Raw genomic sequence first — 57,671 nt, 5'->3', positions numbered from 1 at the left:
TTTTTTTACAAATAGTCAAGAAAAATATAATATATTTGAAATGTTTATGTAAATACTTGTGGTTAACATTCAGTTATAATTTATAAAAAATATACAAAAAAATGTCGTAAATTGTAGGGGGATGGTGCTTATGAAAAAAGTAAATGAAGTAATTAAGAATGTTGCCTATAAGTTAAAAAATAACTATGAAGTACTACCAGTAATAATTTTATCAATAATATTGAATTTTACGAATTTAAGTATAGAAGGATTTGCAAATGAGTATTATTCAAGTGGTGTAAAGAGTATGACCATGAATTTAAAGAATTTCTTTTTTGTTTCTTTTGATCCGGCTGGTTTTGTAAGTATTGATAAGCCGCCATTAGGATTTTGGTTGCAAGTTTTAAGTTCTAAAATTTTTGGCTTTAGTGGGTTTAGTGTAATTTTCCCGCAAGCACTTGCAGGAGTAATTTCAGTCATTTTACTTTACTATATAATAAAAAGATTTTTTGGAAAAGTAGCAGGAATTATTTCTGCATTATGTTTAGCTACAACTCCAATTTTTGTAGCAGCTAGTAGGAATAATACAATAGATAATTTACTAGTACTGACTTCTTTGTTGGCTTGTATATTTATATCTATAGCAGCTGAAAAGGGAGATTTAAAGTATTTATTAATAAGTTTTATATTCGTAGGTGTAGGTTTCAATATAAAAATGATACAAGCTTATATGATTATGCCAGCATTATATATAACCTATATTTGTTCAAATAAAATTTCTAAAAAGAAAAGGTTTATAAATATAATTATAGCTACTAGCGTACTTGTATTAGGGTCTTTATCATGGACATTAACTGTAGATTCAATTTCTAAAAATGATAGACCTTATGTAGGGAGTAGTAGTAATAATTCAGTAGTACAATTAATTACAGGGCATAATGGAACTGAAAGATTGAAATTCAATATATTGAAACAAAGAAATAATCAAAGTAATATTAATGAGCCCAATAGTTTTAACAAGCTTAGTAATAATAAAAATGAAGAATATAATATAACAAATGAAATAACAGAGAGATTAGAACAAAATAAACAAGCAGGAATCAAAAGTGATGTTGGAGTAGCTCGATTGTTTAGAAATAATTCATTATCTGATCAAATCAGCTGGCTTTTGATTCTGGCACTTTTAGGGGCTGCTATTACAGCTACAGAATTATTTTTAGTAAAGTCTAAAGATAATAATTATAAATTGAATCTATTATTATGGACATTATGCTTAGTTCCAGAATGTATTTATTTTAGCTATGCAATTGACCTTTATCATTCTTATTATTTAACTATGATGTCAGTACCTATAGCTGCTTTGTGTGGAATTGGTTTAACATCTATGTGGAAAATTTATAATAAGGGGCAAAAAGGAGCCTTCTTTTTACCAATAGCGCTTATGATAAATGGAGGTATTGAATTACTGATTCTATCCTATTATTTTAATAGAGAGATAACTAAATTTATTTTTGTAGCATCAGCATTACTTATATTTATTCCATCAATAATTTTAGTACTGAGTAGAAGAGCAGGAGAACCAATGTCTAAAGCATTTAACATAAAGAAAGTAATATTTTGTTTGACTGTTATAGGAACATTGTTGCCTCCAGCAGTATGTGCAGCTACTCCTATGGTTTATAAGATGGATGGTAGCTCACCAATGGCAGGTTTAAGATTGATATCTGCAATTAATGATTCTGGAAAGAGAAAACAGGAAAGTGTGAAAAAGGATTATAATGATAATTTAATTAAGTTTTTAAGTTCTAGAGGAGATAATGAAAAATATTTTTTAGCAGTAGCTACTGCTCCAGAGGCTGCCAAGATTATGCTTGATTCTGGACGAGAGGTAATGGCAATAGGAGGTTATAGCGGAAATGATAAGATTATATCTTTAGATGATTTTAAGGGTATAGTTAGAAATGGAAAATTAAAATATGCTATGGTAGGAAAATCTTATAATTCTAATAAAGACATTGAGGATTGGATAAAGAGAAATGGTAGAATGATTCCTAGGGAACAGTGGATATCAGATAATCCGGTATCTAACACTAAATTCGAGAAAAATGACAAATTAAAAAGAATTACTAAAAAAACAATAGAGTCAGACAGTGTTGAACTATATGAACTTAATTATGCAGATTAAAATTGAAAATGTAAATTTTAAGCATATGTTAAGTAATAATTAAATAATGTAAATTAATCTACTATGTTATTGAAGAAACAATATATGTCTTGTAATATTATTGTAATAGCAGAATTAAACTAACGGTATAAAGATATAAGTAATGTTATGGAGATGAATATTGGAAATGGATTTGATGTTAGAAGATATGGATAAGATTCTATATGAAGAAGTTTGCAACATAATTAATAATAATAGTCTTAGTACAGTATTTCAGCCCATTATATCACTTAAGGATTGTACGATACTCGGATATGAAGCGTTGAGTAGAGTGTCAGAAAAATCATATATCACTAGTTCTGAAATGCTCTTTGAAGTAGCGGATAGATTTAATAAAACTTTGGAAATTGAGGAGTTGTGTCTTAAAAATGCTTTAGGCAATGCAAGAAAAAATAAATTGCAAGGAAAACTATTCCTAAATATTAATAGCAAAAATTTAGAGGATGTCAATATAAGCAATAAGTTAAAGGAGCAATTTTTAGAAAGTTACTTGATAAATATTCAAAATATTATTATTGAAATTACAGAAAGATATTTAATTAAAAACATAGAGAATTTCAGCAACAATATAGATAAAATGAAAAATAATAATTTTATCTTTGCAATGGATGATGTGGGAGCAGGGTATTCAGGACTTAACTTAATAGCAGAGGTAAAGCCTAAATATATTAAGTTGGATATGAAACTTATAAGAAATATAGACAAGGATTCTACAAAGCAAGCATTAGTAAGAGGCATGTACGAATTTTCTAAACAATCACATTCATTAATAATTGCAGAGGGGATAGAAACCAAAGATGAATTAAGTACTCTTGTAGAGATTGGTGTTCATTATGGTCAGGGATATTTAATTCAAGAGCCTAGTGCTATATTGAGTCCTGCTAGAGAGGATATAATTAATTTTGTTGATATGTTAAATAGTAAGGAATCTAATTTGTATAGAAGTAATTTGGAGAAGATACATATAAAATCTTTATGCAAATCTAATAAAACTATATCTTCAAATATGTTGGTATCAAAAGTAGACGAGCTATTAAAACATGAACCCAATTTAGTGGAAATATGCGTAGTTGAAAATGAATTTATAAAGGGTATTATCACAAGAAGATCATTTTATAGTAAATTAGGATGGCAGTATGGATATAGCATTTATTCTAGCAAGCCAATATCAGCTATAATGAATACAGAATTTTTATATGTAGATTGTAATACTCCTATTCATAAAGTTATTAATTTAGCAATGTCTAGATCTCAAGAAACTTTATATGATTATATTACAGTAACTAATAAGTCAAAATATTATGGTGTGGTTACAGTAAAAGAGTTAATTGAAAAAGTTATGGAGTTAGAAGTGCAGAATGCAAAATATTTAAATCCATTAACTGAACTTCCGGGTAATATAATGATAGAAGAAAATTTAAATAATTGCATACAGAATTATTGTAATTATTCTGTGCTATATTTTGATATTGATAATTTTAAAGCATATAATGATGTTTATGGTTTTGAAAATGGTGATAAGGTTATAATAATTTTAGCAAAAATTCTTAGAAAAAATATTAAAGATGGCCATTTTATTGGGCATATTGGAGGAGATGATTTTATTGCAGTTTTTTTAAACTGGGACGTTGAAGAAGTGTGCAGTAAAATAATCAATACTTTTGATAAAGAAGTTACAGGATGTTATAAAAGAGAAGATTTAGAAAAAGGATATATCATGACTGCAAATAGACATGGGGTAGAAGAAAAGTTCCCAATTATATCATTATCAATTGCAGCAGTAACAAATAAAAAGAAAGATTATATTAATATTTATGAATTAGCAGAGGAATCCAGTAAGCTCAAAAAGAGATGTAAGCAAATGGTTGGAAGTAATTATATTATTTTATAAAAACCAGATGATTGTAAACTTCTTAAGATTTACAATCATCTGTTTTTTTCATTACTTTACTAGTAGTAACTATTCTGATAAAAGCATTATTCCTAGTGCCCTTGGACCACAATGAATGCCAACAGCAGGAGTTATAATACCTGAATATAAAAGTGTAGCATTAGCTTGGGTTGAAAAGGCTTTTTTAAGTTCTTCGGATTCTTCAAACATTGTACCTGTCATTACAGCAACCTTTGCTTTTCCTTTAGAGAGTATGTCTAAACCATAATTTTGTAATTTACTTATAGCTTGCTTTTTTCCTCTAACTTTTGTAAAGGTTGTATACTTTCCATCATCACCCATTGTTATTATAGGTTTTAAGTTTAGAATTTCACCAATTCTTCCAGAAACTCGGCCAATTCTTCCACCCTTAATTAGATACTCAAGAGTATCTACAATAAAATAAAAACTAATTTTTTCTCTTAATTTAGGAATTTGTTCACAAATATAGCTAAATTCAGCACCTTCTTGTATCATTTCTGCGACCTTAAGTACTATCAAACCAACGCCCATAGAAATTACTTTTGTATCGTATACAAAGGAAGTAATTTTATCTTCATACTCTTCTGCAGCAATTCTCATGCTATTTATAGTGCCTGATAATCCAGAAGAAATAGGTAAGAAAATAGCGTGTGTATATCCTTCAGAAACTAAGCGGTTTAATAAATCTAAATTATCTTGTACAGATGGCATTGAAGTAGTTGGCAATTCCTCATCTAATTTAGAGTATACTTGCTCTGGAGTTATAGTTAAGCCATCGATATATTCACCAGATTTATATATAACCTTTAGTCTTAATAATTCAATATTGTATTTGTCCAAGTATTCTTGAGATAAACCAGAAGTACTGTCTGTAATTAAAGCTATCTTTTGCATTAATGAACCTCCTAAAACATCATATCATATTATGCTAATACAATACTATATAGTCAGTTAAATGTCAATACATAGTTTTTGAAACTATGTGCTATGGCAAACTATATTTTTAGTATGTTTATTTGTTATTGATGATATGCATTAAATATCTGATTTTACTAGGATAAATATAATATAAATCAAAAAAAAGTTTTTATACTTGCTTTATTGAAACAATTTTTTTATATCTTCAAGTCTCTCAATGCCAATGCTATAGCCTATTTCATAAGCTTGCTTTAATTTATGTACATCTTTTTCAAAGCTATTAATTGCTTGATCAGAAGTTGGTCTTATAATAATTGCTTTTCCTTCTGCTTCTAATTGTTCGCAAAATTTTACAGTCTCATTGTAAAGCTCATGTCTAGCAAGCAATGGCTCTCTTAATTTAGGAAATTTCCTATTTAATAACTTTGAAACTATAACATTAGCCTTACTTAGTGTTTTTTTATATTCTTTTGGGCGAGTTAATATTATCAAATGTTTTTCATTTCCGTCTTCAATAGCTTTTCTAATTGGAATAGGATCGCATATTCCACCATCATAGTAATAATTATTGTTTATTTTAATAGGTGGAAATACCATTGGAATTGCACAGGTAGCTCTAAGCATTGTGCATTTATCATCTAAATTTTGACCATTTAAATACTCGGTTTTGCCGGTAATTGCATTGGTTACTCCGACTAAAACTGTACCAGAATATTTGTTATAGGTTTCCATATCAAATGGAACTAATTTGTTAGGGATTTCATCAAAAACAAAATCTAAGCCAAACATACTTTTACATTTTAAGTAGTTTCTAAATCCCAAGTAACGCTTATCATTTCTATAAGTTTGAGTAACTTGTAAATTTCTTTTCTTTTGTTTTGATAAATAAGATATTCCATTAGTTATACCAGCAGAAACGCCTATACAATAAGGGAACATAATATCATTATCTAAAAGGGCATCCATTACACCAGCACTAAAGATTGGTCTAAAGGTACCCCCTTCTAAAACTAAACTAGGCATAGTAAGTACCTCCTATATTGATATAATAATTTTACTAAGTACATTTTAATAACTATTCTACCATGAAATAATTAATAAATCATAGATAAATATAGTATTAAAGTAATAATATTTATTATATAGGAGCATAAATTAATAAAATAATTAGGGCAATTATATTAATTTTCTAATTTTAACAATTAACACTATGAAAAGTATTCTCACTATGCAATAATATACTAAATATTAATACAATTAACATGATAAGTATTAATAAAAACATACTTTATAAGTGTATGTTTATAATTCTATAAATTAAGGGGGCTAAAGTATGAAGCTTGAAATAAGTAATTATTTAAAAAAAGCAAAACCAATATTAAAGGAATTATTGGATGAACTTTTAAAAGAATTTTCATATGCATCAATATTAGCGACAGATTCTAAGGGTAAGACTTATGGTTGTTCAAAAGCAGCAACTAATATTGGTCAAGGGATGAGTTTAGAAAGAGGAGTTGTTGTAAAAGTATATAATGGAGTAAACTATTCCGAATATGCTTTTAGTGAAATTAGTAAAGAATTAATTCCTCAATTAGTAAAAGAAATAAAAGAAACAGCTTCAACTCTAATGAATAAGGATAGTGTTGGAGATGTAAGTAAATATGAGGAACTAATTGAAGAAGAATTTAATTTTTCAAAGACAGCCGAAATAGAAGAGCATCCTGAAGAATTAGGAGATGCTAAGATAATTGAAAAGATTACAAAGATAAAAGATTCAGCTATTAATTCTAGAGAAGAGATTTTAGATTTTAAAGTTTATTATGAATATCTGGCTGTAAATAAGATATTTTTATCACCTAAAAGAGATTTGGAACAGGCATATATGTGGTCAAATGGAGTATGTGTTTGTGTAGCAACTAATGGTGAAGTAATGAGAGATAGAATGGTTCCTGCTTCAGGAATCAAGGGAACAGAACTATTAAAGGAACTTGAAGTTAAAGCTCAATCTGCAATTGAGGATACTATATTAATGTTAGATGCAGAAAGAATGGTTCCGGGAGAATATGATATTATTTGCACTCCAGAGGTTACAGGTCTTATTGCTCATGAAGCCTTTGGTCATGGTGTAGAAATGGATATGTTCGTTAAGGATAGAGCTAAATCTAAGGACTATATTGATAAGTATGTAGCTTCTCCAATAGTAACTATGCGTGATGGAGCAGCATCAGCAGTAGAATCAGCTTCATATTTCTTTGATGATGAAGGAAACATAGCAACAGATACAGTTATTATTGAAAATGGAATATTAAAATCAGGTATAAATGATAGTTTAACTGCCTTAACTTTGGGTAAAAAGCCTACTGGAAATGGAAGAAGAGAAACTTTTAGTCATAAAGCTTATACAAGAATGACAAATACATTTATAGAAGCTGGAGATTCAAATGTTGCGGATATGATAGCTTCTATTGAGTATGGATTTTTACTTGATGGCTTTAACAGTGGCATGGAAGATCCAAAGAACTGGGGAATTCAATGTATGCTAAGCGTAGCTAAAGAGATAAAGGATGGAAAGTTCACTGGTAAATTATTTGCACCAGTAATAATGACTGGATATGTACCAGACCTATTACAATCAATTACTATGATATCAAAGGATTGTGAACTAAGTGGTGTAGGTTACTGCGGCAAAGGATATAAAGAGTGGGTTAAGGTTTCAGATGGTGGTGCATATATCAAATGCAGAGCTAGACTAGGATAAGGGGGGATTTTAATGTTAGAAATTATATTAGATTCATTAAAAAAGAATAACGTAGAAGAATATATAGTTACAGAAACACATACAGAAGGCGTTGAGCTATATTGTATAAAAAAAGCTATAGATATGAACAGAAAAAAGAACCTTTTGAGTTATAAAGTAAATGTATTTAAGGAATTCAAATCAGAAGAAGATACATTTAAAGGTGATGCTACAGTAGAAATATATCCATCAATGGATGCGGCAGAAGTTGACATGGTAATAAAAGATGCTTATTATGCTGCATCTTTTGTGAAAAATAAAACTTATAGTTTACCAAATGGATATAAGGGTGAAGCTGTAGTAAAAAGCAGTAACTTATCAGAAATGTCATTAGAAGAGGCAGCATTAAGAGTTAAAAATGCTTTATATAAGTATGATACTTTTGAAAAAGGTTTTGTGAATTCTTCAGAGATATTTGTCAATAAAACAACTAAGAGAATAGTTTCTTCTAAAGGAGCAGATGCTTCTTATGTAAAGTACAGTATAGATGGTGAATATGTAACTCAATGGGTAGAGGAAAATGATGTTGAGGTTCATAACACATTTAATTATGGTGAATTGGATGAAGAAGACTTAGCTTTAAAGGTTAAGGAGGCAATCCTTAATACAGGATATAGAGATAAGAGTAAAAATGCTCCAACTACAGGAAAATATGATGTGATATTATCAGGAGATGATGTTACAGAAATATTTAATTATTATTTAAATAATGCAACTACAGGCATGGTTTATCAGAAATATTCTAAATTTAAAGTTGGTGAGCCAGTTCAAGGAACAGACATTAAGGGTGATGAAATTGAGATTACATTAAAATCCAGTGTACCTTTCAGCAATGAAGGTATAGAACTTAAGGATAGAGAGTTAGTAAAGGATAAAAAGTTACAAACTCTTTATGGTTCATTTAAGTTTGCAGATTATCTAGGTTTAGAGCCAATAGGAAGTTATAATGGAGCTTTTGTTAAAGGCGGTAAAACTTCTTTTGAAGAAATGTTTAAGGAAGGTACTCTTCATATTTTAAAATTCTCTGATTTTCAAATTGATGTACTAACAGGTGATTTTGGAGGGGAAATTAGATTGGCTTTATTGAAGCAGGGAGATAAGTTGATTCCGTTAACAGGAGGATCTTTATCTGCTAGCATCAAGGATGTACAAGGAAATGTAGTTTTATCTAAGGAATTACAAAAGGATGATCATTTTGAGTTGCCAAAGGCTATAAAGTTTAGTAATGTAGCCATTTCAGGTGAATAATGTAGTTTTCAAAATAAGTGGATTCTGATTATTAAAATAAAATATATAGCGAAAAATGTAGGAAATATCCTACATTTTTCTTTTAATGAGAGTTATAATATTTTGTGAGAGTAAAACAATAAACTTTAGAGGAGAGAACTAATGGAAATTAACAATAAGAGAGATGGACACATACATACACCATTTTGTCCTCATGGTTCTGAGGAGAGTTTTGATGTGCTTGTGGAAAAAGCTATTGCAGAAGGACTTGAAGAAATTACATTTACAGAACACATGACAATACCACTTCCAAAGGATCCATCACCAAGAAATGATAGCTCTATGAAAGAAGAAAACATAGAACCATATTTAAAAGCATTAATGGAAGTAAAAGAAAAGTATAAGCATAAGATAAAGGTTAATATAGGCTTTGAGGTAGATTATATAGAAGGGATAGAACAAGAAACTAAGACATTGTTAGATAAGTATGGTAAGTATCTTGATGACGCTATATTATCTGTTCATGTATTAAGATATGATGGACAATATTATCCAATAGGGTCTGGTTCAGCTGAAATTGTTAAATTGGTTGATAAACTAGGAGGAATGGATAAGGTTTATAATCTTTATTATGAAACAATATTAAAATCAATAAAAGCAGATTTAGGAAAGTACAAGCCAAAGAGAATCGGACATCCTACCTTAGTCAGAAAATACAAAACAGATTTGCCAAATGAAAAGTATGACTTAAAGTTGTTAGAAGAAGTTGTAATAGAGTTAAAAGAAAAAGGTTATTCAATAGATTTTAACACATCAGGGTTAAGGAAAGAAAAGTGTGGAGAGACATATCCATCAGGTGTATTTAAAGAATTAATTTTACAATATAATGTACCTATGGTGTTAGGTTCTGATGCTCATTGTGCAGATCAGATAGCATTATTCTTCAAAGAAGTATAAAAATGGTTATAGAGTCAGCATAATTTATAAATAAAGTATTCTTTATTAACGAAAAGTTATATTTTGTACTCAAATAGCTATAAATATATGAAGAATTGATACGTTTATCAAGATTGGTATGGAACAGTTCTACACAGATAATGAAATAATGATTCTACAGATGGACAAATAGCCTATGCATGAAAATAGATAAAAAAATTACAATCAAAGGTATATAAGATTATAATATACGCAAATAGGGGGAAAGGGTATGAAAATAGATTTACATTTGCACACCAGTGAAAGATCAAAATGCAGCATTGCTACAGAAGAGCAACAGATAAAGGCGGCAATTAGTTATGGCTTAGATGCAATAGTTATTTCTGATCATAATAAATTGGTACCAGTGCAGCATATTGAAGAATTGAATGAGAAATACAAACCTTTTAAAATCTTTGGTGGCATTGAGATCACAATACACGGCAATAATAATATGAATGAAGATATACTTGTAATAGGTCTCCATGATGAAATACTTCAAGAAAAGACTTGGACTTATGAGGAAGTTTATAATTTTGTAAAATCAAGAGGTGGATATATTGCATTGAATCATCCGTTTAGGTATTCTGAGGAAGTAAATATAGATATTGAAAGATGTATCCCTGATGCAATTGAAGTTCATTCCACAAATATAAGCAGACTTGATGAACAATTAATCACAGATTTAGCTAAACGCTTAGGTAGCAAGTTAATTTGTAATTCAGATGCTCATAATATCATACATACAGGAATTTATTATAATGATATTGGAGGCAATCCAAAGAATGACAAAGAGTTAGTTGAAAAGTTATTAGCTGGAGAGTATAAGTTATGCAAGGATGATAAGCGGGTTGATGAACATAATAAGCAAGTCAAGGAAAGGGAAGATTTTATAAAAGAATTAATAAAGCAAGGCAAAACAGCAGAGGACTATTGCAAGATAACAGGAAGTTGGGCAGGTCCTTTTGAAAAGGTTGCAAGAGGAAAATCTTATGAAATCTAAGGCATCCGAAAATAAATAAGAAGTCTAAAAATGTTACGGATATTTGGATTTAGACAAGGGAGTAGGTTCAACATATAGCCAGTTATCTAAGGGGTTTATTGACACAGTATAAGGTACACTAGACTAGTAAATGGATGTATTTACTTTTAGAAATGTTTAAATTAAAGAAATATTCAGAAAAAGCCTATAAATAGTATTAATAGTGATTTAATTTGTGCTAATAATGAAATACAAGAAAATTCAAAGTGGCAATAATAAATGCACTTGAATATAATATCTTTAAATCAAGAATTTAAGGTATTAGAAAATAGATTATGAAATAAGGATATTTATTTTTATATGCATAAATTAAAGTCTGCGATAAGAGATAGTAGGTAATAGAGTTTAGTTCCAGAGAGTTTGGGGAGGTGTGATCCAAGCACTGTAGCTGTTATTGAATGGGTCTTTGAGACGATATTTCGAATTAGAGTAGAGATATACGGAAAGTCTACCGTTAAAAAGACAGGATATAAGTATTTATACTAGTATCTGATAGAGAATGTGTAACATAGGTGGCATTAAGAAATACAGGTATTTCGTCCTATTTAGGATGAAGTACCTTTTTTTATTTTTGCAGAATCTATTTGATTAGAGTTACGTATGTTTGCATAAAAATTGGGTGGCACCATGAGTCACTTCATCCCAAGTATTGAGATGAAGTGGCTCTTTTTTTGCATAGAAATTTGTGAGTTTTATAGAATTCAGATAAATTTAAATAAAGTTGAGCAGTTAGTTTTCTAAAATAAATTATTAGTTTAAAAAAGGAGTTGATATTATGATTAATATTTCAGAGGAACAGTTTAAGCAAAAAAGAGAAAGTGGAAAGGATTTTTCAGTAATAAGTGAATTTAGGGGAGATGAAGTCACTCCTATAAAGATTTTTCAAGGACTTAGAGGAAGAAGAAAATTTATTTTCGAAAGTGGAAGTAAGGAAAACTTTTTTGGAAGATATTCATTTATTGGGGAAAATCCTTATAAGGAAGTTGTGGGAAATACAGAAAATGAACTTAGGGAGATAAGACAAGAAATAAGTAGAGAATTTGATGTAAGCTGTAATATGTTTTCCTTTAAAGGGGGAGCTATAGGGTATCTAGGGTATGATTCAATAGCTTTGTATGAGAAAAGATTGCAGTTTAAGAATCCAGATGAATTAAGTTTGCCCATTATTAGATTTAACTTTTACTCTAGATATATCTGTTATGATCATTTTACTCATAAGGTCTACGTTATAGATAATGTCTTCAATGATGAAAGCAGAGAATATTTTCAAATACTTAAAGAGCAAAAACAATATATAAACAGCCTTCTATGCACACCACACGAACTCTGTGAGGAAGTTAAACATATGAAAGTTGAATTTGAGTTTAATACCACGAAAGAAGAATTTATTGATAACGTGGTTAAAGCCAAGGAATATATTCAGGCAGGAGATATCTTTCAAGTGGTACTTTCTCAGAAAATGAAATGTAAAACTGAAAAATCATTTTTAGAGATATACAGGAGGATGAGAGAAGAAAATCCATCACCATATATGTTTTTAATAGATTATGAGGAATATCAAGTTATAGGGTCATCACCAGAAAGGCTGGTTGCTGTAAAAAACAATGTGGTTAGTACAAACCCTATAGCAGGAACAAGAAAAAGAGGTAAGGATGAAGTTCAAGATAAGGCTTTAGAAAAAGAACTGTTAGAAGATGAAAAAGAGTTAGCAGAACATGTGATGCTAGTTGACCTAGGAAGAAATGATATAGGTAAAGTAAGTAAAATAGGTAGTGTTGAAGTAAAAGATTTTATGCAGGTTGAGAAGTTTTCACATGTAATGCATATAACCAGCACTGTTGAAGGGCAGTTAAGCAGTGATGAAGACGCGTTCAGTGCTTTAACAGCTTGTTTACCTGTAGGCACTGTATCAGGAGCACCAAAGATAAGAGCAATGGAGATAATAGAGGAGCTGGAGAAATATAAAAGAGGAATTTATTCAGGAGCAGTTGGGTATTTCTCATATGGTGGGGACATGGATATGAGTATAGCTATAAGAACATTGATATTAAAGAATAAAGTGGCGTATTTGCAAGCAGGGGCTGGAATAGTTTATGATTCTGTACCTGAAAAAGAATTTGAGGAGATTCAGAATAAGTTAATGGTGCTAAAGGAGGTATTAAGATGATAGTTTTGATTGATAATTATGATTCCTTTACTTTTAATTTGTATCAGTATATAAGTGAGTTTCATGAGGTTGAGGTTTATAGAAATGATGATATAACGCCAGAGGAAATACTAAAACTTCAACCTAATGGAATAGTAATTTCTCCAGGGGCTGGAACACCAAAGGATGCAGGAATATCTATAGACGTAGTGAAAAGATTGGGACATAGGATTCCAATACTAGGAGTGTGCTTAGGGCATCAGGTAATAGCTGAAGCTTATGGTGGCAAAGTCGTACGTGCTAGAGAAGTTTTTCATGGTAAAAGTTCGAAAATTAAAGTTAAAGGTGATGATATTTTTGCTGGAGTTAGCAGGAAAATAGATGTAATGAGATATCATTCATTAATAGTTGAAAGAGTATCTTTACCAGAGGAACTTGAGATAATTGGAGAAACGATTGAAAATGGAGATATTATGGCTCTTAAGCATAAAACCAACCTTGTTTTTGGAGTGCAGTTTCACCCAGAATCAATTTATACATTACATGGGAAAAAGATAATTAGAAATTTTGTGGAGGGGATTTGTAATGAGTATAAATAAAGCAATAAGCAAACTTATACAGAAACAGACTCTTACAGAGGAAGAATCTAGGGCAGCAATAAACGAGATTATGAGGGGAGAAGCTACAGAATCACAAATAGGTGCATTTTTGATGGGGTTAAGGATCAAAGGTGAAAGTTCAGAGGAGATTTTAGGTGCAGTAAAGGCTCTAAGGGATAATATGGTGGCGTTAGATACAGATGAGGAAAGTTTAATTGATACCTGTGGAACAGGAGGTGATGGAGGTAAAACCTTTAATATTTCTACAGCAGTTGCTATAGTGGCAGCCAGTGGTGGAGTAAAGGTTGCAAAGCATGGAAATAAAGCAGTTTCAAGCAAATCAGGCAGTGCAGATGTTTTGAATGAGCTTGGTATAAAAACTGACTTTAGTGTGGAGGAAAGTAAGCGGAATATTAAAGAAAAGGGAATGGCATTCCTTTTTGCTCCTAATTATCATAAGGCTATGAAAAATGTTGCGAGTGTTCGAAAAGAGTTAGGTGTAAGAACAATTTTTAATATCATAGGACCTCTAGCAAATCCAGCTCCGATAAAAGGACAATTATTAGGAATATATGATAGTGATTTAGCAGAGAGTATAGGATCTGTATTGTTTCAGCTTGGATTAGAAAGAGCACTAGTTGTACATGGAGATGATGGTCTTGATGAGATAACAACAACTACAACAACTACTGTATGTGAGGTGAGTAAGGAAGGAACTGTTATATATAAGATTTCTCCAGAGCAATATGGTATCCATAAGGCTTTCTTGGAAGATATAAAAGGTGGAGAGTCTAAGGAAAATGCTGAAATAATATTAAATATTTTAAAAGGGGCAAAGGGAGCTAAAAGAGATATCGTAGTTTTAAACAGTGCAGCCGCACTTTATGTAGGAAAAAAAGTGGATAGTATTGAGGAAGGAGTAAAAATGGCTGAGGAATTAATTGATTTAGGGTTAGCCTATGAAAAATATCAGCAGCTTAAAGAAGATTTAAGTGGGGTGAAGCAAGGTTGATATTAGGTGAAATATTAGAGAAGAAAATAAAGAGACTAGAAGAAAAAAAGAGAATTAATTCTACAGAAGTTGTTTATGATATGGCATTAAATGCTGTTAAAAACTCAAGGCAGAATCTATTTAAAGAAGCTATAGTAAAGAAAAATAGCAATTTAGCTATAATTGGAGAATTTAAAAAGGCTTCACCTTCAAAAGGAGTCATTTTAGAAAAGTTTGATATTCAAGCAATTCATGATTACTATATTGCATTAGGGATAGAGGCATTTTCAGTATTGACAGAAGAAGACTTTTTTCTTGGTAATGATAAATATATTAAACAAATAAAAGGTTTATCTAATCACGCTATATTGAGAAAAGATTTTATTATAGATTTTTATCAGATTTATGAAAGTGTTGTTTTAGGCGCAGATGCTATTCTTCTGATTGTAGGCATTTTAGGGGAAAAGTTGCAAGATTTTTATAGAGAAGCAACAAGATTTAAATTACAACCTTTAGTTGAGGTGCATAATAAAGAAGAATTAGATTTGGCATTAAAATGTGACTGTGAGATTATTGGCATAAATAATAGAGATTTAAGAACTTTTAAGACTTCCTTAGAAGTTACAAAAAATCTTAAGCAATATATACCGGAAAACAAAATTGTAGTATCAGAAAGTGGTATAAGTTCTATAGAAGATTTGAAAACATTAAGAGATTTAGGATTAGATGCAGTGCTAATTGGGGAGATGTTTATGAGGAATATAAATAATGATAGCTTTATTCAATGCTATAAGGAGTTTCGTCATGGTGGCAATTAAGATTTGTGGAATAACAAGACTAGATGAAATTGAGTATGTGAATTTGTTAAAACCTGAGTATATAGGTTTAGTGTTTACAGAAAGCAAGAGGCAAGTGGACTCCCAAAAGGCAAAGTTTTTATGCGATTGTTTAGATAAATCAATCATGAAAGTTGGTGTCTTTAGAAATAATTCTCTTGAAGAAATATTAGAAATAGTCAATGAAGTGACATTGGATGTAGTTCAACTTCATGGAAGTGAGGATGAAGTTTTTATAGATTTATTGAGAGAAAATCTAGTGTCGGAAAAGCAGATTTGGAAAGCAATAGTTATAAGAGACAGCACAGAGTTTGAAAATCATAATAATATTGATAATTATATATTGGATGGAGCTAATTCAGGTAGTGGAGAAAGATTTTCCTGGGAAATAATGAGTAAGAAAAATATTCATGAAAATATTTTTCTAGCAGGGGGAATAAATGAAGATAATGTTCTTCTTGGAATAGAAACTTTTAATCCAAGGGGAATCGATGTTTCCTCTGGAGTTGAAGTTATAAATGAAAAAGGACAAAGAATGAAGTCATTTGAGAAGATGGAAAGATTAATAAGAAAGGTGAGGGATAGTTATGAAAGGTAAATTTAATGAATTTGGTGGACAATATGTTCCAGAGACACTTATGAGTGCTTTAATTGAATTAGAAAGAGAGTATGAGCAGGCTTTAAAAGATGAGGAGTTTATAAAGGAATATAACTATTATTTAAAAGATTATGTAGGAAGGCAAAGCCCACTATATTTTGCAGAGAATATGACAGAAGATTTAGGTGGAGCAAAGATATATTTAAAGAGGGAAGATTTAAATCATACGGGGGCACATAAGATAAATAATGCAATTGGGCAAGTATTATTAGCTAGAAGAATGGGCAAAAAGAAGATTATAGCTGAAACAGGAGCAGGGCAACATGGTGTGGCGACAGCTACAGTAGCAGCAAAATTCAATATGGAATGTAAGATATTTATGGGGGAAGAGGACATAAAAAGACAGGCACTAAACGTGAAGAAGATGGAACTTCTAGGAGCTGAAGTTATCTGTGTTACAAGTGGAACGAGGACCTTAAGTGATGCTGTAAATGAAGCTATTAGATATTGGGTAGAGAATGTTGAAGACACTTTCTATATTATAGGTTCTGTAGTTGGACCACACCCTTATCCAACCATGGTAAGAGATTTTCAAAGAGTAATTGGAGATGAAGCAAAACAACAATTACTTGAAAAAGAAAGTAGACTTCCTGATTATATATTAGCTCCAGTAGGAGGGGGAAGTAATGCAATGGGGATTTTTTCAGCATTTATTGGTGATACATCAGTTAAACTTATTGGTGTAGAAGGGGCAGGAAAAGGGATAGAAACAAATCAACATGCAGCCACTATGTCAAAGAGAGAAAAAGGAATTTTACATGGAATGATGACCTATGTACTTCATGATGAAGAAGGAGGAATTGCGGAGGCATACTCAATTTCAGCAGGACTAGACTATCCAGGGGTAGGACCAGAACATGCTTATCTTGGGTCAACCAATAGAGCACAATATGTGAGTATAAATGATGATGAAGCTGTAGAAGCATTCTTATATCTAACAAAGAAAGAAGGTATAATACCAGCCATAGAATCTGCTCATGCAGTGGCTTATGCCATGAAACTTGCGCCAACTTTAAACAAGGATGAAATAGTTGTGATAAACCTTTCAGGAAGAGGTGATAAAGATATGGATACTATAATTTCTTATTTGGAGAAAAATAATGAATAGGATAGATCAAGTCTTTGATAGGCTTAAGGTAAGAAAAGAGAAGGCTCTTATTCCATTTATAACCTGTGGGGATTTAAGCATAGAAGATACAGCAGAATTGGTTGTGAAGCTGGAAGCTTCAGGAGCAAATATAGTAGAAATAGGAGTTCCTTTCAGTGATCCTTTAGCAGATGGAAAGGTGATACAAGAATCTTATAGTAGAGCTTTAAAGAATGGTACAAAAGTTAAAGATGTATTTAGATGTGTGGAACTTATTAGAAAGAAATCACAAGTTCCAGTAATACTAATGATTTATTTTAATGTTGTTTTTTGTAGAGGAGTAGATTTATTTTTACAGGAAGCTAAGAAAAATGGGGTAGATGGAATAATTATTCCAGATTTGCCCCTTGAAGAAAGAAAGGAGATAATTGAAAGTTGCGAAAATAACTGTGTTTATTTGATACCTCTTGTGGCACCTACATCAAAGGAAAGAATTAAATCAATAACTCAAGGAACAAAAGGTTTTGTTTATTGTGTTTCATCAAATGGGATAACAGGAGAAAGGAGTCAACTAAATAAAGAAGTTAACGAGTATTTAGATACTGTAAAAGAACTTGTAGAAATACCAATCTGTCTTGGTTTTGGTATTTCTTCTAGGGAAGTGGTGAAAGAAGTTAAAGCTTATTGTGATGGTGTTATAGTTGGAAGCGCTGTGGTTAAAAGGATGGTTAAAAGTAAAAAAGAAGTATGTTCATTTTTAGAAGAACTTAGAGAAGAATTAGATTTGAAATAATAGAAAAAGTAAAAGTTGAAACATTAAAGAATTAATTACTGTAGGATAGATTTTCTTTGTATAAAAAATTTTAAATGTCAAATATGCAGAACAACAACTAATTGCAGGATATTATGGAAATATTTACAGTGATTTCATAGTTTTAAAATACTACAAGGTAGTATAATTAGTACAATGTTAATTATTTGTATTTTAATTGTTTATATTTTTAAGGAGAAGATTTATGAGAAAGAAATGGGTTAAAATTGTAGTAGTTATTATAGCTATTTTGCTAGGAGTTGTAACAATATATTTGCTAACTGATAGAAAGAAGATAGGAAAAGAAATAGATAGTTATAAGAATGTAAAGGTATATTACAATGGTGCTATTTATACAAAATCCTATGGAAAGAATTATAGTGGGGACGGGTATTACTATGGGTATAAGTGGCAATGTGTAGAGTTTGTTAAGAGATTTTATTATGAAGCTAAAGAACATAAAATGCCTGATGTATATGGAAATGCTAAAGATTTTTTTGACCCTAGCTTAAATCAGGGAGAATTAAATGAGCATAGGGGATTAGTTCAATATAGGAATGGTGATGATGTTAGTCCTGAAGCAGATGATTTAATTGTGTTTACAGATACAAAGTTTGGACACGTTGCAATTGTAACAGCAGTAACATCAGATTATGTAGAGGTTATACAACAGAATGTTTATGGGAAAACAAGAGAAAAGTATAGTCTTACTATTAAAGACGGAAAATACTTTGTGGGAGATAAAAGAAAGCCTGCTGGCTGGTTAAGAAAAAAATAGTCAAAAATGAATAATGTTGAGAATAAGATTGCTTTGTATAATCACTAAATGTTCACATAACACTTAGATAGATGACAACAAACTGTCATAGTATATCTTTATACTGAAATTAAACAAAGAAACACAATAAAAAAATAATTCAATTAATTATAAGGTTTATTTGAAGGGAGATTTTAGTATGAAGAAACGTAAAGTATTTGTGGGAACTTGTATTGGAATTATAGTATCAGCATTTATTGGATGCTATGCTATGATTGCACCAAGTGTATCAGCATCTGCCATAGGAAATCAAACTGTGCATGGTGATGGATTCAGCAATGGAAGACATAGAGGTGGTTTTGCCGGTTCTCAATCTGGGAATTTTGCAGGAGGACAGACCCAAGGAAACTATTCTAATGGCTCTAAGTTTACACAAGGTAGAGGTCAGATGAGAGGCAATTCTAATAGATCAAAATTTTCACAAAGTGAAGGACAAAATCAAGGAAATACTAATGGAAGTGAATCCTCAAACGGAAATTCTAATATGAATCCTCCATCAAGTCAACAAGATGGAAGCATGGGAAATTCAAATAATAATGGAATGCCATCAATACCTAATGGGATAGGTTCACATATGGCAAGTAGAGGAATGAGTACATTGCAAAAAGTAGGCCTTGCATCCTTTGTTTGGATAATAGTATCAACAACTGGGATACTTATAGTAACTAAATTTGGCAAGCTTACAATAAAAGAAGCATTTAGTAATAAAAAAAGATTCGCAATTTCAGCCACATCAGTTGCATTGATGACATTTATAATTACTTTAGCTGTTACAAATTCTGTGAAGAATTCAATAGGTCGAATGAGAAATTTGCCAAATGAAAAATCACAAAGTATGCCTCGTAACAATAATGGGGATAATAACGGAACTCAAAATAATAATAACAATAATGGAACTGAAAGCAATGACAGTAGTGATGAAGGAACACAGAACAATAATAATGGTAGCAATCAAATGAATCCAAATGATGATGGTAACAATCAAACAAATCCAAAAAGCAGTAATGATGGAAATCAAGGAAACACTGATAATGGAAGTGCTGATAGCAATAGTATTGGAGCAACGCAACAAAATGATAGTAGTAATGTAGTATCAGCTAATAATCTATAACTTAGAGTGTATAAATATATAGTTAAAAAATGAAGCGAGGCTGAGAAGCCTCGCTTTCACTACTTAAGTATTGTAACTGTGCCAGTTTTTCTTGGTGGAGCTGAAGGTTCTTCTCCAGCATTATATCCTAGAGATACAGAACCATATACAGTACTATTTTCAGGGATTTGAAGTTCTTTAAATAATTCTTGTACTTTTGGATTGTCTCTAAGTCCATTAAGTATGTTTATCCAGCAAGAGCCTAGTCCTAGTGAATGCGCTGATAAAAATATGTTTTCTATAGCCAAAGCAGAATCCGCTTCAGGAGTTATATTGCTACTGTTTGAAACTATTATTATGGTAGGAGAATTATAAAATGGATCAAAATCAGCTGGTTTTGTTAAGGCTTCACTTACCACAGTTTTGATTTTCTTTAGCATATCCTTATTTTGTACTACTGTAAAATGCCAGCCTTGATTGTTCATACCACTAGGTGCATATTGAGCACATTCAAGGATATTATTTAATTCTTCATCTGAAACTTGAGTTTCTTTATATTTTCTTATACTTCTTCTTGTTAATATACTGTTTATAACTTCATTCATTTATAACACCTCACTAAAATTATACTAAGTATATTATAAACCTTGTGACCAAATTATATAAGTAAATTATTATATGTTGAAGATTTATATTAGTCTCATTTGCATTGCGATATATTACGTAATTGAAGTGCTTTGTGCAATATTGTATAATGAAGTTTATATAGTGTTATCAAATCAAAATAGAATATGTGCTTAACACTGGGAGATGATATTTTTATGGAAAAGCGATATATCACTTTAAGAGATGGAAAAAGAATTTATGCGGAAATTTATAGAGGAGGACATCAACTTAATCTTCTAATGCTTCATGGTGGGCCAGGAGAAGGTTGTGGTGATTTTAGGTACCAAGCAATAAAATTATCTGAACATTTTAATGTATTTATTTTTGATCAAAGGGGTGTTTTACGTTCTGACAAAATTGGGGAGGATGAAAGTTTTGGATTAGAATTTCTTGTTGATGATTGTGAAAACCTCAAACAAATATTAGGTGTCAGCAGTTGGTCAATATTGGGACATTCTTTTGGAGGTGAGATCGCTCTCTTGTATTCATTAAAATATCCGTCATCAGTAGATAAAGTAATATTTGAATGTCCAACTTTCTATTATCCAATGTCTATACGGTCTATATACATTAAATGTATAAATATTGCTCAACAAGCAGGTATGATTCAATTCGCAAAAGAAATAAAAGAATTTATAGATAATACTACTGATATTGAAGTGCTAACAGAGCATATGCGAGAAGTAGTAATTGCTACTATGAAATTTGATCGTAAAATTGAAGTTTTGCAAGAAATTGAAGAAACAAATAGTATTATAGATGCTACATATGATCAATGGCAAAATGGTAAAATTCATTTTGATAGACTACAAAAAGAGGGTAAAATCAATGAAAATATGATACCATTGATAGAGAAAATAGAATGTCCATCACTTTTAATATTGGGAAAATATGATTCAGTATGTTTTGATGAGCAAAGAGAGTTTTATTTGAAAAATTCAATTAATGGAAATATAGTAATGTTTGATAATAGTGACCATAGACCGCATAATGAGGAACCTACTAAATTTACAGAAATAGTAGTTGACTTTGTAAATAATTAGTCAATCTAATTGTAAAGATATGATATAATATTAGAATGAAAACAAATTTAACTAAAATGAAAATAGCCAAGCTTATTTTGAAATATTTGTAGATTATATAAAAGGAAAGACATGGTGAAACAAAAATGAGAAAATATGATAAATTGGTAAGAGATAAAATTCCAGAGATAATAAGATCAGGTGGAGAAGAGTATGTGGTTGAGTTTGTAAGTAACCAAAGAAAAGGAGAACTTCTAGAAGCAAAGTTACAAGAAGAAGTTGGAGAGTTTTTAGAAGATAAGAATTTAGAAGAATTAGCCGACATAATGGAAGTAATATTTGGTCTAGCAAAGCATTTAGGTTATAGTGAAGAAGCTTTAATGAATAAGAGAAATGCTAAGAGAGAAGAACGTGGTGGATTTGATAACGGAGTAGTTCTTAAGGAAGTTAGATAGATACTCATTTTAGTTAAATTTAGAGATAAGAAAAACAATTTATTTTACAATATAAAATAATGTATAGATTGGAAATAGCATTGATGATTAAATCAATGCTATTTTTTAACATATGTGATAATAAATAAACTAAGAAGTCATTTATTCACAAACCCAAGATATTGTATAGTGAGCATTGCTAGGGATATTGTTAACCACAGGGGATAACTTTTTGAATTCACCTTTAAGGTCTTTTTCAATTACTGATAAATGAAAATGGCAAAGTCCGATTCCCATATCAATTCTTTGAATATCATAGTTAAATCGGTCACTGTATCCTTCAGCTTTAAGTTCATAAAAATGATAGATGTTTCCTTGTTTTACTACTCTCCAAGGTTGTTTGTTTGAAGCAGATGGAGCAAGTCTTAACATCTCTAATGCAAAAGTATAATCTTTAGAATCTGCTTCTGCTAATGGAGTAGAAAAATCTTCAGTGAAAAATAATTCGTTCCAATCCTTTCTTTGTTTTGATTTTGCAGCAAATCTCATAAAAGAATCTAATAATCGTCTTTTATCAGTAGCATGACCAACAGGAGAAACTATAGGAAATATTTCATTTTCAGTGGTTTCCATAGCTTTAGAAAATTCACCCTTATTAAATGTACCTCCAAGCCAACAAGTTCCAAGACCTAATGAAGTCACATATAACACAAGTTTTTCAAATTCATATCCAAGCTGCTCAAGGTCTAAATCTCCTTTTTCAACAGCAACTCCAAGATAACTTTTTGCACCTTTTATGATTCCGTAGGTTCCAAGTTTTACATCATCTGTTGCTAAATCTGATTCTAACAACTTAACTCTGGTCTTAGCAGAAAATGGACCAGACAGTTGATTTATATATTTATTAATTTTATCCTTAATATCCTGTGAGATAGGTTCATTAGTGTAGGTTCTTATAGAAGTACGATTTTTGACTATTTGCTCTAAAGGTGTATTGAAAATTACACTCATTTTAAAGACTCCTTTCAATTATTATTGTATTCAATATATAATATCTTAACCAGTACTGCTTAAGTATACAAGTAGTAACTTTTTTGTGCCTTAGATAGGATATATTAATTATAAGTATAATAGCAATAGAATTAATTAAGATGTTATAGTATAGTTAAGTTAAGGTAAAATTGAAATAGTATTCATAGAAGAGCAGTAAGGTTTGATTTCTGATAAATTATTATTAATAGAAGGGTAGAGGGGAAAATGAATAATATTATAAAAGTAGAGAGTGAGAATTTAGAGACATTAATTAAACTAAGTTTAGAATTGTGGCCTCATCATATTTATGAAGAAATAGAAGAGGAGTACAAAGCTTTAAATAGTGCGAATAATGCATTTTTTCTCTTTAAAGAAGATAATATGTATATTGGTTTTATACATGTTTCATTGAGACATGATTATGTTGAAGGTTCGAACTCAAGTCCAGTGGGGTATGTAGAAGGCATATATGTAAAAGAAGAGTATAGAGGTAAAGGAATAGCTAAATCCTTAGTTAAAAGTGGAGAAGAATGGGCAGCAACTAAAGGCTGTACAGAAATGGCTTCAGATATAGAAGCTCAAAATCATGTGAGCTATGATTTTCATAAGAGTATTGGTTTTAAAGAAGTTAATAGAATTATCTGCTTTATTAAGGATATAGAGAAATAGTTAAAAAACTGTAGGTAGATTTAGAATACACAAATCTACCTACAGTTTTTATTAGTATATTTTAATAATATACAGCCTTCATTATGAAAAATTCAGGTTTATATAGAAATACTTATTTTAAAATGTCTTCCACAATTTGTTCTGGAGTTAAGTGATATTTCTTATATAGCTGGTCTAAAGGAACAGCATCAGTAAATTCTTTCTGAGCTCCATAATTGAATACCTTCATGCTTGTAGGACCGAAGAAACTAGCAATTTTTTCACCAAAACCGCCATTTACAACACCATCTTCAAGTGTTACTACAGTATCATGGTTTTCAAGTAATGAAGTAAGAAGTTCTTCATCACTACCAGTGATAAATCTTGGATTAATTAAAGTTGGAGTTATACCTTTCTTCTTAAGTTGCTCTGCAACTTCTTCACCTAAGCTAAAGAAGTTACCAACTCCTATAATAGCCACCTTACTACCTTCAGTAACTTTTTCAAACTTATTTAATTCATATTTTAGAGAAAGTTTGCTTTTAAGCTCTTTGATTGAGGAAGCTGATATTCTAAGAGCAACAGGAAAGTCAGTTTGTTCAAGTGCCCAGTCGATCATTGCAGTTACTTCTTCTTTATTTGCAGGAGCTAGGTATACTAAGTTAGGGATATTGCTCATCATTGGTATATCAAACATTCCAAGGTGAGTAACGTCAGCACCAGAAATACCTGCATTTTCAACCATAATCACAGCAGGATTACTGTTTATACATAAATCCTGGGATATTTGATCGTAGGCTCTTTGGATAAAGGTACTTGGGAAGAAAGCGATAGGCTTCATTCCTTGAGAAGCTAACCCAGAAGAGAAGGCAATAGCATGTTCTTCTGCAATTCCTACATCAAAATACTTTTCAGGGTGATTTTCTCTAAATTGAACTAAGTCAAGAGCACCTGGAACAGCTGCATTTATTACAACAATTCTATTGTCCTCATGGATTTTATCTGTAATATGATTTATAACAACTCTCTTGTAGGTTTCTGTAGAGTTTTGACCAAGAGGATTTCCTGTTTCTATATCAAATGGAGGTGTCCAGTGAAATCTTTCTCTATAGTTTTCTGCATAAGAATATCCCTTACCTTTTTGTGTATGTACATGTACAACTATTGGTTCTTGAATATCCTTAATTTTTTGCAATTCTTCTATTAGGACATTAACATTGTTTCCTTCTTCAATATACACATATTTGAAGCCTAAAGCTTTGAATAAGTTAGTTTCAGCAGTTCCTTTAGTTTTTCTTAAAAGAGCAAGGTTGCCATAGATTCCTCCATGGTTTTCTGCTATAGACATTTCATTATCATTAACAATAGTGATAAAGTTAGATTTGAATTCAGCCACATTATCTAATCCTTCAAAAGCTTCACCACCACTTAGAGAACCATCACCTATAATTGCAACTATGTTTTCTTTTGTTCCTTTAATATCTCTCGCCTTTGCAAGACCAGAAGCTAAGCTTACAGAAGTTGAAGTATGACCAACAGTAAAGAAGTCATGTTCACTTTCACGATGAGAAGTGAAGCCTGTTACTGTTTTATATTTATCTTCAAATTGAAAAGCTTCTTTTCTTCCAGTTAAAATTTTATGAGCATAGGCCTGGTGGCTTACATCCCATACAAATTTATCAGAAGGAGAGTTAAAAACATAGTGTAAAGCTACAGTTAACTCAATAATTCCTAAATTCGGACCAAGGTGTCCTCCTACTTTACTAACTTTAGTTAATATACAATTTCTTATTTCTGCACATAAAGAGTTTAATTCTTCAGAATCAAGCTTCTTAATATCAGCTACGGTAGATATTTTATCTAATATGTTTGCCATGATGTACCTTCTTTCTTAATATTAGGCATCTTAAAATAAATAACAAGTCTAAATGTTCAACAGATAAACTTACTTACTTTTTACAAGATGTCTTAATTCATAATATAATATCTTAACCCATACGGTTTAAGGATACAAGTACTAACTTTTTTGTGCCTTAGAATAAAAGGTATATTACTAGATTTAAAGAAGCACAATTATAAATACTTCTTTAGTCTTATTTATTGTTTATTACGAGATAAAATTATTATTGTAATTATAATACATGCAGTTCCTAACCATTGTGTAAATTCAAGTTGTTCATGTAGCCATATCACTGATAATAAAGCTGCTGATAAAGGTTCAGCTGAGGATAATACACTTGCTTCTGTTGGTTTTATATATTTTAAACTTTCAAGAAATAAAGTAAAAGCAATCAGTGTTCCAAATAAAACCACAAATATAACAGCAAACATTGAATTAACAGACCATATACCAGTGAAATTCCAAGGTTGTTTGATAAAGCTGAAAGCAAATCCTCCTAGTAGCATGCCCCATCCAACTATTAGTATAGAACCCCATTTTTTAAGGAGTAAACGAGGCTGCAAGGTGTAAAATGCTGCTGCAAAGGCTGAAATTATTCCCCAAAACAATGCTAACTTAGAAATAGACATAGTATGAATATTACCTTTTGTAATAATAAAAAATGTTCCCAACATAGCCAATCCAATTGCAATAATCTCTTGTAAATTGGGAAGTTTTTTATTGCGAATGGCTAGATAGCAAGTAATTATTATAGGTGATGAATATTGAAGTATGGTTGCAGTTGCTGCATTTCCATATTTAATAGCAGCAAAATATGTATATTGCACGCCTAACATACCTACAATACTAAAAAGTATAAGAGTTAAACTATCTTGTTTTGATGTCCAGATTTCATATATATTTTGTTTACATTTTATAAAAGCATATAATAATAATAATATACCCGAAACTAATAACCGAACTACAACAAGCCATTCTGGGCTAAATCCTTTTTGGTTAAACAAGTATTGAGCAACAGTACCTGATATACCCCACAACATAGCACTTGTAATTACCAGTATTATTCCTTTTATTCTTGATTGAAATTTCATTATATAGATCTCTCCCTTCTATTTGAAGTTGCTATTTATTTTTAGTTGTTTAAGTATAAATATATTGATTTATGTAAATGAATCTGTAATAATTTTATTATTGTTTTAGAGTGTTAACAATTAATATATTATCTGAAATTAAAACTATATTAGCGAGATGATAAAAATGCAAGCAACAAAAATAGAAGTAAATGATAATTTGATGGAGATAGTAAAACATGGTTCCTATGATTTTCCTATGGCGGTTTATACTGATAAATTTGATTTGTTTGAAGAAGGATATATCAGATGGCATTGGCATAAGGAATTACAATTTTCATATTCACTTCATGATAAAGTAGTTGTTTTTATTGAAGATGAAAAAATAATTCTATCTCCAGGTGATGGAATTTTCATTAATTCAAATATACTTCATCAAATTAAGCCATATAACAATAATAATTGCATGATGTTTTCAATTGATTTTGATGCAACTTTAATTGGAGGCACTGAAGATTCACTCATCGGAAAGAAATATGTAACACCAATACTTGAAAATAGTAACTTGAAATTTATTTCATTAAAAGCTAGTGTTCAGTGGCAGAAAGAAATACTAGATAATTTGAAAAAAGTCTTTGAATTATCCAATGAGAAATCATATGGATATGAATTAGAAATGAGGAATCATTTAAATATTGTTTGGTTAAATATGCTTAAGGAAATGAAAGAAGAAATAAAAGATTTGGAGCCTTTAAAGTCATATGATGATGAACGTGTAAAAGCATCTATACAATATATACAGCAACACTATATAGGTAATATTCAGTTAGATAATATAGCAATGGCAGCAAATATCAGCAAAAGTGAATGTTGCAGAAGTTTTAAAAGAATTTTGAAAATCACACCTTTTGAATACTTGATGGAATATAGAGTTTCAAAAGCAGCAGAATTACTTCTAAGAAGCAATAAAACTATTTCGAATATTGCTCTTGATGTAGGCTTCAATGGGATAAGTTACTTTGGAAAGGTATTTAAAAAATATATGAATTGTAGTCCTTCAGAATACAGAAATAAAAAACTATAAATTAAAAAGGTTGAAGTCCAAAAAAATCTTCTTAAAATAGGAGTGAGTATTGAGCAAATATCTGAAAGCACAGGATTAACAATAGCTGAAATAAAAAGATTGTAGATAGATTTAAAAATACAAATCTATCTACAATTCACATCAAAATATTTTTACAGGGGAAATAATCATGTAAAAGCTATAAATCATTGATTTTACTATAAATATTTATATATTTTTATATAAAAATATGTGCTGCTTATTTTTCAAGTAATTTGGTTATTTCGTCCTTTAAGCTTAATCCAGTTTCTTTTTCAAATTGTTTATGAGATTCAACTGCCAATCTTTGTGTGTTATCAACGTACAGTTTAAAATCTTTGTTTAAGAGTGATAGATACTTACAAAATTCCCTATGAACTTCACCAAAGGTGCCTGTCATGTTTTTTATCATTGGAGCAGTAACTTTTTTAAAGGAATCTCTTTCAGTGCAATCATTAAAAATTTTTTTCCAATATTCCACAGCTGATTTAATATTAGCTTTTACATATTCTTCGTTCCAGTTAATAATATTATAAGTATTTTCTGTTCTTTCAGTTCGTAGCTTCTTAAGTGATTCTGTATATTCACCATCATCAATAGAATTATACTTACTCATAAGTGCCTTGCCTTCCTCAGTTTCGCTTATATCATCAAAATCATCTAAAGCTTCTATGAGTTTGATCCAAATTTCTTTTTTATCCTCATCATCAATGGTGATGTTTAAGAAGGGCTCATAGTTTAAGATAAAGGCTTCACCATACTTCCCAGGGAATACTCTTCTAAGCTTATTTGATATAAATTCTTTTTTTTCTTCCATAGATAACTCTAAAGATTCTCTTAACTTTTTTATATTATCACCAGAACCATAATAGTCTTTAGAGTTCTTTTCTAAGAGATTTGAGATTATAAGTCGGGTAGTTTTCAAATTTTCAATATCATTATCAATTCTTTTAAGAGATTCTTCCATAATTTTATGCATACTCTTATTGCCTTCAATTACTTTCTTAATTTCTGCAATGGGAATATCCAACATTCTTAAAGCTCCAATTAGGTTAAGCTTTACTATATCTGCTTCTGAATATTCTCTATAATTATTTTCACAATTTTTTGAAGGAATAATAAGTCCTTCTGTTTCATAGTATTTAATAGCTTTCTTGGTCAATCCAGTTCTTTCTGATGCAACTTTTATATTCATAATGGTTACCTCCAATCAAATGAAAAAGCATTTCTTTAATTATATACTAAGGGTGTCTGTAGGGGACAAGTCAATAGATTATTGAAAATGGTATATTCTCAGATAATAAATTAAAAACCCAACCTATGCTTATATCAAAAGCGCAGGTTGGGCTGAATTCTTACTTAATTAGAAGATTTCTCTTGGTTTTTCTTAAGAAGCTTCTCTAATTTATTTTTCTTTTTTAGCTCTTCAGGGTTAACACCTAATAAATCTAAGATAAACATTAGTAGTGGTACTCCTAATAGTAAGCCCCAAACACCCATAAAATGTTCAGAAACTATAAGGGTAATAAATACTACAAACACAGGTAAATCAGTTTTATCTGCCATTAATCTTGGGTTCAATACATAACTTTCAAGCGCATGTAATGCTGCTATTAAAATTAGTACATAAAGTATAGTTTTAAATCCACCTACAGTATAAGCTATGATACATAATGGAATTAATGAAATAATAGTTCCAGCTACAGGAATTAAACTGAAGAAGAACACCATTACACCTAAACCAAGAACCTGCGGGAAATCCAACAGAAGTAATCCGAAAGTAGATAAAATACTATTAACGAAAGCAATTATTACTTGAGATTGAATTACCTTTCCAAAAGAATTTAAGAAGCTAATTCCAAAATCCTTTGTATATTTATATACAAAATGAATACTACTGTTTTCAAAACCTCTTAAAAAATTCTTGATTTGGTCTATTTCTAGAACAAAGAAAAGACTCAACATTAAGGAAATAAATAAGTTGAAGCCGAAAGCACCTAAGTTACCAGCATATTTTATGAATTGTCCCACATTCATCATATTGCTTAATCCAGCAGTGTTAAAAATAGAAGTTAAATCAATCTTCCCGAAATAAGGTATTATATAAGTATTCATAAATTTATCACTTATAAAGTCAAAATCGAATTTAGACAGTTCAGTAACAATTGCTGCTAATTGATTAAAAATAAGCGGTATATATCTATAAATTACAAATACTATGGCAAAAACCAACAGTAGAAATAAGAATAGGGTTACTAATCCTGGCTTTACCTTTATATATCTACTTAAAAGTTTTACAATTTTTTTCTGTAAGCTATATAGTGCATATGTAAATAAAAACGTAAGTAAAAATAAATTAAGCATAGATTTTAAGAAATAAAGGAAACATCCTAGGATTATTAATACTATAAGTTTTTTTACTATGTCTTTTTGGAATAATTCTTTGATAAAATTCATGAAAAAATTTACCCCCCTTTTTTATTAATATAATAGCATATAAATCTTAAATTTTTCATAAATAAATATTATTTATTTATAAAATTTTAGTAAATCAAAAAAATCCTAGTAAATTATGTGAAAAGTGTTGAGAAAAATAAAACATAAGGGCATAATATTAATAAATAGTTAAGAATTAGAAAACTAATTTAAAACCCAAAATATAAATAGTTTTAAAATTCACTAAGTATATAAATAATGTAAGGTGGAAGATAGAATGGGGAAGATAGCACATTTTTTAGGATTGGATACAGCCAAAATACAATATTTAAAAAGAGAATACGGTGCTGAGTTTGAGAAAAAAAGAGATATAAAGCACGCAAGACAAATTTTTGATATGCGTGAAAAAGGTGAGTATGTAATTGATGATATTACAGCTGGTGATTTAGATATAGACTCTTTGTATGCTAAGCTCGATAGAACATATAGTAGTGCTGGGGAATGCAGCTTGTATAGTATGTTAAGAACCCCAATAATGGATGAGGAGAAGTTAAAGAAAAGAGAAAAGCTTATAGATTTCTTTAATGAGAATCCTAATACTAGAGCAGAGATTCAGTACAGCTATTATAATCTAGGCAGAGATAGAAAAAACACATTTTTAGATATGATGAATAGTGACATAAAACCGAGTATAGCAAAGTATTATATTTATACTTTATTAGGGAAAGTAATACCTATAATTTTAATTGCATTAGCATTTATTCTAAACGAACCTAAGATGATGATTGGACTAATGTTTGCAAGTTTTCTTAATATGTATGTAAATCAAAAGGAGAAGGCCAATGTTAGATCAGTTGGTATTATACATCTAAGAGGAGTGTTGACTTGTGCTAAAGAGCTGTCACATATAAAGAATCCTGAGCTTAAGGAATATGTTGATAAGATAAAAGCTTATATGAAGGACTTAAAAGGCATAGATAGAAGTACTATGGGAATGAGTATTATTACTATGTGGGGAGGACTGTTAGAAGTAGTTTCAGTTATATTCCTTATAGAAGAAAGTTCATTCTATAAATTATCAAATCTTTTAAAAGAAAATAAGGCTAAAATAATAGAGCTGTATTATATAATTGGTGAGATGGAAGCGTTAATAGCAGTAGCTAATTATAAGACTGAATTTAAGGATATATGTACAGTGCCTAAGTTTAAAGATGAGCTTTCTCTTAAAATTGATGAAGGGGCACATCCATTAATAAAAAATGCTGTGGCTAATACATTGCACATGAAGAAGAATGGTATGATTCTTACAGGAACTAATATGTCAGGAAAATCTACATTCTTAAGAATGCTTGGTATTAACATACTTCTAGCAGAAACATTTTATTTTGTTTTGGCTAAAAAGTATGAAGCAAGCTTCTTTAACATAGTTTCATCTATTAGCCCAAGTGATGATTTAGAAAAGGGTAAAAGTTTCTATATGGTAGAGGCAGAATCTTTGCTAAGAATAATAAATGCAATGAAGAAGGATGTCCCAGTATTTTGTGCAATAGACGAAATTTTTAGAGGAACAAATCCTATAGAAAGAATAGCAGCTTCAGCAGAAATCTTATCTTATATAAACAATGGTAAATCTATTTCAATCGTTACAACGCATGACAGAGAATTGGTTGATATACTAAAAGATAAATATGAATTCCATTACTTTAGTGAAAAAGTTGATAAGGAAGGCTTGAAGTTCGATTATAAATTAAAGGATGGTGTGTCTAAAACAAGAAATGCCATAAGGTTATTAGAGCATATTGGATATCCAAAGGACATAATTGAAAATTCCTTTAAGAGAGCTGAAAAAATAGAAGGATTTATATAAATAAAAAACGAGATTGCGTTTGCAATCTCATTTTTTTATATTAGCCTATAATATTATCTTGTCTGCTTGGGAATGTGCCTATTTCTTTAATTGCAAATCCAAGGTATATAAGTCCAAGTATATAATAAATTAATATGAAACCTGGAATGCTAAGTCCAATTAAATATAGAAGAGTATTTACTAGATATGGAACAGTAATAGCATATAAACCAAGTTTTACACATTCACCATAAGTAAGCTTTATATCCATAATTGCACTTAAAGCTAGCCCACCCAATCCTAATATTATCACAGCGCCAATTAATTTACGTACAAAAGAGTATAAAGGGGCGAATATTATTATTAAAGCAAAACCTATAGTTTTACACAATTTAATAAAATGTGTAATTGTATCAGCACTTAATGTCATATTTTGTATTTGGCTCATTCTAATAGTTTCAGCTTTATAGTCATTTTCTTTATAGATTATTTCATCTTCGGTAACAAGAAGTCCTTTAGGGTAGTTACCTAGTTGAGAGGTATCTGCTTTTCCTGAAGTATCTATAATGAAAATGAAATCATTATCTATATACTTTATTGGCTGTTCAGCTTTAACAGATAGTTTCCCTTTTGTTATTTCCATAGTAGGAAAGTTCTTATTTATAGAACTTTCAAGAGAATTAAGTTGAGAATTAGCTACAATTAGTGTTTTTACATTTGCGATAGAAGTAAAAATGAGGCATAACAGGAATATATATAATACAGCCTTTCCTGTAGATTGAGCTAAAAACACTTTGTAGGCTTTAAAATTATAAGTACTATTTTTTAGCTTTTGAAAAAAGCCCATATTGGTGTCTAAGTTAGTATCTAAATTATTATCCAAAAAAAAACCTCCATTATTCTATATTAGTATATAATTCAATTATAATATATATATTAGTAAGCTTGCAATTAAATAACTAATTATACCTAGAGAGGAATTAATTTAGAAAAAAGTAAAAGGGGGAATATTCTTTGTCAAAGATTATGATTGTAGAAGATAACGAAAACATTAAAGAGGAATTAATGGATTTTTTAAGTCGATATGGCTATGAAGTTTGTGGACCTAATAAATTCGATAACATAGTTTCTGAAATTTTAGAGGCAAATCCAGACCTTATCCTTTTAGATATAAATCTACCTTATTACGATGGTTATTATATTTGTAAAGAAATAAGAAAAAAGAAAGAGGTTCCTATAATTATTGTTAGCAGCAGAGACAGTGAGATGGATGAGCTTATGAGCATGAATCTAGGAGCAGATGATTTTATCACAAAACCTTATAATACTCAGATACTGCTGGCAAGGATAGTTTCAGTATTAAGAAGAACATATGGAAATTCAGGAGCGCAAGAAATAATTGAGCATAAAGGGTTATCTTTAAATGTTGCAAGGGGTACTGCAAGTTATGAGAATAATACCATAGACTTAAGTAAAAATGAGCTTAAAATATTACTATGCTTAATGAAGAATAAAGGAAATATAGTATCAAGAGAAGATTTAATGGACTTCTTATGGAACTCTGATTTATACATTGATGATAACACCTTATCAGTAAATATAACGAGAATAAGAAAAAAACTGCAGGAAATAGGTTTTGATAATGCTATAGAAACCAAGAGAGGCTTAGGGTATATAATGCTATGAAAATAAAAGATTACATATATTCCAAGCTGCCATTTTTAATTATGAACTTGATTATATACGCATTCGTCCTAATATTAATGGTTATAGCAGATGTTCCGTTAGTAGTATTGACTTCAATGTTCATCATATGGTTTTCACCGATGACTATATACTTTATAATAGAGTGCTTTCAAAGAAAGAGATTTTATGATGAGATTTTTGGTGTATTAGATAACCTGGATAAAAAATACTTAATTGCAGAAGTTATAAAAAAACCAAGTTTTTTTGAGGGGAGGATTATCTATGACATTTTGCAACAAAGTAATAGAGAGATGCATGAACATGTTAATTCCTATAAAATTCTTCAAAATGAATATAGAGAATATATAGAAGCATGGGTACATGAAATAAAAACACCCATAGCGTCCTCAAAGATTACATTAGAGAATAGTGATAGTCTAGTTAAGAATAAGTTACAAAATGATTTGCGTAAGGTGGAAGGATTTATAAATCAAGCCTTATATTATTCCAGAAGTACAGATGTAAGTAATGATTATTTAGTGAAAGAATTTGAAGTAGTTAATGTAATAAGAAATGTAATCCGAAATAATAGAAGGGATTTTATTGAACAAAAAATATCAGTAGATATTGAAGGTATTGCTGGCAATATAGTTACAGATATGAAGTGGACGGAATTTATTGTGAATCAAATAGTAATAAATTCAATTAAATATAGCAGGAAACAAGATGCAAGTATAAAGTTTTATACAAAAGAAGGAGAAAATAATTTAGTATTATTTATTGAGGATAATGGAATAGGAATATGTACAAGAGATATAGGAAGAGTTTTTGATAAAGGATTTACAGGTGAAAATGGAAGAGTATATGGTAAATCTACAGGTATAGGGTTATATCTATGCAAAAAACTCTGTTCAAAGCTTGGGTTTGGAATTGATATAGATTCCACAGAGGGGGAAGGTACCTGTGTTAAAATAATATTTCCTGTTAGTAATCTTACAAGGATTAAAAACTAAGGCATAAGAAAATAGAATATCAGATAAACTTATTTACTTTCAGATGCTTAATCTTACGATTTTGTAAGGAAGTTGAAAGTCAAATCGATATGTGAAAGCTAACAATAGTCTTAAAATATACTTGTAAGATGATTAAGGCGTTTGAAAACAAATAACAAGTTCCAATATGTGTTATGTAGGATGCCTAACTAGGAGGAATAAACATGGAAAATATATTAAAAGTAGAAAATATAGAAAAGTATTATGGAAATAAAGAAAATGTGACTAAGGCAATTGATAATATTAGCTTTGGAGTAGACAAAGGAGAATTTGTTGGTATAATGGGACCTTCAGGTAGTGGTAAAACTACACTACTAAATTGCATATCAACTATAGATAATGTAACCACAGGATCTATTAAGATAGATGGAGAAGATATTACAAGGTTGAAGGGAAGAAAGCTTGAAGCTTTTAGAAGAGATAAGTTAGGTTTTATCTTTCAAGATTTTAACCTTTTAGATACATTAACAGCCTATGAAAATATATCCTTGGCCTTAACTATTGCAGGGAAGAAGGGTAAAGAAGTAGATAGAATAATAAAGGAAACAGCTGAAAGTTTGGATATTAGAGGAGTATTAAATAAATACCCTTATCAAATGTCTGGTGGTCAAAAGCAAAGAGTTGCTGCTGTAAGAGCTATAGTAAATAATCCAAAACTTATTTTAGCAGATGAACCTACAGGTGCTTTAGATTCAAAATCAGCAAGATTACTTCTAAACTCGATAGAAAAGTTAAACCAAGAATTAGAAGCAACTATTTTAATGGTTACACATGATGCTTTTACCGCAAGTTATGCTCATAGAATTTTATTTATAAAAGATGGAAAGATATTTAACGAACTTGTAAGAGGGAACAGTTCAAGAAAGGAATTCTTTAATAGCATCATAGATGTAGTTACTCTTCTTGGAGGTGACTCTAAAGATGTATTCTAATATGGCATTAAAAAATGTAAGAAGAAGTTTTAAAGATTATACAATATACTTTTTAACACTAACCTTTGCAGTTTGCATATTTTATAGTTTTAACTCTATTCAAGCTCAACAAGCAATGTTTGATATGAATAAAGCTCAAAGCCAGTATGTAAAGATAATGGGAACTTTAATTTCAAATATATCAGTTTTTATATCAGTCATTTTAGGGGCACTTATAATTTACGCTACTAACTTTTTGATAAATAGAAGAAAAAAAGAGTTTGGGATTTATATGTCTCTAGGAATGTCCAAAAGAAAAATGTCTATGATTTTATTTTTTGAGACATTAATTATTGGATTAATATCTTTAGCTTTTGGACTTTTTGTAGGAATATTTTTGTCACAAGGTTTATCAATATTAACAGCTAAGCTTTTTGTAGTATCAATGTCAAAATATAAATTTATCGTTTCTACTGAAGCAATTATAAAAACGTTATGTTACTTTGGAGTAATGTATTTATTAGTAATGATTTTTAATGTGCTAATTGTATCAAGATATAAACTTATTGATTTACTTTCAGCAAGTAAAAAAAGTGAAAAAGTTAAGATTAAAAATGTTTATGTATCATTGTTTATCTTCATTTTATCTATGATAGTTCTAGGTGTGGCTTATTACTTAATATGTAAGGTGGGTATGGACTTTGAAGATAGAAGATTTATGGAATCAATAATCTTAGGTATAGTTGGAACTGCACTATTTTTCTATGGTATAGCATCAACACTACTATTTATAATACAAAGAAATAAAAACATATATCTAAACAAATTAAATGTATTTAATACAAGACAAATTACAAGTAAGTTTAATACAAACTTTATATCAATGACAATAATATGTTTAATGCTATTTTTAACTATATGTATCTTATCTACTGGATTTAGTATTAAGACAGGTTTAGAGAATTCATTAAAAACTTATACTCCTTTTGATGCATCAGTTCAATTAAGCATGAAAAATAAAGCTAATATTCATATTGAAGAGGCAATGAAGAGATTAAACTATAAGTTAGGAGAAAAAGAAGACTATTGTATATTGAATGATTATAAATTAAATGTAAGTACAACTAAATTGTTAGCACCATACTGTAGTAAAGAGGTAAAAATGTTAGTTGAAGCTGATATGTATAGTGAAACTGATGCTATGAGTTTGTCAGATTTCAATGCAGTAAGAAGACTTGCAGGAAAAGAGGCAGTTAAGCTTAATGATGATGAAGTTTTAGTTGCTTCAAATTATGATTATGTTAGCTCAGCTGTTCAACAATTCCTTAATAAAGAAAGTTCTATAACAATAAACAACAGTGCATATAAAATTAAGGAAAAAAATCCTATAAAAGAATCCGTTTCTACAAGTGGTTCTAGCAATACAATGTTTTCTTTAATAGTTCCAGATAAGCTTGCAAAAAGTTCAAAACTTGATGCTCAAGTTATTAACTTTAACTTTACAGATAAATCAAAAAAACAACAGCTTGAGAAAATTATAACTGATATGAAATATAATGATTTATTCAAAAAGACAAACTTTTATATTTCAGGTTCAACTAGAGAAATGATATATGAGTCAAGCAGAGGATTATCAACAATTGTATTGTTTATTGCAATGTATATAGGTGTGGTTTTCTTGTTAGCAAGTGTAGCAATATTAGCTTTACAACAATTATCTCAATGTAATGAATCTATAGATAGATATAATTCTCTAAGAAAAATTGGAGCATCAAAGAGTATGATAAAGAAGAGCATATTAACACAGGTTTTAACCTTCTTTATGCTACCATTATTATTAGCAATTGTCCACTCTATAGTGGGAATAGGTGTAGTAAGTAAATACATTAAAACTATAGGTGATTTAAATATACTAGGACCATCTTTAATAACAGGATTAATTATGCTTGTAGTGTATGGTGGATACTTCTATGCAACCTATATTGGATACAAAAATATAATAACTTCTGATTATAATTAAAGTTTTAAATAGGAAAAATGTAATATTATGAATTAATTATGGTAAAGGAACCTTAGTTATGATATAATATCAGAAATGATAAACCATGCATTCATGTGCGTGGTTTATTTTTTAGTATATATTTTCTAAATAATATACTACATAATTTTAAATATTATAAGGTTAAGAAAAGGGGGCGTGTTTATGGAACATATTAAAAAATGTCTTAATCCTTATAGGGGCCTATCGAAGGAGATATATGTATTATTCTTCAGCAGAATTATTAACTGTATTGGAGGTTTTGTACATCCTCTAATGTCATTAATTTTGACAAATAAAGTAGGACTTTCAGCTTCAGAAGCGGGAACATTTGTTACTATCTTAGCTATTTGTCAGGTACCTTGTACACTAATAGGTGGAAAGATGGCAGATTCTTTTGGAAGGAAGAAGATAATAGTTAGTTTTCAAATACTAGGAGCAGTTGTACTTATGATTTGTGGGTTTTTCCCAGTATCAACTTTAACTGCTGTATTTTTAATAATTTCATCTTGTTTCTATTCCTTGTCAGGACCAGCTTTTGATGCATTAAATGCAGATATAACAACAGCTAAAAATAGACAAGCTGCTTATTCTCTATTATATATGGGAGTTAATGTAGGCTTTTCTATAGGACCTATCATTGGAGGACTATTATATGCAAATTATTTATCACTAGTATTTATAGGTGATGCTATAACTACTTTAATAGCTTTATTCCTAATAGTTATATTTATAAAGGAAAGCAAGGGAAGAAATGTAGAAGAGCAAAAGAAAGAAAATGAATTAGAAGCAGAGGTAGAGGGATCTACTCTTAAGGTTTTATTAGAAAGACCTACTATTTTAATTTTTGCTTTTATAATCTTATTGTATCAATTTTCTTATTCTCAATGGGGATTTGCTTTACCTATACATTTATCTAATATTTTTGGCTCTAAAGATGGAGCTAAATTGTTTGGGTTCTTGGGAGCTTGTAATGGAGTAGTAGTTATATTATTTACTCCAGTATTGGTAGCAGCCACAAAAAAATTATCTAGAGTTAAGGTTATGGCTTTAGGAGGATTCTTATATACAATTGCTTTTGCAATGTTTGGTATGACAAAAATGATACCAGTATTCTTTATAGGAGTTATCATCATGACTATAGGAGAGGTACTGATTTCAATAAATGAAGGAGTATTTATAGCAGATAACACTCCAGCATCACATAGAGGAAGAATAAGTTCAATACTTCCACTGATTATGGGGGCTGGTTATGCATTGGGGCCAAGTATTACAGGAAGAGTTATAGATCACTTTGGAATGTACTCAGCTTGGATGGTAACATCTTTGGTGGTTACAGTGGGAGCTGTAGCTATGTTTAATCTTAATAGAATTAAAAGAAAATAGCTGATTATATAAGTTGCAAGTTGTACAAGCTTGCAACTTATTTCACTTAAATAGAAGATGCTACTTTATTAAATTTTAACAGGAACGTTTTTAAGAAATGAATTTATGGGAGTGATAAGGTTGAAGATTAGTATTGAATTGGGAAAAACAACTGATATTGATGAATTAGAGCAGCTTTATGATGAGCTAAATGATTATTTATCAGCAGGAGTAAATTATCCTGGGTGGAAAAAAGGCATATATCCTGTTAGACAAAATGCAGTTAGTGGTATAGAAAATGGCAATCTCTATGTAGCAAGGTATAATGAACAAATAATTGGATCAATTATTTTAAGTCAAGTACCAGAACCAGCATATCATAAAGCTAAATGGAAGATTGATTGTGATTATTCAGAGGTTTTGGTTATATATACGTTTGTTGTACATCCTGACTTTTTAAAATGTGGTGTAGGTAAAGCTTTAATAGACTTTGCAGTTAAGCAGGGTATTGAGTCTAATGTAAAGTCAATTCGTTTAGATGTATATGAAGGAAATATGCCAGCCATAAAATTATATGAGAAATGTGGTTTTGAATATATTGATACTGTTGATTTAGGACTTGGTAACTATGGCTTGGATTGGTTTAAGCTATATGAGAAATTAATATAAAATAAAGCAAGGGAAGCCTGTTGGCTTTCCTAAAAATATATTTGAGCATAAATTGTAGAAGATATATAGTGGAAAATTAATTTACATTATCATCTTTCCAATTACAATATAATAAATCCAAGTCCTTTTTAGAAAGAATCTTTTCAATGAGAAAACTCATTATTATTATTCCAGGCAAGTCTATAACAAATCTATAAAAAGTAAATCTAAAGCCTAAGCCTGAGATTTCAAATAAAAGAGTTGAAATCTTGATTACGCACCAAGCATTCAGAAATAAAATTATATTACTGAATTTAACTTCTTTCTTTATAAGTACAGGAATAAACGGAAAGGCAGCATACATAGGCCCAGCAGCTATACTTGCAAAAAAGATTGCAAGAACAATACCTTTAAATCCTGAATCAACGCCCATATATTTTATCATTTTTTCCTTTGATACCCACACATCCATAAGTCCAAGCATCACCATGATTGGAGGTAACACCTCAAGCATTTGTAAGAGACTTGACCAAGCCACAGCTACAGTTTTCATGCCTGTATCAATATTTATTAAGGTAACAGCAGCAGTAATAAATAATGTAACAATAAAAAAGCTATATCTTTTAATTAAGCTCTTCATAATATCCTCCTTCTAGTGGCTCATGGTAAGGCTTATAAAAACTGCCACAATAAAAGAAAATAGAAAGGCTAGAAAGTTTCTAAGCACTGCAGCCTTTTTACCTATATATTTAGCTTCTAATCCTAAAGTTATAATTCCAACCATAGTTAAGTTAGATATTAAAGCAGCTACCTGCGCATATCCAGCACCATTATTAAGAAGGGTGTTGCCTGTAGAAAAAGCAACAAAGGTTGGCATTGTAACAATAGAGCCAACTACAGCAGATATAAAAACACCAGGAAAACCGGAAGAACTACCAATCAACTTAGAAATAACACTAGGGTTTAATATAGCTAGAATCAATCCAACTATAAAGATAATTCCTAAAAATTGAGGCATTATAACTTCAAAGCTCTTCCAACCCTTTTTTAATGCAATTTTTGTTTTTTCTTTATCTTTAAAAAATGATATACAAAGAAGAATAAAGCAGAGGGAATATAAAATTATAGCAGTCATTAAAAGTCCTCCAAAGCAAATTGATTTCATTGTTAATAGTGTATGATGAAAGGATGGAAGAGGTGAATTTTATTACGAAAATTAATTATAATTAGTTTTCTTTTTATGAATTAAAAAAGTTGAATTAGTGTGTTATCTATACTTTATAAGGATGTATATAGAAGTGTTCCACCTAAATGTTGGTAGAAAAATGTCGAATAATTGTAGGTTGTCCACCAACATTTTAATGGAATAGTTCTATATAGATAGTCAATAGAAACATGTAGATCATAGATGGAGATTTGGAAAACTTATATTGTTAACTTATTATTATGTAAATCTTAATATAAATGTAATTTTATAAAATCAGACTATGTGATAACATTAAATAAAGACTATTTTACAATGTTTAACAGATGGGGTTGCATGAGGTTAGTATAGGGGGAGATTTTATTGAAGATAGTTCATAGAATTATCATAGCTGTTTTTACTATATCCGTTACATTAATTGCTTTAGGCTTCAATTGGATAGATTTTCATGAAGACTATGGTATGACTGTTGAGAATACTTATGTTGGAGTAATATACTTATTATTATGGACGGTATTCAGTATCTATTGGGGAGTGATTAAGGAAAAAAGATATATTAAGTTTCTTAGTATATACTGGGGAATAAATATTATTACTTCAATGTTCATTTGTCTATTTGCGCACAGTGAATTTATTACATCAGTTCTATATTCATTTTTTATATGGTACTTAGGACCGTTATCAGGGTTTGGAGTTATAATTAACTCACCATATTTAACTAAGTATACATTATCATTAATTGTAGCTCCATTGGGTATATTGACTTGTTTTATAGGGTATGGCTTTGGAAGATTAGTATTAAGATTAAAAAAGTATAAAGCAGTAGAAGCTGATTAATATAGGGTGCTGATAGATTAAAATAAAAAATATAAATTTTTACTATAGGGGCTATAACTTTGAGGAGTAGATACTTGTTTAATTAATTTATGGAGGCTTATATTTGATGAATTTTAAATTAGCAGCTTTAAGTGAAGTTTATGCAAAACAAATATGTGATTGGAAGTATGAAGGGGAATATGCTGTTTATAATTATCCAGAATGGAATATTATTCTTAAGCAAAAATGGGGTATTACTCAAGAAGAAAAAAGGAACAAAGAGTTTATTGCTGTTCTAGACAAATGTGGAGATTTATGTGGATACATAAGATTCGTAGATAATCATGACTTTGTAACTGTAGGTCTAGGATTAAAACCTTCCTTATGTGGTCTTGGCTTTGGTTATGTATTTATGCAATTAATAAAAAATGAATGTGAGAAAAGAGAATATCAAAAGATTATTTTAGAAGTTCGTTCTTTTAATAAAAGAGCGATTAAGTGCTATAAACAGGCTGGATTTAAAGATGTTGATGTCTATAATAAAAACACACTGACGGGAGAGTGTGAGTTTGTTAAGATGGAGTTTTGCTTTTAGAGATACAAAAACTGTAGAGAAGTTTAGAAGAGAAAATAAAGGTGAAAAAGTACTAGCAGTTGCAATACGCTATCATTCAAAAGGGAAAGAACATAAATGTAAAATTGAAGAAATTTAGGATAGATAGGCTTTAAAATAGTCTATCTTATTTTTATAAACTTGAATTTGAAAATACAATAGATATATTACATATGGTTAATTTTATTAATATTCAACTTTTATATTTGAATTAAAAAGCAAAAGATGTCCTTAACAGTTTAATAATGTGAATTATAATTATATTACGTTGCAATGGGGGAGGAGTGTCATGAGTTATGCTGAATATTTGCAGAAATCTATAGATTACATTGAAGAGAATATTAAGCAACCTATCACAATTGAAGCTTGTGCTGAGGCAGCAGGATTCTCAAAATATCACTTTTATAGGCTATTTACCTTATTTGTTGGAGTTCCATTAATGGAATATGTGAGAAAAAGGCGACTAGCTTATGCAATGCAGGATGTGAACCGGGGAAGACGCATTATTGATATTGCACTTGATTTTGAATATGGCTCAGAGCGAACCTTTAGAAGGGCATTTCAAAACGAGTATGGTGAATCACCAGTTAAATTTAGGAATAAGCATTATGCTATACCAGAGAAACTAATACTGAAAGAAAATAAATCTATAATTTGGGGAGGAATAACTATGGAATATAATTTTAGTGATGTAAAAATTGAAAAATTAGATACTATGTATGTGGCAAGTTCATATGTAATTAGTAATAATCCTGAAGCAGATGTAATGGATTTTATGACAGAATGGATGGAAAAAAACAATATTGATATTAAGTCAAGACAATTTGGATTCGATATTCCTGTTTCAGAAGAACAAAGCCAGAAGAACCTTAGGGGATACGAGTGTTGGATAAAAGTAAATGAAAATACTAATGTATCTGAAGACGTGAAACTGAAAAAGATAGATGAATGTGATTATGCAATCTTAAGAATAACAAATCCATTTTCTAATCCCTTTGAAGTTATACCCGCTGGTTGGAAGGCACTGGCAGAGTGGGTAAGACTAAATGGATATATGCCAGATTGCAGTACCAATAAAGTCAATAAGGAGAGATATTGGCTTGAGGAAAAGTTTCAACAAAATGGTATTACTTATATGAATCTGTATTTCCCATTAAACTAATTTTATGAAAAATAGTAGCTAATCCCTTAGGATAGGCTACTATTTTTGAGTTTACATTAAGAAAAATCAAAATATTAAATTAAAAATATCTAATATCTGATACTATCTTGTAGGTCTTTAGAAAAGATTTTAGTGTATAATAATTTTATGAATAGTATTTGGTGAAAGGTGATTAGTAGATGAGTAAAAACATAGATGCAAGAGGAAAAAACTGCCCTATGCCTGTAATAATGGCGAAAAAAGAAATTGAGCAAGGAGGAAAGTTCTTTACAGTTCAAGTTGATAATAAAATTGCTGTAGAGAATTTGAAAAAGTTTGCTAACAGCCAAGGCTATGAAATTAATGTAGAAGAGGCTAATGGCGATTTTAATGTAAAGTTTTCTAATGGTTGCGAAGAGTGTGAAGAGATACTAGCTAAGGTGGAAAATAAAAAGCCACTTGGAGATTGGTGTATTTTTGTAAACAAAAATACAATTGGAGTTGGAAATGAGGAACTAGGCCAATCTTTGATGAAGATGTTTTTTTATACATTATCAGAAGGTAGCGATTATCCAAAGCATATCTTATTTATGAATGATGGAGTAAAGGTTCCAACCTTAAATGATCAAGCAATTGAACATTTAAAAGCCTTAGAAGAAATGGGAGTTCAATTATTAGTTTGTGGAGCTTGTCTTAACTTCTATAGTTTAGAAGAAAAGCTTTCTGTGGGAAAGGTAAGCAATATGTACGAAATTGTTGACGTCATGAAGTCAGCAGCTAAGGTAATTACACTTTAAATTGCATGAGTATATCAAGGGTTTGATATAAACTTTAAAAAGTGGTAAAGTATTTTGTGCAATGTTTGGAAAAGTTAGATAGTAGTACACTAAGTTGTTACAAAAGGTAGTTCAATTTGCAATTGAACTACCTTTTTAATGTATAAGCTTAAAATGTTGTGATTTATGATAAAAGCACTTATTTTATTATGACACTATAGTCATTTTTCTCAGTTACCTGCCCTATAATCCTTGCCCATGGAGTATAACATTCCATTCTAGATAAGTATTCCTTAGCGTCTTTTTCAGGCATGGATAGTAATAGTCCACCAGAGGTTTGAGGATCAAGCAGTGCATCATGCATTTCTTGAGAAATGTTAGTTGAACATTTATGAATATGTTTTAAATAATCTTGATTATTGTACATTCCTTCTGGAATAATTCCCATCTTTGCATATTCTAAAGCTTTTGGTAGCAATGGAACTGTATCGCTAAAAAATTCTATGGATTTATCACTTCCACTAGCCATTTCATAACCGTGACCAATTAAGCTGAAGCCTGTAATATCAGTACATGCATTTACTTTTAAATTTGCAAAGGATTCTTTAGCATATCTATTCAATTCAGTCATTATTTTAGTAACTTCTTTTATTTCATCAGAGGTTAATAATTCTGCTTTGGCAGCAGTATTTAAAATACCTATACCTAGTGGTTTCGTTAAGACAAGAACATCGCCTGTTTTAGCTTTACTATTAGTAAGAATTTCACTAGGATGAGCAAAGCCAGTAACGCAAAGGCCATATTTAGGAGTTGGATCTGCAATAGTATGACCACCAGCAATAATTGCACCAGCTTCTTGAACTTTACTGTATCCTCCTGCCAAGATATCATGCATTATTGATGAATCTAAGCAAGATGGAAAACATAATAAGTTCATTGCAATAGTTGGACTTCCTCCCATGGCATATACATCACTTAAAGCATTTGTAGCAGCTATTTGCCCAAAAGTGTATGGGTCATCCACCATAGGAGGGAAAAAATCAACGGTTTGTATTACTACCTTATCTTCAGATACCTTGTAAACAAGAGCATCATCCTTTTTATCAAAGCCTACTAATAGATTAGAATCTTCAAATTTAGGTAAGTTCTTAAGAACAGAATCCAAAACACCAGGACCTATTTTAGCAGCACAACCTGAAGTCTTGGTAAGTGCAGTTAGCTTTATAGTATTATTCATCAAATTATCCTCCAATTTTACTTAAGTATATATTTAATATTTATCTAATTATAGATATGAAAGTTTAAAACATTGCTTTTACAATTAAATATAAATTCTATTTTACTTTAACTTAGAGCAAAGAATAATGTTCAAATTTAATGTGGTATATGTATAATTATAAGTTCAATTAATTGTCAATAATAAAGTTAGACTTACATTAATCATTATAAAGGTAAAAGAACAATTGCAATAGTGAAAAACATAAGAAATTGTAAAAATTTCTTATGTGCTATATAATTTATAGTGATTAAAATAACGTAAAAAGATAAAGTAGAAGGGTAATAGATGAAGAAATTAAGCATAACAAATGATTTTAAAAGTATAGTATTGGATGATATAAAGTTAATAGATGTTAGAGCTCCTATTGAGTATGAAAAGGGTGCTATGTTAAACTCAATAAATTTGCCTATATTATCTAACGAAGAGAGGCATATCATAGGTATATGTTATAAAGAAAAAGGTAATGAGGAAGCTACAAAGCTAGGATATCAGATTGTATCTGGAAAAATAAAAGAAAATAGGGTAACCTCATGGGTAAAATGTTTTGAGGAAGATCCTAATACCATGATTTATTGTTTCAGAGGTGGTTCTCGTTCAACTATAGCACAGACTTGGATATATGAAGCTACGGGTAAGGATATAGTAAAACTAGATGGAGGTTATAAAGCATTTCGTAATTATCTTATAGACTCTTTGGAACCAGAAAATATTAACTCAAAACCTTTAGTTTTAACTGGATATACAGGTTCAGGCAAAACTAAAGTACTGAATAAACTGAAAAATTCTATAGATTTAGAGGGAATTGCTCATCATAGGGGTTCCACTTTTGGCCACTATATTACTCCACAACCTACACAAATAAACTTTGAAAATAATTTAGCTTATAGCATAATTAAGCATGGGGATAAAAATTATAAACATATTATTTTAGAAGATGAGAGTAAGAACATCGGGAAAAGTTTCATACCTAAGAATTTTTATAATTACTTTCAAAGTGGAGATGTAGTATTTTTAACTGCTACTGTAGAGGAAAGAGTAGAAAATATACTAGAGGAGTATGTTATAAATGGACAGAGAGATCATATGAAAGCCATAACAGAGAGAGAGTTGGCATTAGAAACTTGGCTAAATGATATGATAGCTAGTATGGAAAGAGTTAAGGGTAAACTTGGCGGAGATAGGACGAAGGTAATAATCGAAGAACTTAAACTAGCTTATAATAATCAGATAGCTACTAATAGTATTGATAGGCATAGAAATTGGATAGAGCTATTCTTAACTAATTATTATGATCCAATGTATAGGCATTCTATAGAGAAATCTAATGGAAATGTAATATTTAAAGGCAACAGCTTCGAAGTATTAGAGTTTGTAGAAGAATTAGAAAGATGATTTGTAAAATCAGCATTAGCTAAGGGGGGGATGTAATGTCTGAAATTTTTAAGTTTGGCAATCCTATGATGATATTAGCTGATTATAAAAATCCAGAACCTCATAAACACCTTGCTATACATCTAATTATTTCTTTAGGTGGAGAAATGGAATGGACAATTGAAAAAAATAAGGTACGATGTCGTGGTATTTTCATTAATTCAGATGTAACACATTCAGGGATTGTAGATAAACAAGGTTCAATTGTATTTCTATTTACTGAAATAAGTAGTTATACTGTCTCTTTAAAGAAAAAATATCTTCAAGGAAATCCTTATGAAGTTTTAGAGGATGAAGTTGTGGATGCAATGCTTAATGAATATATGAGTTATAGGAATGATAAAGGAAAACTTGATGAAATATTGTTAAAGCAATGTGGATTGGATAATTTATATAAATATAGATATGAAGAGAGAGTAGAAAAAGTTTTAACTTACATTAGTGGAGTAAAGACAATCGAACCTTCAATTGTTGAGGATTTAAGCAATCATGTATATTTATCTAAGAGTAGATTATCACATTTATTTAAGGGGCAGACAGGAATGACATTACATAGCTATCTTGCATTTGAGAAACTTATTAAGACTTTTGAATATTTGCATGAAGGAATGAATGTCACTGAGGCATGTGTATTAGCAGGTTTTAGTAGTTCATCTCATTGCTCGTCTACGTTTAAAAGGATGTTTGGCATATCATTAAGAGATATAAATAAAACAATAAAAAAATAGCAACTAATTGAAAGTAAGTATATCTTCATTTCTTATATAATATATACAAGGAATGGAGATATTTTTCATTCTTCTAATAAATGATTAATGAAAATAATTTGGAGGAAAATATGAATAAAATATATTATTTTACCGGTACAGGCAATAGCTTACAGATTGCCAATGATTTGAGCATAAAACTTGGTGAAGGTACAACTTTTAAAATTGCAGAATATTGTGGAGAAAGAATAGAGGCGCATACTTTAGGTATTATTTTTCCTGTTTATAATTGGGGATTGCCATTAATTATTTGTGATTTTTTGAAAAAACTAAATGTCTCAGAGCGAACATATATTTATGCTATTGCAAATTATGGAGGACTTGCTGGTAAAGCACTTGACCAGTGTAGAGATATACTAGAAAAGAAAGGACTAAAATTGTCTTCAGGTTTTTTAATTAATATGCCTGGCAATTATATTTTGGGGTATGGCGCAAAAAGCAAGAAAGTTCAGGACAAGTTATTTGCAAAAGAAGCAACTAAAATTAATGATATAGTTCAGTGCATAAATAATAAAAAAGAGTGTGAAATTGAAAGAAGCCATGCAGTTATAGATCGTATATTTTGCAACTACTTCTATAAGGCTGTTGCTGGCTTTCATGAAGCAGACAGAAACTATATAGTTAATGATAATTGTATTGGATGTGGTTTATGTGCAAAAAGATGTCCTGTAAATAATATTACTATGATTGATGGTAAGCCAAGCTGGAATCATAATTGTGAATTATGTTTAGCATGTATTCAAAGTTGTCCAAAGAAAGCAATTGACTATAAAGGGGTAATAGCAAAAAGAAAGCAGTATTTAAATCCTAATGTAAAGTTATAGTTGATTCTATAGGCTAATTAACCATAGATAGAAAATTTAAATTAAATAAGAGAATATTTTATGAAAAAGTAGTATGTATGTTTAAAAATTAACGGCAGGATAAATTATCAATCTTGCCGTTAGCTATTTTCATAATTAAATTTAATTAGGTCCATAACAATAGTTGTCATTTCTTCAGGTGTCTGCTCCATATCAGAGCTAATCCATTTTGAAACTACATTCCAAACACCACCTGTGTTAAAAGCTAGTGTATAAGCTAATGCTACTTCATTATATTGGTTAGGAAAGTTGGGGATTTTGTCTATCATCATTTCGTGAATAGTTGGAAGCGAACTATTCCATTGATCCAAAAGAAATCCTAGCATTTTGCTTCTATTTAAACCTGTTAAAAATGTTTTATTATCATTACATAACGTAAAGATTTGATGCAAACAAATTTTGGGCGTTAGATTTTCATATATTGATAAATAATCGATCAATTCTTGAATTAAGTTTTGGAAATAGAATTCTAAGACATCTTCTTTTGAAGTAAAGTTACGATAGAAAGTTCTTCTTCCTAAATCAGCATGAGCAGTTAATTCGCTGATTGTTATTTCTTGAAATGTTTTTTTATTCATCAACTCTATTAATGATTCCATAATCCATCTTTTTGACTGTAAAGCAATTGGGCTTTCTGTACGATTCATATAACCTCCTATATGGCACAAAAATGTAATTTATGTAGCACTTGCACTGGATTTATTGACTATTTCACAGTAAAATTGTACCATAATATTAAAGAAGACACAAATGTGTCACGGTGCGCACTAAAATGAAAGGAGAATGGATATAACTATGACTTGTGAAATTGTATATTATTCTGCCACAGAAACTACAACAAAAGTAGTAAGTGTATTGTCAAAAAAAATAAGTGAAGAAGTGATTTTTAGTAGAGTTGACATGACTTCATATAAGAAAGTGGTTCCTTCAAAGGCTGATTTAATTATATTTGCATCCCCAGTTTATGGAGGGCGTATCCCATCAAGTATTATGAAATGCTTTGAAATGAAGTGTACAAAAGCAAAGAAAATAGTTGGAATTGCAGTATATGGTAATATGAGTTGTGGAGTAAGTCTTAAACAGTATAGTAAATTGGCAAGAAAGCATAGTTGTTTATTAATAGGAGTAGGAGCATTTATTGGTGAACATACTTATTCCTTAGAGGAAGCTCCAATTGCCAGATGTAGGCCTAATGAGACAGATCTTGAGCAAGCAAAGTTATTTGGATTAGCAATTCAAGATAAAGTAAATAGAGGAATAAATGAAGAAGTTAAAATTCCTAATACACTGTTTCCACTATTTATTGAAAAGTTTCCAGAAGGGATGGTTAAAGTAGGTGTTAAGAAACCTATTATTCAAGGAAGTTGTAATGGATGTGGTTTATGTGAAAAAAGTTGTCCTACGAAAGCTATAGATCCTAACACATTTATAATAGATAACAAGAAGTGTATAAGATGTTTTTCATGTGTTAAAAAGTGTAATAGAAATGCACGAAAAGCAGAATTAATTATAAAAGGATTAAAGTATCTTTTTTCATATATTGGAAGGAAAAACAAAGAAAGTGCTTGGATAATATAAACATATTTTATACAATAAGTATAAATTTTGTATTGACTCTCACATAGTGGTAGGTATTATTCTAAAGATGTCATTCGAATGGCAGTAATTTATAGGAGTTGATTTTATGTTCAAGATTGGAGATTTTTCTAAATTGACTAAAGTGTCTGTACGTATGCTCAGATATTATGATGAGGTTGGACTTTTTAAGCCTGCTAAAATTGATGATTTTACAGGTTATAGATTTTATTCAGCAAAACAGATTTCAGAGATTAATCTAATAGTGTCATTGAGAGATATGGGATTTAATGTAGCTGATATAACTCTATTTATAAAAGAAAAATCTGATGAAAAGCTAGAGGACATATTAAAGGTCAAAATTCAAGAAATTAGGAATAATATAAGATCTGAGGAAAGAAGACTTGAAAAAATCAACTTCACTATAAGAAATATGAAAAAGGAGAGAGTTAATATGAATTATAATGTTACATTAAAATCACTACCAAGCTATAAGGTTATCTCTTTAAGAGATACTATACCAGCTTATGATGCAGAAGGTATACTTTGGGCAAGGTTGAGTGAGTACCTAATGACGAAGAATATTCCTTGTAGTGAAATAGCTTATGCTACCTATCACGATGATGGGGTAAAAGAAGGCGAGGTTGACGTAGAGGTAGTTATGGGTGTTGACAATCTTATGAATGATGAAAATGGATTTATATTCAAGAAAACTGAAGAGGTAGAGCAGGCTGCTAGTATTTTAGTTCCAGGAGATTATTCTAATATAGGAGGAGCATATAATTTCCTTGCAAATTGGATTGAGGAAAATGGATACAGTATGTCTGGAAATCCACGTCAAGTTGCAATAAGAGGACCTTGGAATGAAATAAATTCAGAGGATTATTTGAGTGAAATACAGATACCAGTAAAGAAATAAAAATAGCACAAAAATGGTTGTATATGCATAGGAATTAATTCTTATCATGTACAACCATTGTATTTTTTAAACTGACCAGTCTAGAAGAAAGATAGAAGACTTTAATAATTATGGATACAAAATAATAAATGTTATTTGTAAAAAATTAGATTTAACATTTAGTAATATGAAAAAATCAAGATATTAATTTATTGACCCAAAATACAATATATTGTAATATAAAGTAAAATATACAATGGAATTTTATGGAGGGCTAATATGTTTGATTTAAAAGGGAAAATTGCTGTAATTACTGGTGCATCAAGTGGGTTGGGAAGAGATGCTGCACTAGCATATGCTAAAGAAGGGGTCAACGTTGCCTTGTTGGCAAGAAGGGCTGAAAAACTTGAAGAACTAGCTAAGGAAATTGAAACTTTAGGAGTAAAAGCAATTGCAGTTAAGTGTGATGTTGCAAAGGAAGAGGAAGTTAAAAGTGCCATAGAAACTGTAGTTAATGAGTTTGGTAGAATTGATATTTTATTAAATAATGCTGGTGTAGCTGTTCGTGGTGGTGTAGATACTCTTAATAACGATGATTGGGATAAAAGTATGAATATAAATGTAAAGGGAATTTATCTTGTTAGTAAGTATGTTATTCCAATTATGAAGCAGCAAAACTATGGTAAGGTGGTTAATGTTAGCTCAATTAATGCGTTTTTAGCAGATAAGAATGATATCTTCATTAGACATTCTTATAATGCATCTAAAGCAGCAGTTTTAGGACTATCCCAAGGGATGGCAGCATCCTATGCTCAATATGGGATAACTGTAAATACTATATGTCCAGGGTTGTTTGAATCAGAAATGACAGAGAATACTTTGTTTAAATCACAAGAGTTTTTATCAAAATATAATATACTTTGTCCAGCTTCAAGACCAGCTAAAAGGGGAGAATTAAATGGAACTATTTTTTATTTTTCTTCTGATGCATCAAGCTATGTAACAGGTCAATACATTGTAGTCGATGGTGGTTTGTCAATAGTATAAATTTATATAGATGCTAAAGCTAGTGGTATTATTGAAAGTGTTCAAAAGTAATTAAAAAAATTTATAGATTGTACTTATATAAAAAGTAGAAAGCCGTTTGACTTTCTGCTTTTATAGTTAAAATGAAATAAGTTTATTAACTAAATCATATTTAGACTTGAGATAACTGTGTTTGGTAAAAATGGTTTTGTAATAAAACCAGATACACCTAATGCTATTGCTGAATCAATAATTGCTTTATCAGTTACAGCTGAACACATAATTATTTTAATATCAGGATAGTCTTTCTTAATATGCTGTAGAGCACTTATACCATCAATTCTAGGCATTTTAATGTCAAGCATTATTAAATCTGCTTTTTTCTTTTTGAGCATATCCAATAGCTCTTTTCCATCTGAAGCTTCACCAATAATTTCACACTCATTTTCGATTAATATCTTTTTTAGTGAATCTCTAATAAACTGAACATCATCTACAACTATGACTTTTCTTTTATTTTTGCTTCTTCCAAGTAGTTCATCTGTTGATATGTCAAAAAAATCTGCAATTGAGCATAACATTATAATATCAGGTATGGAATTGCCAGTTTCCCATTTTGATACTGCTGCTACTGACACTCCTAGTTCAGATGCTAGTTTTTCTTGAGTTATATCTTTACCTTTTCTTAGTTCATATATTTTTTTACCTACTGTAATATTCATATACATTCCTCCGTTTGAAACACTATGATAATTTTAAAGTAAATATTTACTAATACAAGTGTACAATCATATCATTATATATTCAAACGAAGTATAGTAGAATAATTTAACTTGTAGTTGATATAGTGGTGAAATGCGCGTGCTAGAAATAAGTGGGCTAGTCAAGATAAAGCCATTTTTCAATATATTCTACGAAATATATTCAAGTATCTAGCTTTGAGCAAATTATTTAGAATATTGTATAAGTAAAGATATTCTAAATTGCGTGACAAATTAGTATATGTATCTACAAAAAAAGTTATAAAACAACATCAATTTTATAAAATTAACAGTTTGTTAACATATTGTTTTATGAATTTATGTAAAATAATTTAGGAGATTGATTTTAGTGATATTAATAAAACCAATTATTAGTACGGTTTATTTAAACAAATAGGGGGAAGTAAGTGCAATTAGCTTACTATAAAGGGGAATATAATGCCAGAGTTATGTGATAATTTTCAAGCATTTTAATCTGAAATGATAGATATCTTTAAAACAATTTCGCTAAGCTACTAAAATTATTAATATAAGCAGTTATGATTTTTAAATCGGTATTATATTTATTTAGCTATTTAGAATTAAAGTTGTTAAGTTTTTGGCTTAACATATAAAACCATGATTTGGGATGTGGAAGGTGGAATATTAAAGTGAAGAAAATAATTTTATTCGGTATTACCTTATGTTTATGTTTTGGACTAGTTGCTTGTGGAAGCTCAAGTTCATTTGAATTTTCAGTTAAAGATGTGAAAACAACTAATAGTGAAGGAACATTTGCAATTGGTAAAGTAGAAAAAGGAACATTAAATGACGGTGATGTTGTTACAATTAAGAGAGATGGAAAGACAATTAAATCAGTTAAAGTAAAGGGTCTTGTAAATACAAGTAAAGATAAAGATGCAAAATCAATTACAAAAGGTGATGAAGCATATGTTGGGCTTGGAGATATAGGACAAGACGATATATCAATCAATGATGTATTAGTTAAAGAATAGTCTTAGTATAGAATTATAACCCCAGTACTAATGATGAAGGTGCTATGCGAGTTTATTTTAAAATATATTAGATAACTTTTAGCGCAACATTAACAGAAAACAAAAGAATAAATTATTACATAAGAAAGAAGGAATTCCTGTAAAATGGAAGTCCTTCTTTTTTGTATTTTAAATCCTGCAAATTTTATCAGGGTTATAAAGAGTTTTTACATATGAGTGGGAAAATACTAATTAACCTTGAAGCCCATTAGCTTGGCGGTCCATGTTTTCTATAACTACGTCGTGGATATCGCCTAATGAAGCACAATATTCAAGAACCTTCCATGGTGTGTTGGTATGAAAATGAATTTTAATTAGTTCATCATCTCCAACAGCTAGTAAACAATCACCTTCAATATTGTTTGTAATATATTCGTTAATCGCATCTTCAGAAAGATCATGTCCTTCAATTAATAATTGAGTATCAAATTTGTATTCAAGCATAATAAAATCTCCTCTATCTATTCTAGTTTATAAATTGCTATTTGTTTAATTATATACTAAACAACTTTATAAATACAAATATTTAACAAGGACAGGTTGTGCAATATAATTTTTATAGTCTTTGCTTCTGTTTAAGTAGTGTAAAAAGATGGATGTTTACAAATCTTTTGTAAGCTTATTGATTATTTCAGTTGTTATTACAGCCATGTCTTTAGGCGGAATATCTAACCCATCTTCAATCCACTGCTGTATTAGGCCTATACAGCCAGATATGGCATATGGTCTTAGGTAATGCATTTTGATTTGGGGAATTGAATCACCAAATGGAGGTTTTGTCTGAAGGATTACTTTTTTAAATTTTTCTTTAAATGAGTTGTCACCATCAGGACCTAAGAGTATTTTGCACATTTCAGCATTATTTTGTACATATTCAAAGATATATGTATAAAAATATAATAACTTAGTATCATTATTGTCCTTGGCAATTATATGAAAAACTTTCTTGAACTCTTCAAGCATTTCAGATTCCACTTGTTCTAACATATCAAATATATCCTTATAGTAGAGATAGAAAGTTGATCTATTTACGTCTGCTAAATCAGTAAGCTCTTTTACTGTAATATCGTTTATTTTCTTTTTAGACATGAGTTCAGTTAAACATCGCAGTAGAGTGCTTTTAGTTTTTCTTACACGTCTATCAATTTTTTGTTCGTCCATAATATATAAAATCCTCCTAAAAAATATGTTGGATAATCAACACATGTTGTTTATGTGTGGGATAATCATCAAACTGCAAGATATTGATGATTGAAGTAATTCGACACTAATACTATAATACACATATATCGGTTAATGAACAAGTGTTGATAAAAATAATTATATTTAGGAGGGAGTAAGGTGAAGTTAAAGGAAACAAAAGATAATAAGAGATCAATGAAAATAATTGTTTCTATAGCAATTATTGCTGTGATATTTGTGCCGATGTTATATTCATGTATTTATCTTCTTAGCGTTTGGGATGTTTATAATAAGCTTGATAATGTGCCAGTAGCTTTTGTAAATATGGATAAGTCTACAACAAAAGATGGAAAAGAATATGCATTGGGTAAAGATATAGAGAAGAATCTTAAGGATAACAAAAAGGTGGACTGGAGATTTGTAACTCAGGAAGAGGCTATGGATGGAGTAAAAGGAACAAAATACTATGCAGTAGTAGAAATTCCTGAAGACTTTTCTGAAAATATTGCAAATGCTCAGAGTGGAAACACTAAAAACTCAGAGATAATTTATATTCCCAATAAAGGTAAAAATTTTGTTTTCTCTCAGATTTCATTAAAAGCTGCAGAAGCGATTAAAACAGAAGTAAGTTCTAATATTCAAAAAGAAGTTTCAAAATCTTTAGTAAACAGTTTATATGATGTTAAAGTATCTATTAAGGATGCAGGTAATGGAGTGGAAAAACTTCAAGTTGGTACTGAGAAACTTTTAAATGGAAGTGAGAGATTAGCCGATGGAGCTGAAAGCGCCGCAAATGGTTCTGTGAAACTTCAAAATGCCTTAAATACAGCAACTGCTTCTGTGGGAAGGCTTCAAGATGGAACTCAAGAATTATTTGATGGAAGTAGTAAGTTAACAGGCGGTATTAATGCAGCAGTAACAGGTTCCAAGAAACTTTCTTTAGGATTAATGGAAATTGCAAATGGGCAAAGTAAAATAGTAAATGGTTCAGAAGAGTTGGTTAGTGGATTAAAGACAGCAAAAAATAGCTTAACTCAAAGTAATAGTTCAATTAAGCCATTAATTAGTGGTGCATCTACGCTAGATGCAAATGTAGGGGCTATTGCGCAGGGTGCTGGACAACTTGATACTTCATTTGGTGTATTAGCAGATAGTATAAAGAAATCAGATTCAGTATTACATTATGAGCTAGATGCTATTAAAAATTCTAATTTAAGTCAGGCTGATAAACAGAAGCTTATAGCAGGAATTACTGCTTTAGATAAGATTAGTGTAAGTGGCACTAGTGATAGTAATGAAGCACCAATAAGCAAAGCAGCAAACTCAATTCATCAGCTTTCAAGCAATTTGGATAAACTTAAGACAGGCTCAAGTCAGATATCAAATGGAGTTAATACTCTAGCAGATGGCTTATCTAGTACTCAAAGTAAATTGAATTCTGGGTTGGATAAATTAATTGGAGGAGCTGAAGATATTCAAACTGGGAGCAGCAGTGTACTTATTGCCTTAAATACTGTTACAGCTAAGACAGGAGATTTATCCAATGGATTAGAACAGTTAAATGGTGGTGCAACAAGATTGGAAAATGGTCTACAAGCTGTTAATGATGGTAATTTAAAGCTAGAAAATGGTTTGAGTACAATATGTCAAAAGACAGGTGAATTATCTTCTGGATTAGCAACAATAAGTAATGGGGCAAAGACTTTAAGTGATGGTTTACAGACAGCAACCGAAGGAACAACTAAGCTTAGAAATGGCTTAAATAGTGGATATGATAAGATGGACACAAAACTTAAATTCAGCTCTGATAGTATGTCTAATTTCGTTTCAAAGCCAGTAGATATAAAAGAAAATGATATTAATAATGTGAAATATTATGGTGAAGGCTTGGCACCATATTTTATATCAATGTCTATGTGGCTAGGAGCAATGATTATTGGTACAATACTTTCAATAGCAAAGTCAAAAAAAGTATTTAATATTAAATTAATCAATAGCTTCTTTGGAAGTTTTATGGTAGGTTGTGGATTAGTAGTTTTACAAGCATTAATATTAAGTTACGCTGCTATAAAAATAATAGGAATAAATCCAGTGAGTGTGCCTCAATTTTGTATAATAAATTCAGTTATTTCAATAACATTCTTTAGTGTTTCATATGGAGTATCTCATGCAATAGGAGCATTAGGAGGAGCTGTGATGTTTATATTACTATTATTACAACTATCCTCTTCAGCAGGGACTTTCCCTATAGAAACAGCACCTATGTTTTATAGAATTGTGAATAAAATAGTGCCTATGACTTATTCAGTAAGTACGCTTAGAATGACAATATCAGGTATA

At 30.1% G+C, this 57,671-nt stretch carries 55 protein-coding genes (1 of these 55 only partly in view); 39 read left to right on the top strand and 16 right to left on the bottom strand.

Annotation, left to right across the window (positions count from 1 at the left end):
- Nucleotides 1–130: 130 nt before the first annotated feature.
- Both OCU47_RS13010 and OCU47_RS13005 read left to right on the top strand, forming a co-directional pair.
- A complete protein-coding gene (locus OCU47_RS13010; RefSeq protein ID WP_261829031.1) occupies nucleotides 131–2,164 on the top strand; it encodes a glycosyltransferase family 39 protein in 2,034 nt (677 codons plus the stop codon).
- A gap of 166 nt (nucleotides 2,165–2,330) precedes the next feature.
- Nucleotides 2,331–4,094, top strand: a complete 1,764-nt coding sequence (locus OCU47_RS13005; RefSeq protein WP_261830631.1) for a GGDEF domain-containing protein — start codon at nucleotides 2,331–2,333, stop codon at nucleotides 4,092–4,094.
- Between the two features lie 69 nt (nucleotides 4,095–4,163).
- On the opposite strand, the gene OCU47_RS13000 is transcribed toward OCU47_RS13005, so the two are convergent.
- Together OCU47_RS13000 and OCU47_RS12995 are read right to left on the bottom strand one after the other, a co-directional pair.
- The gene (locus OCU47_RS13000) at nucleotides 4,164–5,009 is read right to left on the bottom strand and encodes a DegV family protein (RefSeq protein WP_261829030.1); all 846 of its coding nucleotides are present in this window, start codon (nucleotides 5,007–5,009) and stop codon (nucleotides 4,164–4,166) included.
- Between the two features lie 204 nt (nucleotides 5,010–5,213).
- Nucleotides 5,214–6,056, bottom strand: coding sequence for a patatin-like phospholipase family protein (locus OCU47_RS12995; RefSeq protein WP_261829029.1), 843 nt, complete (start codon nucleotides 6,054–6,056; stop codon nucleotides 5,214–5,216).
- Nucleotides 6,057–6,366: 310 nt separating this feature from the next.
- On the opposite strand from OCU47_RS12995, the gene OCU47_RS12990 reads away from it, so the two are divergent.
- From OCU47_RS12990 to OCU47_RS12930, 13 genes are all read left to right on the top strand, one after another.
- A complete protein-coding gene (locus tag OCU47_RS12990; RefSeq protein ID WP_261829028.1) occupies nucleotides 6,367–7,791 on the top strand; it encodes a TldD/PmbA family protein in 1,425 nt (474 codons plus the stop codon).
- A 12-nt stretch (nucleotides 7,792–7,803) separates the two neighbouring features.
- Complete coding sequence (locus OCU47_RS12985; RefSeq protein ID WP_261829027.1) at nucleotides 7,804–9,078, top strand: metallopeptidase TldD-related protein; 1,275 nt, start codon at nucleotides 7,804–7,806, stop codon at nucleotides 9,076–9,078.
- Nucleotides 9,079–9,219: 141 nt separating this feature from the next.
- Entirely contained in the window at nucleotides 9,220–10,014 is a 795-nt protein-coding gene (hisJ, locus tag OCU47_RS12980; protein WP_261829026.1) for a histidinol-phosphatase HisJ, read from the top strand.
- Between the two features lie 250 nt (nucleotides 10,015–10,264).
- Nucleotides 10,265–11,035, top strand: coding sequence for a PHP domain-containing protein (locus OCU47_RS12975; protein WP_261829025.1), 771 nt, complete (start codon nucleotides 10,265–10,267; stop codon nucleotides 11,033–11,035).
- Nucleotides 11,036–11,849: 814 nt separating this feature from the next.
- Nucleotides 11,850–13,241, top strand: a complete 1,392-nt coding sequence (gene trpE / locus OCU47_RS12970) for an anthranilate synthase component I (protein WP_261829024.1) — start codon at nucleotides 11,850–11,852, stop codon at nucleotides 13,239–13,241.
- Nucleotides 13,238–13,819: an anthranilate synthase component II gene (locus OCU47_RS12965; protein WP_261829023.1), complete on the top strand. Its 582-nt coding sequence runs from the start codon at nucleotides 13,238–13,240 to the stop codon at nucleotides 13,817–13,819. Before trpE ends, OCU47_RS12965 begins: the two co-directional genes overlap by 4 nt.
- Nucleotides 13,806–14,831 carry an anthranilate phosphoribosyltransferase gene (gene trpD, locus OCU47_RS12960; RefSeq protein ID WP_261829022.1) on the top strand — a complete coding sequence of 342 codons (1,026 nt, stop codon included), beginning with the start codon at nucleotides 13,806–13,808 and terminating at the stop codon, nucleotides 14,829–14,831. The genes OCU47_RS12965 and trpD overlap by 14 nt, the downstream gene beginning before the upstream one ends.
- Nucleotides 14,828–15,628 (top strand): indole-3-glycerol phosphate synthase TrpC, encoded by an 801-nt coding sequence (gene trpC / locus OCU47_RS12955; protein ID WP_261829021.1) that lies wholly within the window; start codon nucleotides 14,828–14,830, stop codon nucleotides 15,626–15,628. The genes trpD and trpC overlap by 4 nt, the downstream gene beginning before the upstream one ends.
- Nucleotides 15,615–16,244: a phosphoribosylanthranilate isomerase gene (locus tag OCU47_RS12950; RefSeq protein WP_261829020.1), complete on the top strand. Its 630-nt coding sequence runs from the start codon at nucleotides 15,615–15,617 to the stop codon at nucleotides 16,242–16,244. The genes trpC and OCU47_RS12950 overlap by 14 nt, the downstream gene beginning before the upstream one ends.
- Nucleotides 16,234–17,412 (top strand): tryptophan synthase subunit beta, encoded by a 1,179-nt coding sequence (gene trpB, locus OCU47_RS12945; protein WP_261829019.1) that lies wholly within the window; start codon nucleotides 16,234–16,236, stop codon nucleotides 17,410–17,412. Before OCU47_RS12950 ends, trpB begins: the two co-directional genes overlap by 11 nt.
- Nucleotides 17,405–18,184 (top strand): tryptophan synthase subunit alpha, encoded by a 780-nt coding sequence (trpA, locus tag OCU47_RS12940; protein WP_261829018.1) that lies wholly within the window; start codon nucleotides 17,405–17,407, stop codon nucleotides 18,182–18,184. The genes trpB and trpA overlap by 8 nt, the downstream gene beginning before the upstream one ends.
- Before the next feature lie 223 nt (nucleotides 18,185–18,407).
- Nucleotides 18,408–18,980: a CHAP domain-containing protein gene (locus tag OCU47_RS12935; RefSeq protein ID WP_261829017.1), complete on the top strand. Its 573-nt coding sequence runs from the start codon at nucleotides 18,408–18,410 to the stop codon at nucleotides 18,978–18,980.
- A gap of 178 nt (nucleotides 18,981–19,158) precedes the next feature.
- A complete protein-coding gene (locus tag OCU47_RS12930; protein ID WP_261829016.1) occupies nucleotides 19,159–20,130 on the top strand; it encodes a hypothetical protein in 972 nt (323 codons plus the stop codon).
- Between the two features lie 59 nt (nucleotides 20,131–20,189).
- On the opposite strand, the gene OCU47_RS12925 is transcribed toward OCU47_RS12930, so the two are convergent.
- Nucleotides 20,190–20,714, bottom strand: coding sequence for a nitroreductase family protein (locus OCU47_RS12925; protein ID WP_261829015.1), 525 nt, complete (start codon nucleotides 20,712–20,714; stop codon nucleotides 20,190–20,192).
- Nucleotides 20,715–20,930: 216 nt separating this feature from the next.
- On the opposite strand from OCU47_RS12925, the gene OCU47_RS12920 reads away from it, so the two are divergent.
- Nucleotides 20,931–21,818 carry an alpha/beta fold hydrolase gene (locus OCU47_RS12920; RefSeq protein ID WP_261829014.1) on the top strand — a complete coding sequence of 296 codons (888 nt, stop codon included), beginning with the start codon at nucleotides 20,931–20,933 and terminating at the stop codon, nucleotides 21,816–21,818.
- 125 nt (nucleotides 21,819–21,943) lie between these two features.
- Nucleotides 21,944–22,252: a nucleoside triphosphate pyrophosphohydrolase gene (locus OCU47_RS12915; protein WP_261829013.1), complete on the top strand. Its 309-nt coding sequence runs from the start codon at nucleotides 21,944–21,946 to the stop codon at nucleotides 22,250–22,252.
- Nucleotides 22,253–22,393: 141 nt separating this feature from the next.
- On the opposite strand, the gene OCU47_RS12910 is transcribed toward OCU47_RS12915, so the two are convergent.
- Entirely contained in the window at nucleotides 22,394–23,242 is an 849-nt protein-coding gene (locus OCU47_RS12910) for a nitroreductase family protein (protein WP_261829012.1), read from the bottom strand.
- A 246-nt stretch (nucleotides 23,243–23,488) separates the two neighbouring features.
- On the opposite strand from OCU47_RS12910, the gene aac(6') reads away from it, so the two are divergent.
- Complete coding sequence (aac(6'), locus tag OCU47_RS12905) at nucleotides 23,489–23,932, top strand: aminoglycoside 6'-N-acetyltransferase (RefSeq protein WP_261829011.1); 444 nt, start codon at nucleotides 23,489–23,491, stop codon at nucleotides 23,930–23,932.
- Between the two features lie 112 nt (nucleotides 23,933–24,044).
- On the opposite strand, the gene OCU47_RS12900 is transcribed toward aac(6'), so the two are convergent.
- The gene (locus OCU47_RS12900) at nucleotides 24,045–25,787 is read right to left on the bottom strand and encodes a 1-deoxy-D-xylulose-5-phosphate synthase (protein ID WP_376778040.1); all 1,743 of its coding nucleotides are present in this window, start codon (nucleotides 25,785–25,787) and stop codon (nucleotides 24,045–24,047) included.
- A 221-nt stretch (nucleotides 25,788–26,008) separates the two neighbouring features.
- On the bottom strand, nucleotides 26,009–26,902 hold the full coding sequence (locus OCU47_RS12895; RefSeq protein ID WP_261829010.1) for a DMT family transporter: 894 nt from the start codon (nucleotides 26,900–26,902) through the stop codon (nucleotides 26,009–26,011).
- Between the two features lie 166 nt (nucleotides 26,903–27,068).
- Between OCU47_RS12895 and OCU47_RS12890 the strand changes: the two genes are divergently transcribed.
- A complete protein-coding gene (locus OCU47_RS12890) occupies nucleotides 27,069–27,965 on the top strand; it encodes an AraC family transcriptional regulator (protein WP_261829009.1) in 897 nt (298 codons plus the stop codon).
- A gap of 238 nt (nucleotides 27,966–28,203) precedes the next feature.
- Here OCU47_RS12890 and OCU47_RS12885 read toward each other — a convergent pair whose 3' ends face one another.
- Nucleotides 28,204–29,178 carry a MerR family transcriptional regulator gene (locus OCU47_RS12885; protein WP_261829008.1) on the bottom strand — a complete coding sequence of 325 codons (975 nt, stop codon included), beginning with the start codon at nucleotides 29,176–29,178 and terminating at the stop codon, nucleotides 28,204–28,206.
- A gap of 164 nt (nucleotides 29,179–29,342) precedes the next feature.
- Entirely contained in the window at nucleotides 29,343–30,440 is a 1,098-nt protein-coding gene (locus OCU47_RS12880; protein WP_261829007.1) for an AI-2E family transporter, read from the bottom strand.
- Nucleotides 30,441–30,696: 256 nt separating this feature from the next.
- On the opposite strand from OCU47_RS12880, the gene OCU47_RS12875 reads away from it, so the two are divergent.
- On the top strand, nucleotides 30,697–32,286 hold the full coding sequence (locus OCU47_RS12875; protein ID WP_261829006.1) for a MutS-related protein: 1,590 nt from the start codon (nucleotides 30,697–30,699) through the stop codon (nucleotides 32,284–32,286).
- Between the two features lie 40 nt (nucleotides 32,287–32,326).
- Here OCU47_RS12875 and OCU47_RS12870 read toward each other — a convergent pair whose 3' ends face one another.
- Nucleotides 32,327–33,148, bottom strand: coding sequence for a DUF1189 domain-containing protein (locus tag OCU47_RS12870; protein ID WP_261829005.1), 822 nt, complete (start codon nucleotides 33,146–33,148; stop codon nucleotides 32,327–32,329).
- A gap of 131 nt (nucleotides 33,149–33,279) precedes the next feature.
- Here OCU47_RS12870 and OCU47_RS12865 point away from each other — a divergent pair, with 131 nt between their 5' ends.
- The 6 genes from OCU47_RS12865 (at nucleotide 33,280) to OCU47_RS12840 (ending at nucleotide 39,986) form a co-directional block, all read left to right on the top strand.
- Nucleotides 33,280–33,951: a response regulator transcription factor gene (locus OCU47_RS12865; RefSeq protein WP_261829004.1), complete on the top strand. Its 672-nt coding sequence runs from the start codon at nucleotides 33,280–33,282 to the stop codon at nucleotides 33,949–33,951.
- Nucleotides 33,948–34,964, top strand: coding sequence for a sensor histidine kinase (locus OCU47_RS12860; protein ID WP_261829003.1), 1,017 nt, complete (start codon nucleotides 33,948–33,950; stop codon nucleotides 34,962–34,964). The genes OCU47_RS12865 and OCU47_RS12860 overlap by 4 nt, the downstream gene beginning before the upstream one ends.
- A 203-nt stretch (nucleotides 34,965–35,167) precedes the next feature.
- Nucleotides 35,168–35,935, top strand: a complete 768-nt coding sequence (locus OCU47_RS12855) for an ABC transporter ATP-binding protein (RefSeq protein WP_261829002.1) — start codon at nucleotides 35,168–35,170, stop codon at nucleotides 35,933–35,935.
- Nucleotides 35,925–37,934 carry an ABC transporter permease gene (locus tag OCU47_RS12850; protein ID WP_261829001.1) on the top strand — a complete coding sequence of 670 codons (2,010 nt, stop codon included), beginning with the start codon at nucleotides 35,925–35,927 and terminating at the stop codon, nucleotides 37,932–37,934. Before OCU47_RS12855 ends, OCU47_RS12850 begins: the two co-directional genes overlap by 11 nt.
- A 183-nt stretch (nucleotides 37,935–38,117) precedes the next feature.
- On the top strand, nucleotides 38,118–39,338 hold the full coding sequence (locus OCU47_RS12845) for an MDR family MFS transporter (RefSeq protein ID WP_261829000.1): 1,221 nt from the start codon (nucleotides 38,118–38,120) through the stop codon (nucleotides 39,336–39,338).
- A 120-nt stretch (nucleotides 39,339–39,458) separates the two neighbouring features.
- A complete protein-coding gene (locus OCU47_RS12840) occupies nucleotides 39,459–39,986 on the top strand; it encodes a GNAT family N-acetyltransferase (protein WP_261828999.1) in 528 nt (175 codons plus the stop codon).
- Nucleotides 39,987–40,062: 76 nt separating this feature from the next.
- On the opposite strand, the gene OCU47_RS12835 is transcribed toward OCU47_RS12840, so the two are convergent.
- Nucleotides 40,063–40,605 carry a permease gene (locus OCU47_RS12835; RefSeq protein WP_261828998.1) on the bottom strand — a complete coding sequence of 181 codons (543 nt, stop codon included), beginning with the start codon at nucleotides 40,603–40,605 and terminating at the stop codon, nucleotides 40,063–40,065.
- A gap of 12 nt (nucleotides 40,606–40,617) precedes the next feature.
- Nucleotides 40,618–41,100, bottom strand: a complete 483-nt coding sequence (locus OCU47_RS12830; RefSeq protein WP_261828997.1) for a permease — start codon at nucleotides 41,098–41,100, stop codon at nucleotides 40,618–40,620.
- A 432-nt stretch (nucleotides 41,101–41,532) separates the two neighbouring features.
- Between OCU47_RS12830 and OCU47_RS12825 the strand changes: the two genes are divergently transcribed.
- The 5 genes from OCU47_RS12825 (at nucleotide 41,533) to yedF (ending at nucleotide 44,536) form a co-directional block, all read left to right on the top strand.
- The gene (locus OCU47_RS12825; RefSeq protein WP_261828996.1) at nucleotides 41,533–42,006 is read left to right on the top strand and encodes a hypothetical protein; all 474 of its coding nucleotides are present in this window, start codon (nucleotides 41,533–41,535) and stop codon (nucleotides 42,004–42,006) included.
- A gap of 106 nt (nucleotides 42,007–42,112) precedes the next feature.
- Nucleotides 42,113–42,580: a GNAT family N-acetyltransferase gene (locus OCU47_RS12820; RefSeq protein WP_261828995.1), complete on the top strand. Its 468-nt coding sequence runs from the start codon at nucleotides 42,113–42,115 to the stop codon at nucleotides 42,578–42,580.
- Complete coding sequence (locus OCU47_RS12815; protein WP_261828994.1) at nucleotides 42,555–42,698, top strand: hypothetical protein; 144 nt, start codon at nucleotides 42,555–42,557, stop codon at nucleotides 42,696–42,698. The genes OCU47_RS12820 and OCU47_RS12815 overlap by 26 nt, the downstream gene beginning before the upstream one ends.
- Before the next feature lie 189 nt (nucleotides 42,699–42,887).
- Nucleotides 42,888–43,760 (top strand): helix-turn-helix domain-containing protein, encoded by an 873-nt coding sequence (locus OCU47_RS12810; RefSeq protein WP_261828993.1) that lies wholly within the window; start codon nucleotides 42,888–42,890, stop codon nucleotides 43,758–43,760.
- 179 nt (nucleotides 43,761–43,939) lie between these two features.
- Nucleotides 43,940–44,536 carry a sulfurtransferase-like selenium metabolism protein YedF gene (gene yedF, locus OCU47_RS12805; protein ID WP_261828992.1) on the top strand — a complete coding sequence of 199 codons (597 nt, stop codon included), beginning with the start codon at nucleotides 43,940–43,942 and terminating at the stop codon, nucleotides 44,534–44,536.
- A 178-nt stretch (nucleotides 44,537–44,714) separates the two neighbouring features.
- On the opposite strand, the gene selD is transcribed toward yedF, so the two are convergent.
- Nucleotides 44,715–45,752, bottom strand: a complete 1,038-nt coding sequence (selD, locus tag OCU47_RS12800) for a selenide, water dikinase SelD (RefSeq protein ID WP_261828991.1) — start codon at nucleotides 45,750–45,752, stop codon at nucleotides 44,715–44,717.
- 327 nt (nucleotides 45,753–46,079) lie between these two features.
- Between selD and mnmH the strand changes: the two genes are divergently transcribed.
- From mnmH to OCU47_RS12785, 3 genes are all read left to right on the top strand, one after another.
- A complete protein-coding gene (mnmH, locus tag OCU47_RS12795) occupies nucleotides 46,080–47,186 on the top strand; it encodes a tRNA 2-selenouridine(34) synthase MnmH (RefSeq protein ID WP_261828990.1) in 1,107 nt (368 codons plus the stop codon).
- 35 nt (nucleotides 47,187–47,221) lie between these two features.
- Entirely contained in the window at nucleotides 47,222–47,953 is a 732-nt protein-coding gene (locus tag OCU47_RS12790; protein WP_261828989.1) for an AraC family transcriptional regulator, read from the top strand.
- A 110-nt stretch (nucleotides 47,954–48,063) separates the two neighbouring features.
- The gene (locus OCU47_RS12785) at nucleotides 48,064–48,816 is read left to right on the top strand and encodes an EFR1 family ferrodoxin (RefSeq protein ID WP_261828988.1); all 753 of its coding nucleotides are present in this window, start codon (nucleotides 48,064–48,066) and stop codon (nucleotides 48,814–48,816) included.
- 119 nt (nucleotides 48,817–48,935) lie between these two features.
- Here the strand turns inward: OCU47_RS12785 and OCU47_RS12780 are convergent, their stop codons facing one another.
- Nucleotides 48,936–49,502 (bottom strand): TetR/AcrR family transcriptional regulator, encoded by a 567-nt coding sequence (locus tag OCU47_RS12780; RefSeq protein WP_261828987.1) that lies wholly within the window; start codon nucleotides 49,500–49,502, stop codon nucleotides 48,936–48,938.
- A gap of 148 nt (nucleotides 49,503–49,650) precedes the next feature.
- Here OCU47_RS12780 and OCU47_RS12775 point away from each other — a divergent pair, with 148 nt between their 5' ends.
- The 3 genes from OCU47_RS12775 to OCU47_RS12765 all read left to right on the top strand — a co-directional run bounded on the left by OCU47_RS12775 (nucleotide 49,651) and on the right by OCU47_RS12765 (nucleotide 52,375).
- On the top strand, nucleotides 49,651–50,433 hold the full coding sequence (locus OCU47_RS12775; RefSeq protein ID WP_261828986.1) for an EFR1 family ferrodoxin: 783 nt from the start codon (nucleotides 49,651–49,653) through the stop codon (nucleotides 50,431–50,433).
- Nucleotides 50,434–50,539: 106 nt separating this feature from the next.
- Nucleotides 50,540–51,349 carry a MerR family transcriptional regulator gene (locus tag OCU47_RS12770; RefSeq protein ID WP_261828985.1) on the top strand — a complete coding sequence of 270 codons (810 nt, stop codon included), beginning with the start codon at nucleotides 50,540–50,542 and terminating at the stop codon, nucleotides 51,347–51,349.
- A gap of 258 nt (nucleotides 51,350–51,607) precedes the next feature.
- Nucleotides 51,608–52,375: an SDR family NAD(P)-dependent oxidoreductase gene (locus tag OCU47_RS12765; RefSeq protein WP_261828984.1), complete on the top strand. Its 768-nt coding sequence runs from the start codon at nucleotides 51,608–51,610 to the stop codon at nucleotides 52,373–52,375.
- Nucleotides 52,376–52,515: 140 nt separating this feature from the next.
- Here the strand turns inward: OCU47_RS12765 and OCU47_RS12760 are convergent, their stop codons facing one another.
- The gene (locus OCU47_RS12760) at nucleotides 52,516–53,076 is read right to left on the bottom strand and encodes a response regulator (protein WP_261828983.1); all 561 of its coding nucleotides are present in this window, start codon (nucleotides 53,074–53,076) and stop codon (nucleotides 52,516–52,518) included.
- A gap of 689 nt (nucleotides 53,077–53,765) precedes the next feature.
- Here OCU47_RS12760 and OCU47_RS12755 point away from each other — a divergent pair.
- Nucleotides 53,766–54,110: a reductase gene (locus OCU47_RS12755; protein WP_261828982.1), complete on the top strand. Its 345-nt coding sequence runs from the start codon at nucleotides 53,766–53,768 to the stop codon at nucleotides 54,108–54,110.
- A gap of 231 nt (nucleotides 54,111–54,341) precedes the next feature.
- On the opposite strand, the gene OCU47_RS12750 is transcribed toward OCU47_RS12755, so the two are convergent.
- Nucleotides 54,342–54,593, bottom strand: a complete 252-nt coding sequence (locus OCU47_RS12750; protein WP_261828981.1) for a kinase to dihydroxyacetone kinase — start codon at nucleotides 54,591–54,593, stop codon at nucleotides 54,342–54,344.
- A gap of 156 nt (nucleotides 54,594–54,749) precedes the next feature.
- Nucleotides 54,750–55,310 carry a TetR/AcrR family transcriptional regulator gene (locus OCU47_RS12745; RefSeq protein WP_261828980.1) on the bottom strand — a complete coding sequence of 187 codons (561 nt, stop codon included), beginning with the start codon at nucleotides 55,308–55,310 and terminating at the stop codon, nucleotides 54,750–54,752.
- Nucleotides 55,311–55,490: 180 nt separating this feature from the next.
- On the opposite strand from OCU47_RS12745, the gene OCU47_RS12740 reads away from it, so the two are divergent.
- Nucleotides 55,491–57,671 carry the 5' portion of a YhgE/Pip family protein gene (locus OCU47_RS12740; RefSeq protein WP_261828979.1) on the top strand. 141 nt of this gene lie beyond the right edge of the window, so the window shows 2,181 of its 2,322 coding nt (coding positions 1–2,181); its start codon is at nucleotides 55,491–55,493; its stop codon lies beyond the right edge, outside the window.

This window comes from Clostridium sp. TW13 (genome assembly GCF_024345225.1).
Taxonomy (GTDB): Bacteria; Bacillota; Clostridia; order Clostridiales; family Clostridiaceae; genus Inconstantimicrobium; species Inconstantimicrobium mannanitabidum.
Note: the sequence above shows the minus strand (reverse complement) of the source record. Positions and strands in the feature narration are given on the sequence as shown.

What these genes read in the sequence shown, in the direction of transcription:
- OCU47_RS13010 (WP_261829031.1), top strand. Translation starts at nt 131, where the DNA reads ATGAAAAAAGTAAATGAAGTAATTAAGAATGTTGCCTATAAGTTAAAA.
- OCU47_RS13005 (WP_261830631.1), top strand. Translation starts at nt 2,331, where the DNA reads ATGGATTTGATGTTAGAAGATATGGATAAGATTCTATATGAAGAAGTT.
- OCU47_RS13000 (WP_261829030.1), bottom strand. Translation starts at nt 5,009, where the DNA reads ATGCAAAAGATAGCTTTAATTACAGACAGTACTTCTGGTTTATCTCAA.
- OCU47_RS12995 (WP_261829029.1), bottom strand. Translation starts at nt 6,056, where the DNA reads ATGCCTAGTTTAGTTTTAGAAGGGGGTACCTTTAGACCAATCTTTAGT.
- OCU47_RS12990 (WP_261829028.1), top strand. Translation starts at nt 6,367, where the DNA reads ATGAAGCTTGAAATAAGTAATTATTTAAAAAAAGCAAAACCAATATTA.
- OCU47_RS12985 (WP_261829027.1), top strand. Translation starts at nt 7,804, where the DNA reads ATGTTAGAAATTATATTAGATTCATTAAAAAAGAATAACGTAGAAGAA.
- hisJ (WP_261829026.1), top strand. Translation starts at nt 9,220, where the DNA reads ATGGAAATTAACAATAAGAGAGATGGACACATACATACACCATTTTGT.
- OCU47_RS12975 (WP_261829025.1), top strand. Translation starts at nt 10,265, where the DNA reads ATGAAAATAGATTTACATTTGCACACCAGTGAAAGATCAAAATGCAGC.
- trpE (WP_261829024.1), top strand. Translation starts at nt 11,850, where the DNA reads ATGATTAATATTTCAGAGGAACAGTTTAAGCAAAAAAGAGAAAGTGGA.
- OCU47_RS12965 (WP_261829023.1), top strand. Translation starts at nt 13,238, where the DNA reads ATGATAGTTTTGATTGATAATTATGATTCCTTTACTTTTAATTTGTAT.
- trpD (WP_261829022.1), top strand. Translation starts at nt 13,806, where the DNA reads ATGAGTATAAATAAAGCAATAAGCAAACTTATACAGAAACAGACTCTT.
- OCU47_RS12950 (WP_261829020.1), top strand. Translation starts at nt 15,615, where the DNA reads ATGGTGGCAATTAAGATTTGTGGAATAACAAGACTAGATGAAATTGAG.
- trpB (WP_261829019.1), top strand. Translation starts at nt 16,234, where the DNA reads ATGAAAGGTAAATTTAATGAATTTGGTGGACAATATGTTCCAGAGACA.
- trpA (WP_261829018.1), top strand. Translation starts at nt 17,405, where the DNA reads ATGAATAGGATAGATCAAGTCTTTGATAGGCTTAAGGTAAGAAAAGAG.
- OCU47_RS12935 (WP_261829017.1), top strand. Translation starts at nt 18,408, where the DNA reads ATGAGAAAGAAATGGGTTAAAATTGTAGTAGTTATTATAGCTATTTTG.
- OCU47_RS12930 (WP_261829016.1), top strand. Translation starts at nt 19,159, where the DNA reads ATGAAGAAACGTAAAGTATTTGTGGGAACTTGTATTGGAATTATAGTA.
- OCU47_RS12925 (WP_261829015.1), bottom strand. Translation starts at nt 20,714, where the DNA reads ATGAATGAAGTTATAAACAGTATATTAACAAGAAGAAGTATAAGAAAA.
- OCU47_RS12920 (WP_261829014.1), top strand. Translation starts at nt 20,931, where the DNA reads ATGGAAAAGCGATATATCACTTTAAGAGATGGAAAAAGAATTTATGCG.
- OCU47_RS12915 (WP_261829013.1), top strand. Translation starts at nt 21,944, where the DNA reads ATGAGAAAATATGATAAATTGGTAAGAGATAAAATTCCAGAGATAATA.
- OCU47_RS12910 (WP_261829012.1), bottom strand. Translation starts at nt 23,242, where the DNA reads ATGAGTGTAATTTTCAATACACCTTTAGAGCAAATAGTCAAAAATCGT.
- OCU47_RS12900 (WP_376778040.1), bottom strand. Translation starts at nt 25,787, where the DNA reads ATGGCAAACATATTAGATAAAATATCTACCGTAGCTGATATTAAGAAG.
- OCU47_RS12895 (WP_261829010.1), bottom strand. Translation starts at nt 26,902, where the DNA reads ATGAAATTTCAATCAAGAATAAAAGGAATAATACTGGTAATTACAAGT.
- OCU47_RS12890 (WP_261829009.1), top strand. Translation starts at nt 27,069, where the DNA reads ATGCAAGCAACAAAAATAGAAGTAAATGATAATTTGATGGAGATAGTA.
- OCU47_RS12885 (WP_261829008.1), bottom strand. Translation starts at nt 29,178, where the DNA reads ATGAATATAAAAGTTGCATCAGAAAGAACTGGATTGACCAAGAAAGCT.
- OCU47_RS12880 (WP_261829007.1), bottom strand. Translation starts at nt 30,440, where the DNA reads ATGAATTTTATCAAAGAATTATTCCAAAAAGACATAGTAAAAAAACTT.
- OCU47_RS12875 (WP_261829006.1), top strand. Translation starts at nt 30,697, where the DNA reads ATGGGGAAGATAGCACATTTTTTAGGATTGGATACAGCCAAAATACAA.
- OCU47_RS12860 (WP_261829003.1), top strand. Translation starts at nt 33,948, where the DNA reads ATGAAAATAAAAGATTACATATATTCCAAGCTGCCATTTTTAATTATG.
- OCU47_RS12855 (WP_261829002.1), top strand. Translation starts at nt 35,168, where the DNA reads ATGGAAAATATATTAAAAGTAGAAAATATAGAAAAGTATTATGGAAAT.
- OCU47_RS12850 (WP_261829001.1), top strand. Translation starts at nt 35,925, where the DNA reads ATGTATTCTAATATGGCATTAAAAAATGTAAGAAGAAGTTTTAAAGAT.
- OCU47_RS12845 (WP_261829000.1), top strand. Translation starts at nt 38,118, where the DNA reads ATGGAACATATTAAAAAATGTCTTAATCCTTATAGGGGCCTATCGAAG.
- OCU47_RS12835 (WP_261828998.1), bottom strand. Translation starts at nt 40,605, where the DNA reads ATGAAGAGCTTAATTAAAAGATATAGCTTTTTTATTGTTACATTATTT.
- OCU47_RS12830 (WP_261828997.1), bottom strand. Translation starts at nt 41,100, where the DNA reads ATGACTGCTATAATTTTATATTCCCTCTGCTTTATTCTTCTTTGTATA.
- OCU47_RS12820 (WP_261828995.1), top strand. Translation starts at nt 42,113, where the DNA reads ATGAATTTTAAATTAGCAGCTTTAAGTGAAGTTTATGCAAAACAAATA.
- OCU47_RS12810 (WP_261828993.1), top strand. Translation starts at nt 42,888, where the DNA reads ATGAGTTATGCTGAATATTTGCAGAAATCTATAGATTACATTGAAGAG.
- yedF (WP_261828992.1), top strand. Translation starts at nt 43,940, where the DNA reads ATGAGTAAAAACATAGATGCAAGAGGAAAAAACTGCCCTATGCCTGTA.
- selD (WP_261828991.1), bottom strand. Translation starts at nt 45,752, where the DNA reads ATGAATAATACTATAAAGCTAACTGCACTTACCAAGACTTCAGGTTGT.
- mnmH (WP_261828990.1), top strand. Translation starts at nt 46,080, where the DNA reads ATGAAGAAATTAAGCATAACAAATGATTTTAAAAGTATAGTATTGGAT.
- OCU47_RS12790 (WP_261828989.1), top strand. Translation starts at nt 47,222, where the DNA reads ATGTCTGAAATTTTTAAGTTTGGCAATCCTATGATGATATTAGCTGAT.
- OCU47_RS12785 (WP_261828988.1), top strand. Translation starts at nt 48,064, where the DNA reads ATGAATAAAATATATTATTTTACCGGTACAGGCAATAGCTTACAGATT.
- OCU47_RS12780 (WP_261828987.1), bottom strand. Translation starts at nt 49,502, where the DNA reads ATGAATCGTACAGAAAGCCCAATTGCTTTACAGTCAAAAAGATGGATT.
- OCU47_RS12775 (WP_261828986.1), top strand. Translation starts at nt 49,651, where the DNA reads ATGACTTGTGAAATTGTATATTATTCTGCCACAGAAACTACAACAAAA.
- OCU47_RS12770 (WP_261828985.1), top strand. Translation starts at nt 50,540, where the DNA reads ATGTTCAAGATTGGAGATTTTTCTAAATTGACTAAAGTGTCTGTACGT.
- OCU47_RS12765 (WP_261828984.1), top strand. Translation starts at nt 51,608, where the DNA reads ATGTTTGATTTAAAAGGGAAAATTGCTGTAATTACTGGTGCATCAAGT.
- OCU47_RS12760 (WP_261828983.1), bottom strand. Translation starts at nt 53,076, where the DNA reads ATGAATATTACAGTAGGTAAAAAAATATATGAACTAAGAAAAGGTAAA.
- OCU47_RS12750 (WP_261828981.1), bottom strand. Translation starts at nt 54,593, where the DNA reads ATGCTTGAATACAAATTTGATACTCAATTATTAATTGAAGGACATGAT.
- OCU47_RS12745 (WP_261828980.1), bottom strand. Translation starts at nt 55,310, where the DNA reads ATGGACGAACAAAAAATTGATAGACGTGTAAGAAAAACTAAAAGCACT.